Source organism: Paracoccus seriniphilus, assembly GCF_028553745.1.
In the GTDB taxonomy this organism is placed as follows: Bacteria; Pseudomonadota; Alphaproteobacteria; order Rhodobacterales; family Rhodobacteraceae; genus Paracoccus; species Paracoccus seriniphilus.
Genome location: NZ_CP067129.1, coordinates 1,257,021 through 1,314,691, shown reverse-complemented (window position 1 = coordinate 1,314,691; position 57,671 = coordinate 1,257,021). Strand labels below are relative to the sequence as shown.

Below are 57,671 nucleotides of genomic sequence, written 5' to 3'. Positions count from 1 at the left end.
ACGGGCTGACCGCCGCGCTGGGATGCAAGGCGGCGGAACGGCTTGGCGGACAGGCCGCCCACTGGGACATGTTCGACCGCCTGCAGCGCGCGCATCTGACCGAGGCGCGAAACGTCGCCGACCCGGCAACGGTGCTGCACGCCGCTCGGGACCTGGGTTTCGAGAGCGCTGCTTTCGCCGATGTTTTCGAAGACCCGGAAACTCTTCGTGCCGTCGAGACCGATCGGCAACACGCCCGTGCCCTCCAGGTCCGGTCCATTCCAACCCTCATCGTCCGCGAGACCGGCGCCCGGCTCGTCAACGGACCGCGCGAGGATCTGGCCGCGCAACTGCGCGCCGCCCTCCGCCTCGTCGCCTGAAAGGTAATGCCATGACCCTCCCGTTCTTCCGAACAGATACCCGGCCCCGCCGGAACATCCCGCGCGGCGTGCCGCGAGACTTGTCGCCCCACCTGATGCGCGACATGGGCCTCGATCCTTGGCCGGACCACCCGCGCTTGCCCATCCACCCGCTCTGGTGAGCCCCGACAGGAGGCATGACCCATGTCCCGCACCACCGACATTCTTCTGACAGCGCTCGCCCCGGCGATCTGGGGCAGCACCTATCTCGTCACGACCGAGGCGCTGCCCGTGGGCTATCCCGTGACCCTTGCAGCACTTCGGGCCTTGCCGGCCGGACTGCTGCTGCTTGCTGTCACGCGTTGTCTGCCACCCCGTGCCTGGCTCGGTCGCGTATTCCTGCTCGGCAGTTTCAACTTCGCGCTGTTCTGGGCGCTCTTGTTCGTGGCCGCCTACAGGCTTCCCGGCGGGGTGGCGGCCACGCTGGGATCGCTGCAGGCCATGATGGTGATCCTGATGGCACGTGGGTGGCTCGGCACGCCGATCCGGGCAGGTGCGGTTGCCGCAGCTGCAACTGGCGTTCTGGGCGTGGCGCTTCTGCTGATCTCGCCGGACGCCGCCCTCGATCCCATCGGCATCGCCGCAGGGCTTGGTGGCGCGGCATCCATGGCGGCGGGCACGGTCCTCAGCCGGAAATGGCAACCGCCCGTCTCGGCCCTCAGCTTCACCGCCTGGCAGTTGACCGCCGGGGGGTTGATCCTGTTGCCGCTGGCGCTGATCGTGGAGCCCGCGCTGCCGACACTCACGGCGACGAACCTGGCCGGACTGGTCTGGCTCGGGCTCATCGGTTCTGCGGCCACCTATGCGCTCTGGTTCCGGGGCGTCGCCCGGATCGAGCCCGGCGCGGTCTCGATGCTGGGCATGATGAGCCCGGTAACGGCGGTGATCCTTGGCTGGGTGGTGCTGGGTGAGTCGCTGTCCCTGCTGCAGGGATTCGGCGCGCTGATCGTCCTCGGCTCGGTCTGGGCAGGTCAACGGGCGAACCGCCCGACGACACAAGTGCCGACAAAGCCGGAGGCAGGTCCCGACCCAGCTGATGGAACGATCATGAACCGCACCGGTGCGTTTCTGGCAATGTTCGGCGCGAATCCGTTCCGGTACGTCATGGCCAATCGCACCGAAATGAAACCCTGATGAGCGATCCCGCGCTGACGCCCGAGTTTCCCCGCCAAGCCCGCCTTGCAAGCCTGCTGTACCTGCTCATCATCGTCGCGGGCCTAGGGGCCGAGCTGGGCCTGCGTGGCCCCTTGATCGACCTTGGCGATGCGGCAGGCACCGCGGCGGCGATCCTGGCCGCCCCGGGCCAGTTCCGGCTGGCCATCGCCGCCGACCTGGTGATGGCGCTTTCCGATGCCGGGCTCGCCATACTGCTTTATCTGATCTTTCGGGCCGCGTCGCCGGTGCTTGCCCTGTCCGCGATGGTGTTCCGGCTGATCCAGACTGTGCTGGTCGCCGCGAACCTCATGGTCCTGCAAGCCGCGTGGCTTCTGATTTCTGGCCCCAACGAGCTTGTCGATGCCAACGCGCTTGCGCTGGTGTTCCTCGATCTGCACGGTCATGGCTATGATCTCGGCCTCATTTTCTTTGGCGTCAACAGCTTGATCATGGGTCTGCTTGTCTGGCGATCAGGTCATTTTGCGAAGGTCTTCGGGGCCGGCCTGGCGATCGCCGGGCTCGTCTATCTGATCGGCAGCGGCCTGCGCTTCTTCTCCCCTGAATGGTCCCAGGCATTCGTACCGGCGTATCTACTGACGATCCTCGCCGAGACGGCGTTCTGCATCCGGCTGCTTTTTCAAAGGAACAGCCACCGAGAAAGGAATGCGGTGGCATGATCTGTCAATGCCTTGGCGGACGAGGCCATTACTTTGGCATCAGATCCCGCTACAGGCCAATCCTGAAATCTTTTCATCCGTAATGAGGGAGACATAACAATGTTGTCTGAATCTCCGACGCTGCACATGCTGTGCGGTAAGATCGCATCCGGGAAGTCCACCATGGCCGCCCAGCTTGGGGCCACGCCCGGAACGGTTCTTATCGCTGAGGACTCCTGGCTCGATGCGCTCTTCGCAGATGAGCTGCATTCGCTGAAGGATTATGTGCGATGCTCATCGAAGCTCCAAAGTGTTATGGGGCCTCATGTGGTCGGCTTGCTGAACGCGGGTGTGTCGGTCGTCCTCGACTTCCCGGCAAACACCATCGCGCAACGCGCCTGGATGAGGGAGATCATCGCCGGCACTGAAGCCGCGCACCAGCTTCACGTGTTTGACGTGCCAGACGAGGTCTGCTTGGCTCGGCTGCGCGCGCGCAACGCGGCGGGTGACCACCCCTTCGCGGTCACGGAGGCGCAGTTCCTCCAGTTTTCCAGTCACTTCGCACCGCCGACCGCTGAAGAGGGCTTTGATGTCGTCGTGCATGGCGAAGAACACGATCAAGTGCAGGAGGCCTGAAAATCAGAGCAGAAGGCGTGCAGAATACGCACCCCCAAAAGAGCAATTGGTCGCAATCAATCTACGCGCTGCATGCAAATCATCTTGCTCGCGGGTGTTCGCGGCTGCATTGCCATTCGCCACTTGTGTTTCCGGGGCCGCTTAGTGAGGCCGGACGACCCACATGCCCGCACCTGCGCCCGCAGCACGGCGTAGTCACTCATCATCTCAACGATGGCCAAGCCTTGCCGCAGAAGGGCCGGCTCCTCGGCTAACGGGATCAGTCGGACCTCGTAACCCAGCTTGCCGATCTCACGGCCCCAGAAGTGCGCGCCGCCACAGGCTTCCATAGCAACAAGACAAGACGGCAACTGGCTGAAAAAATCCAGAACCTGTCCTCGCCGCAGCTTCTTGCGCACGACTGCTCGCCCTGCGCCGTCAGCGCCATGCACTTGAAACACATTCTTCGCCAGATCGAGCCCGACCGTGATAATCTCCGACATGACCGTCATCCTTTGTGGATCATCGCAGACCCACCTTGGCACATCGATGCCGTCGGGGGGCGGTCACATCATCAACGCCACTAAGACGGGAAAGGGGGTACTTGCATCAACGCCTGCATTGCGCAACATCGCCTGATGCAACGAGGGGTAGTGTGAGACATGCTATGATGAAAAGACCGCAAAGCGTAACCGCCCTTGACGACCTCGGACGAGTCCGACTGTCACAATCGTTCTTCATGCGAGAATTTCTGTACAGTGAAGTCGCCAACCTTCACGGCATGCCGAATATCCCTGACGATCCCGAGCTTGCGATCATGGTCGGCAAGCGCCTGTGCGAGGACATTCTCGAGCCCCTGCAGGCGACGTTCGGGAAGATATGGATCCGTTCGGCATTCAGATCTTGTGACGTCAACGGGTTCTGCAGCGGGCAACAGCGCGCAGGGAAGAAGGGTTACGGTTGCGCTTCGAACGAGGCGAATTTCGCGCGACATATCTGGGATCGCAGGGATGCGGACGGCTTTGCAGGCGCTATGGCTTGCATCGTGATTCCGTGGTTTGCGGACAAATTCGAGAATGGCACGGACTGGCGTGCGCTTGCTTGGTGGATCCACGATCACCTGCCATATTCCACGATGTATTTCTTCCCTCGTATGGCTGCATTCAACATCTCCTGGCACGAACGCCCGAAGAAACGGATCGACAGCTACATCGCGCCAAAGGGTTGTCTGACAAAGCCCGGCATGCCGAACCATGAAGGCGATCACTCCGAGTGGTATCTCGGCTTCCCCGAACTTGTGCAGCCTCAGACCTAGAAAGGCCCCTCCACCCAGTTCGCCACGATCAACCCCGGCACTTTGTAGAGCGCCCGCTTGGCGTCCCGGTCCATATCCAGCCGCTCCGGCAGCTTCACCTGCAGCACCAGCAGGAAGATTGGCGCGGTGACCTGGTTGCGACCTGTCCTGGAGCGCGATGCCACCGCCAGACCGCGCGTGGTTGATGCGGGCCCGGTCGGCAACGAGCAGGCTCGGCCCGCGCCGGCGATCGACGGAGCGGAGACACATGCCGCGGCGGCGTTCCCATTCGCCGGAGTTGATCTTGCGGCCGCGAAGGCCACGGCTAGCAGCCTCAGTCGGAATCGCGAGCCAAAACCCGTCCTTCGAACGGATCAGCGGGCCAGTGTTGTGGGCGCCGACGATGACAAGAGCCATGGACCACAACAGCACCGCAGCGTTCAGGCCTTCGCCGGCCGTCGGATAGGTCTGGCTGCGTATCAAGCTTGCCAGCCGCCGTCCGGGTCCCGCCCCGGTGATCTGGCCGCGCCAGGCGGTCTTGAGCCCGGTTCCGGCCTCGCGCATAGCAGCGGTGACGGCCTTCTCACCTGCCTTCACCTCAGCAGCCGGAGCTATTGTCAAATCTGGTGTTTGTATGGTCCTCACGCGGCGGCCTGATTTTGTATTGATGGCTTGATGCCGTTGATGAAATCGACGCCTTCGATGACGTCTGCGAGATGAGCAGAGCCGCGCAGCTTGCGCCAGCGCTTCTCAGCGTATTGGCCGAGCTTGAACATCATGTGGAGCATCCCGTCCCTGCTCAGGCATCCCTTGGTGCGTTTGGTGCGATGGCGGATTGTGGCGAATGCGCTCTCGATGGGATTTGATGTCCTGATGCTCTGCCAGTGCTGGGCGGGGAAATCGTAAGATGTCAGCAGTTCGTCGCGGTCCTTGACCGGGCATGCGACGGTCTTGGGGTATTTTTCCTCGTAGGTGCCGACGAGCACATCGAACTCCTTGCGGGCATCTTCACGGGTCTCGGCCTGCCGGATGTCGTGCAGCGCCTTCTTTGCCCTGGGCTGACTGCGCTTTGGCAGATAGTTCAGAACGTTGCCCGTCTTATGCACCCAGCAGCGCTGTTGCCCGGTGGTGGGACAGACTTCCTCAAGAGCTGCCCAAAATTCCATAGCCCCATCGCCGACCGCCAGTTTCGGAGCATTGAGGCCGCGGTTTTGAGCCCCAGCAAGACCTCGCGCCAGCTTTGGGTGCTTTCCCGCACGCCGTCCTCAATGGCCAGGAAATGCTTCTCGCCGCGCGCATTGACGCCGATCACGACCAAGGCGCAGAGCCGTTCCCGTTGGCGCATGTAGGCGCGCACCGGCATGGTGTCCGTATCGGGGATCACAGCGGCCATGTGCATGGTCGAGCCGATATCGATCACCGCCGCATTGGGATTTACCATCTTCAAATCCGGGTGGTCGCCGGTCTTGCGCTTCGTCATGGCTTCTCCTCCGTTCAAGGCGAAGGGCGAGGGCCACGCAAGTTCGTCATCTTCCTGACCGGAATCGCCGTTAAGACAGCGTCACCACTCTCAAGTGCGCATCAGCCCATGTGCCACGTCTTTTGACGGGGTCCAGCCCACCAATAGGCCATCGGCAACTGCCCTTCGCCGCGAGCACAACACAGGCTGTTGCTACCGCGCACAGGCGGGCTGCGGCCCGGAACGGTTTTTCAACACCTCCCTCTCCTCCTCAAGAATGCGGTTTTCTTTGCGAAGCCGGTCATTCTCGCGCCGAAGCTCAGAATCCCGGAGTGCGGGACAAGGATCGTCCGAGAACTGACCTATCCATTTGCCCAAGGTCGAAAGGCCGACCCCCGGATCCGACGCGTCAGCCCGCTGCTTGTCGCGATCCGAACCGCTTCGCGTTTGAAATCGTCACTATGTTTGGGGACCATGTCCGGTCTCCTCTATGGCGAGCACTGCTCGCAGAAAACCGGAACCAAAGTAATGCAGGTCCAATCGGTTTGATGGCACAAGCGCCGGATGAGCATGGTTTTTCGTTTGATCTCCTCTCGCTGTTTCAGGATCTGCTCTGCGCGCCCGCAATAGACATCAGCGGGCGTCAGGTTCCCAAGGCTCTCATGGTAGCGTTGGTTGTTGTAGTATGAGATATGGGCAAAAGTTGGTGACGCTTGATCAGGCGGCGGTTTGAAGTTGGCGGATCCCGTCGCGGAACTCGATGCCCTGGATGATCTCGGGCAAGCGGTTTTGACCGCCGAGTTTTCGCCATTTCTTCTGCGGCGACATCATCAGCTTGAATGCCATGGCCAGCCCGGTCTTGCGGCTGAGGCATCCCTTGGTGCGTTTGGTGCGATGCCGGACGGTGACGAAGGTGCTTTCGATCGGATTTGACGTCCGGACGTGTTTGCCAGCGCTTGCGCGCGTTCAGCCGGGTAGTCATGGAAGGTCAGCAGCGCATCCCGGTCCTTGACCAATTTGGCGACCGCCCTGTCCCATTTCACGCCGTATGTTTCGACGAAGAAATCAAAGGCGGCGTTCGCATCGGCTTTGGTCTCGGCCTGCGGCGTTTCCGGTGCTCGGGAAGGTGCCGGTAGAAGTGTTCGTCTCGGCCGTCCTTCGAGTAGGCGAAATGGTAGATCGTCTCATGACTGACCCGGATCGGGTGGCGTTCCAGGCGCATCCGTCCGGCGATCTGTTCCGGAGACCAACCTGCCTACAGGCGATCCTCGACGACGGCCTTCAGTTCGGGGTTCGAGATCAGCTTGCGATGGATGGCGCGGCGGCGCTCATAGGCGTTCTGCGCGGTCATCGAAGAGTAGCCGTCCAGCTCGGGAATTTCGGTGTCTTCGTAGGCGTTGCGCTGCAGTTCGCGGGAGATCGTCGAAGATGCGCGACCCAGCCGATCGGCAATCTCCAGCACAGGCACTTTCGCGTCATGCCATTGGTCGATCTTGCGACGCTCTTCGAATGTCAGGGGAGAGTAGTGGCTTCCCATTCAGAAATCTCCATGCAAACCTCTGTTTAGATATAGAATTTGCACTTCGTTCGTGAATCCACCCGACTTCTGCACGTCCGTGCACTTCGATGCCTTCATGCGTTTCCGCTCCTTTCCCAGCCGGGGTTTAGTTGCGGAAGACCTATGTCGAAATGACCCGGTTCCCGGGGACAACATCAAGGCCCGACAACTTTTCGGTCATGAGAAGACACTGAGCCGACAAAGAACAAACGAGACACATCGGCAAAAAATCTGACAGGACATCACGGGCTTGTCAGCGCGGCACCCGAATGCCTACAAGTTGTTGGTCGATCCCGACCACCCTCAATGCCGCGCGAGACTTTCCAATGCCCATCAAGACACCACGCTGATGCACGCCCTGTCACAAGTATTTTCGCTCATGCGGCGTGGTCACAACGACCCGCCCAGCCATGACAAGGCGCAACTGATCGGCATCGCCCTGCTCTGCGGCGCGGTCCTGTTCTTTACGCTGATGGATGCGACGGCGAAATATCTGACCCAAAGCTATTCGGTCACGCAGGTAGTCTGGGCGCGCTTCTTCGGCAATGCTCTGATTGTCACGCTGATCTTTCGTCAGCGTGTGCCCGCATTGATGCGCAGCAGGCAGCCGGCCCTGCAGTTCTGGCGGGCCATGGCGCAACTGGGTTCGGTCGGCCTGTTCTTTACGTCCCTGCAATTCATCGGACTGGCGGAAGCCACCGCCATCATGGACTCGAACCCGGTTCTGATCACCCTGGGCGCGGCGCTGTTCCTGAAGGAAAAGATCGGCATCCGGCGGATGCTGGGCATCGCCGCGGCGCTGGTCGGCGCGCTGATCGTCATTCGTCCCGGCACCGGCGTCTTTCAACCGGCGGCGCTGTTACCGGTGCTGGGTGCCTTCACCTATGCCGGAGGCGCCCTGCTCACGCGACTTGTGCGCAGCGATTCCACCGCAACCTCGATCCTGTGGTCGGCCTATGCGGGGCTGATCGTGACCACGTTCTTCGTGCCTTTCAGCTGGCAGTCCATTGCCCTTCAGGATCTGCCCTATTTCCTGGCTCTGGCCGTGTTGGGAACCATCAGCCAGATCCTGCTAATCAAGGCTTTCTCTATGGGCGAAGCGGGATCTCTGGCACCCTTTGGTTATACCGCGCTGATCTGGGCGGGGTTCTGGGGCTGGCTGTTCTTTGACCAACTGCCCGATCGCTGGACCATTCTCGGCGGGACGATTATCGTCGGGGCCGGTCTTTATGTCTGGTCACGAGAGGCCCAAGCATCGAGGAAACAGGAATGAGCGAAGACGACAAGCCTCCGCTGACGGATCGCCTGGCCAGCGGCGCCTTTCTGACGATCATGTCTGCTGCGAAACTACTTCCCTATGAGGCGCGCATCAGAACAGTCGGGTGGATCTTTGGTCATGTCGTCGGCCCGCTTGCCGGGTGGCGTCGCCGCATACGCGAAAATCTTGTCCTCGCCCGCCCTGACCTGAAGGCTGCTGAAATCCGCTTTCTGGAAAAGGCGGTTCCGGCAAATGCCGGGCGCTCGGTGGCCGAGATCTATTCGGGCCGCGAATTCACCGACCGCATCGAGGCCTCGGATCCGCTGGAAGGCCCCGGCCTGCCCGCATTGAAAGCCGCCTTCGATGCGGGACGCCCCGTCATTATCGCCAGCGCACATTTCGGAAATTACGATGCCATGCGCGCCGCACTTGCCGCCAGGGGATATCCCGTGGGTGCCCTGTATCGGCCCATGAACAACGAAGCATTCAACAAGCATTATGTTCCGGCCATTTCGGCCATAGCCGAACCGCTCTTCCCCCGAGGTCGTGCCGGCCTGACCGCAATGCTGCGCTTTTTGAAAGGCGGCGGCTGGCTGGCCCTGGGCTTCGACCAGCATGACCGTCATGCGCCTGAACTGCGCTTCTTCGATCTGCCCAGCAAGACGGTCCTGACCCCGGCGGAACTGGCAGTCCGCTATGATGCGCTGATCCTTCCGGTACATGGAATCCGGCGCGAAGACGGGCTGTCATTTCGCGTGCATGTCGGGGCCCCCATCGAACATGGCGAGCCGCGCCAGATGATGCAGGCACTGAATGACGATCTGGAAATGCTGGTCCGGCGCCATATGGATCAATGGTTCTGGGTCCACAGGCGCTGGAAATAGACGCCGCGCGCAAAAGCAAACAGCCGCCGGATCCCGGCGGCTGTTCAAGTTCAGTCCGTTGCGGTCAGGTCAGACCGCCTCGGCATTGCGCTGTGGGGCTGCCGCCTCGCGACGCGCGCGCAGTTCTTCTGCGACCAGGAAGGCCAGTTCCAGTGACTGGCTGGCATTCAGACGCGGGTCACAGGCGGTATGATAGCGGTCGGACAAATCCTCATCCGTCACGGCGCGCACACCACCGGTACATTCGGTCACATCCTTGCCGGTCATCTCGAAATGCACGCCGCCCGGAATGGTGCCTTCGGCATTATGGACGCCGAAGAATTCGCGCACTTCGCGCAGGATCGAATCGAACTGGCGCGTCTTGTAGCCTGTCGATGACTTGATGACATTCCCGTGCATCGGATCACAGGACCAGACGACATTCGCACCCTCTTCCTGAACGGCCTTGATCAGGCGCGGCAGATGATCCCCAACCTTGCCAGCACCAAAGCGTGCGATCAGGGTCAGACGCCCGGCCTCGTTCTGCGGGTTCAGCTTCTCCATCAGGACCTTCAGATCCTCGGCGGTAGTGCTGGGACCACATTTCAGACCGATCGGGTTCTGAACGCCACGGCAGAATTCGACATGTGCCCCGTCGGGCTGCCGGGTGCGGTCGCCGATCCAGATCATGTGACCCGATCCGGCCACCGGCGTGTCGGTGGTGGTGTCGATACGGGCCAGAGCCTCTTCATACTCCAGAAGCAGCGCTTCGTGGCTGGTATAGAAATCGACCTTGGACAGCTGATGCGCGGTATCCGAATTGACCCCGGCCGCCTGCATGAAGGCCATGGCGTCACGGATGCGATCGGCAATATCGCGGTATTTCGCGGCTTCGGAACCACCGACGAAATCGGCGATCCAGCTTTGGACGCGCTGCATGTCAGCAAATCCGCCGGTCGAGAACGCCCGCAGCAAATTCAGCGAGGCCGCAGCCTGCGTATAGGCCGACAGCATGCGCTGTGGATCGGGAATCCGGGCCTCGGGCGTGAAATCGAAGCCATTGATGATGTCACCGCGATAGCTGGGCAGTTCGACCCCACCCACGGTTTCTGTCGGGGCGCTGCGCGGCTTGGCGAATTGCCCCGCCATCCGGCCTACCTTGACCACCGGCAATTGTGCGCCCCAGGTCAGGACCACGGCCATCTGCAAGATCACCTTGAAAGTGTCGCGGATGTTGTCGGCGCTGAACTCGTTGAAGCTTTCGGCACAATCTCCGCCCTGAAGCAGAAAGCGACGTCCGGCCGCAACCTCGGCCAGTTCTTCGCGCAGACGCCGCGCTTCTCCGGCAAAGACCAGCGGCGGATAGCGGCGCAGCTGTGCCTCGACCGCTGCAAGGGCAGCGGGATCCGTATATTCCGGCATCTGCACCCGCGGATAGTTGCGCCAGCCGGCCTTGTCCCAGCTTTGGGTGGCGGTCTTGCGATTATCCTGCGTCATGGCACGGGCTCCTTGAAAAATCTTCGCGTCGGTATAGTCCTTTGCGCCAGTCAGGGAAAGACCTGTCTGGCGAGGAAAGCGGCAGTCCGCGACAGTTGAATGGATTCTACACTTGCGGGATTGGAAAATCCCTGTTGACTGTTCACAAGATCCGCCGCGAAGAGATAGCCCGATGCCATCCCAAAGACCGCACCGCTTTACGTTCCTGTTGCTGGACCGCTTTACGATGATGCCCTTTGCGGCCTCGCTGGAGCCGCTGCGACTGGCCAACCGTGCTGCGGGCACCACCCTGTACGAATGGCGTCTGGTCGGAATATCCGGCGATATCGCGAAATGCTCGAATGGCACCAGGATTGCGCTGGACGGTGGGTTGGACAGCGACACGGCCCTGTCCCGGGACGATGTGGTGATCGTTTGCGGTGGTACCGAGGTCAGTCGCGAAGCCAGCAAGCCGGTGCTGAACTGGCTGCGCAGGCAGGCGCGTGGCGGCGCAACCATAGGCGCTATCTGCACCGGTTCGTGGATTCTGGCGGCAGCGGGCCTGCTGGACGGGCGCAAGGCAACGATCCATTGGGAGAATCACGACGGTTTCTCGGAAGCCTTCCCCGATGTCGATCTGTTCAGATCGGTCTTCGTCGATGATGGCAATCGCCTTACCGCCGCCGGAGGCACCTCTCCGATTGACCTGATGCTGCATCTGATTGCCCGCACGCATGGCGATGAACTGGCCGCCAATGTCGCCGACCAGCTTCTGCACACCTCAATCCGGACCAATCAGGACAGCCAGCGCCTGTCGATCCCGACCCGGATCGGCGTGCGCCATCCCCGGCTCGCTGCGGTGATCGCGCGGATGGAGGAAAACCTGGAGGACCCGATCAGCCCGGCTCGTCTGGCCGCCGATGCCGGAATGTCGACCCGTCAGCTGGAGCGATTGTTCCGAAAATACCTGAACCGCAGCCCCAAGCGCTATTACATGGAAACGCGTCTTGGGCGGGCGCGCAACCTGCTGATGCAGACGGAACTTTCGATAATCGAGGTTGCACTGGCATCGGGTTTTTCCAGCCCCTCGCATTTTTCGAAATGCTATCGCGCGCAATATGGAAGCACCCCTTACAGGGAACGCGGAACTGCGGGCTCCAATACGTCCGAAAAACCTTCATAAGCACCAAGCGGAATCTCCGGCCATTCGGCCAGCATGCCTTAATTCTTCATTAACCAGAGATGGTTAATGAAGCGGAAAGGCGGGAATATATTGCGCGGTCTTCTGCTTCTCTCGCCTCGATGAATGAAAGTTCATGCAGAATTGGCGGAGAGCAATGGACTATAAGATCACGATGCTGACGTTCAGTCAGCCGATACCCGTAGGCACCGAATTTCCTTACGACGTCCGGCCATGGGTAACGGCTTCCAACCCTTTTTCCATATCTGATGCTGCAGTAAGCACCATCACCATCACCGATGACGATTCAGAATTCAACGCAGGCTATTACGATCTGGACCCTACGCAGCAGAGCCTGAAATACGATGTCACATTCGGCTATGGCGATGACGCACAGCTTGTCCCGGCTGGCACGAGGTTAAGCAATTACATCGGAAGCTATATCAAGGACAGTGATGGCAACAGATTCATCGTAATGTTCCCGCATCTTTATGAACCGGGTCTCCATGGCGAGGAACTGGGTTCGAAACACTCCGTTCTGATCTTTCCGGTAAAGAAATGGAATTCTTGGACCGGCGAATACCAAACCCCGGAGTTGGATATTTCCAAGGATTTCCGCTACTATACCAGATACTCTCCGGACGGGGCCAAAGATAGCATTGACTATCCACTTCAATCCGTCACCTGCTTCGCGGCCGGAACGCTGATCGAAACTGCAGAGGGCCCGCGAAGGATCGAGGATCTGGCGATTGGCGACATGGTGATGACCCGCGATCACGGGCTGCAGCCAGTTCGATGGATCGGGGGAACACGGATTGACGCCCGTCAGCTGGACCTGTGCCCGCAACTGCGCCCGATTCATATTTCCGCAGGTGCCCTGGGACGCGGTGCCCCGACGGCAGATCTGGTCGTATCACCGCAGCATCGCGTGCTGGTTCGGTCCCGCATCGCCCGACGCATGTTCGGTTGCGACGAAATACTGGTTGCAGCCAAACATCTGACCCGATTGCCCGGAATCGAAGTAGCAAGCGATGCGACCGAAATGGAATACTGGCACATGCTGTTTGACAGACATGAAATCGTGCTGTCGGAAAATGCCTGGACCGAAAGCCTCTATACAGGTGCCGAGGCGCTCAAGTCGGTCTCTCCCGCGGCCCGGCGCGAGATCCTGACATTGTTTCCAGAACTGGCCCGGCCAGGTTTTTCGCCGGCTCCGGCGCGCCGCCTTGTCTCGGGACGCGAAGGCCGCAAGCTGGCCGAGCGCCATCGTCGCAACGCGAAGCTGCTGGTCTGCTGAGGGCGCATTCCGGCGCCCTGCCTGCCTTATCCCGCCCAGATCATATGGGACATTCCGGCAACCGTCAGCAACAGCCCAAGCACCGCGAACATGGCGTCATGCAGCGGGTCCCAAACCCTGTGCTGCACCGCGATCCGGATGATGAACAGATGCAGCAGCCAACCCGCCAGCATCTGGCCGATGATCGCCCCCGTCAGCCCGCCCAGCTCGGCACCGGTCAGAAAGGCAGCGATCTGGACGCCGGCACGCAGCATGGTCAGCAAGGACGGGCTGCGTGAATCTCCGGCGGCCAGCGCGGCCTGCGGATAGGTCATGCCCAGAACAACGGGAATCTGCGCGCAGGCAATCAGCGACACGATCGGACCGGCGCCCTCGTAGCGCATGTCATAGAGCAGGTTGATGATCCATGGCCCGCCAAGCGCCATGACGGCGATCATCGACATGACCACGGCCGAAAGCCCCATGCGCATCCGGCGAACGGTTCTGAAGTTCTGTGGCGATTCATAGGGCGGACTGTCGCGATAGACCGGGATGATGGTGCGCCCGGTGATGTTTTCGGCCAGCGCCATCGGGAACGAGGCCAGAAAGAAGCCGATGTTGTAGACACCCAGTTGCTCGAGGCTGAGATATTTCCCCAACACCGCCTTGTCGCCCTGTGACAGCACAAAGCCGCAGGCGGAACTGAGCGTGATCCATTTGCCGAAATGGATCAGCTCCTGCACGGCGGATTTGTCCCAGGCAAAGCGCGATGCCGGTCCCTGGAGGTAATAGCGCGTCAGCACGGCCTTGACCCCGGCGGCAATGAATTGCCCGAAGACCAATGCCCAGATCGAACGCGTCAGCAGCGCAAACAGCACCATTGCCCCCACCGATGCCGCCTGGCTGGCCAGGTCGATCATGGTGACCCGACCAAGCTGGATGTGACGCATGGCATGTTCGATATTGGGTGAGACAAGCCCGCCGATCAGCAGGCTCAACCCGACCGCAGGCATCAGTTCCACCAGTTGCGGGGCGTCATAGAACTGCGCGGCGGGATAGGCCAGCAGGCATATCACCACAAAGTAAAAGGCATGCAGCAGCATCTTCACCGACCATGCCGTGTTCAGGAATTTCGGGTCATCGCCGCGTTTGCTTTGCATGATCGATGGGGTCAGCCCGACATCAGTCATCATCACGACGCCCAGAACGAACATCGTCACCAGTGCCATCAGGCCGAAGGCATCGGGAAACAGCAGGCGCGTCAGAATCAGGTTGCTGGCCAGCCTGATGCCCTGGCTCAGGAAATACCCCATACCGGAAATGGCAGAGCCGCGCAGCACGCGCTGCGTGATGCTCTGCCCCGAAAGATAGGTCGTCAGGCGTTTCATGAACCGATCGCTTTCTGGAAAAGGCTGGCCAGCTTTGCGGCCTCTTGATTGATGTCGTGGCGCGTCAACACGCGAGCGCGCCCTGCGCCCCCCATGGCGGTCAGATCGGCGACCGATGTCTGATGCGCGGTGACCATCGCCTGCGCAAGTGCCTGGGGATCGCCGGCGGGAACCAACCAGCCGGTGGTGCCATTCAGGATCAGTTCGGGATTGCCCGCGATATAGGTGGCGATCACCGCCCGTCCGGCGGCCATGGCCTCCATCACCACCATCGGCAGGCCCTCGGCAAAGCTGGGCAGAACCAGCGCATGGGCGTCGGCCAGGGCGGAACGCACCCCCTGTTCATCCAGCCAGCCGGTCAGCGTGAAGGCATCTGCAACGCCATGTCTTGCAATCGCCGCCTCGATCTGGGGCCGCATCGGGCCGTCGCCGACCAGGGTGACATGCACCCTTGCCCCCATGGACCGCGCGATGGCCACCGCCTCGGGCAGCAAGAGCTGGCCTTTCTGTTCCGCGAATCTGCCGATATTGACCAATCGCAGTTCTTCGGTCTCGGGCATTGCCGAAGGCAGCGGGAACAGGGCAGGATCGATGCCACAGTGAACGACATGCAGCTTGGGCCAATCCTCATAATCGGCCCATCGAAACAGCTGGCTGCGCCCATGCGAGGAAATCGCCACGGCAAAGGCAGACCGCGCGATCTTTTCGTTCAGGCTCAGCGCAACGGGACTGTCAAATTCCTCGGGGCCATGGACAGTAAAGCTGTAGGACGGTCCGCCCAACTGCTTCATCAGCGATGCAACCGCCGCCGGATTGGTGCCGAAATGGGCATGGATGTGATCCAGTTCCAGATCATTGGCACGACGGGCCAGATAGGCCGCCTCGACCAGATAGATCAGATGGCGCAGACGCCCGCCCCCGCGGCGACCCATGCGCATCGCCATCGAGAAAGCACCATAGAATCGGCCCGGATGTTGCAAGGCACAGCAAAATGCGTTCGTCACAAGGGAAAACGCGCCCAGCTTCAGGATCAACTCGGTCCGATCATATTCTTCCAGATCCGTGGGGTCGACCAGCGCGTCGCGGTCGCTGCGCATGGCGAAACGAAGCACCGAAATGCCCTGTTCCTCCAATGCCCTGATCTCGCGCCGGACGAAGGTCACGCTGGGTTGGGGATATGTGTTCAACAAATAACCGATACGCAACATTTGCCTCATATCATTCCGCCGCGATTGGCGGGTTTGGCCTTATCTCTTCCGACCCCGGGCGGCAGTCGGATTGATCGAAACCCGGAGCACTCATCTGCCCCTGGTCCATTCCTGTGCATTCTGGCGATTCAGGCGAACGGCAAGCGAAACCGAGGCATAAGCGGCGAATCCAAGCGGATCGCGAAGCGCACGGCGCAGGATGCCCGAAAACCCCATGGGTTCCTTGCCCTCATTTTCCATGATCTGCGGCCAGCGCTGGCGAATCTGCGTCACGCCGGCATCCTGACGCCTGCGCACGCGGACCAGCGCCCCCCAGCCTTCGATCATGGGCCAGCTATAGCTTGCGGAAACGCCGATACGTTCTTGCGGTGCGAACTGCAGCCGCACGAATGTGTCATCTGAAATGATGTCGGGAAATTCGCCCCAGCGCGCGCGCCCCTCGGCATTGACCGCGAACAGCCCGTAACCCGGCGCGACGCTTTGCGCGAAGGGCAGGTTTTTCCAGAAACGCGCATAGGCGCGAGTCAGCGGGTTGCGAGGCCGTGGAATGATGGCCCTGCCGCTGCCATAGGCTGCCCCCCGGGCGCTCTGCAAGGCAGCGGTCAGTTGGCCCATCAGTTCGGGGCTGACGACGACATCCGCGTCCAGATAGGCGCGCACGGCACCACGGGCCATCCCGTCGCCGGCGTTCAGGGCACCGATCTTGCCGCCCTCGGCCCGCTCCAGAACAATCAGGGACCAGTTCGAACGTTCTGCCAGATCCGCAAGATCACGCGCCACCTCTGCCGTACGGTCACGACATCCGTTGGCCACCACGATCACCTCGGCCCCGCCTGAAACGGGCGTGCTGGCAAACAGTGCCCGCAGGCAGTCTCCCAGCCAGGCCTCTTCATTGCTGGCGGGCAGAATGACACTCAGTGCCAGTTCCTGCGTCATTCCTCGGCCTCCGAAACCGCGCGCCATCGCGCATTCATGTCATCCAGAAACCGCAAAGTGCCCCAACTGCCATAGCGGCTGGGCCCGTCAATCGCAGTATAGAAATTGAAGGGCTGGTCGCTGTATTGCCGCCACCCCTTCATCAGGTGGCGATACAACTCTCCCATGCCCGGGGAATAGTTGAGCGCAATCAGAAAGCTGGTCAGTTCCTCGTCTTCAGACAGGGCGCCGGATGCAACGACATGGCTGCCGCCCTCATACATCACCAGATCCAGCCCGTATTTGCGCGCCGCTGCTGCGTGATGGCGAAACAATGTGTCGATCACCCATTGCACGGTCCCTTCTGGCTGATCGCTCAGCCCGCCCGCATGCAGGTCGGCAATCGCCCGCCCGATGGCCAGATCGAACCTGTGTTCCTGCACGAAGGCATCCAGATCGGCGTCCCGCAGCCCCTCGGCCTGACCCCGGCGACGGGCTTCGGCCCAACTGTCTTCCAGCGTCTTCTGCAGCAGTGCCAGACGCTCGGGATTTTCCAGATTGGCATAGAAATATCCGGTGACGGCATAGGCATCGAAATGACCGGCCAGCGGATGCCAGTTCTCGGGGTCCGCCTCTTTCCATGCCGGTGCCATCAGCATGTCATCCTCGGCACCGGGCCAGCCGGTGAAAGTGCCGATGACACGGACCAGCCTGCCCGCAGCCGAGGGGGCGAATTCCTCGCTCCAGATATCGGCAACCTGCGCCGCACGAAATGCGCCATATTGCATTGCGGCCCCTTCGGCACCCCATTCCTCGATCGCCTTGCGTTCGGCCCATTGGTGCTGATCGAATGCGCCATTCCAGACCTCATTGGAAAATTCGACCCAGGCGCGTCGCCCCGGTTCCAGATTGTCGCGGACACGGCGCGCATATTCATGGACCAATTCGTCATCGGCCAGATGTGGCAGCGTGAACCAGGGGTCCAGATCCAGCTCATTGGCCAGCGCGACCATCACTTCGGGCGGAACGCCCCGCCGCGTGCTCCAGATGTAATCCTCTTCTTCGGGCAATTCCTCGACGTTTGAGACTGTCGAATTGTTGGTGCGCATCCAGCCCATGAAGCGCAGCACCTCGGCGCCGCGCAGACGAGCCAGAAAATCGGGATTGAACAGACGCCCCGCATCCGCCAGCGCGATCCTGTCCTGCCGGACCACGCTGATATCACGCACCGGATTGTCGGGATTGATCTCGCGCAGATGGATCAGCACGCTGCCCGGCCCCGGCTGATAATCGAATGTTACCCGCCCCGGCTCATAGGTGACATTGCGGGCCCTTCCCTCCAGTTCCAGGCGTCCCTCGCCCTGATAGCGCAGCACATAGCGCCCGGCCATAGAGATCATCTTCTCGTTCAGGTCCGACAGGATCAGGGTGCTCAGATGCGTGACCTCGGGCGGGATCATCAGCGGCCAGCCGTCCTCGTCCAGATAACCGGCATCGTGCAGTTTCGGCGCATCAAAGCCACCCCATTGCCCCGGCAGATGGCCGATCCAGGGGCGGGCGGTCTTGAAGACATCCAGAAAGGGCTGCTCGGCAGACCAGTCGTTCACCTCGGACAGATTGAAGGCCACGCCGCGCCGTTCGATCCCGGTCAGATATGAGGCGTTGGGATCCTGCCAGAGGCTTTGCGGGCTGCTGTCATTGCGGGTTTCACGCACCACCGCCTCGGCGCGTCGCAGGGCAGCGGCAAAGCCCGTGACCGGCTCCTTCTGCTCTTGAACCACGCGCCGTGCGATCTTCTGCATGGCTTCGGCCATGGGGGTCGTGATGGCCTCGTCCAATGTCGCGGGACGGTTTCGCCCCAGCCAGACAGGCAGACCCGTGGGATCCTCGTCTGTCAGGGCCGCATGCAGCAACATTGCCGCGAAATAGGAGCCCCGCCCGTTCAGATGCTGACCATCCGTGAAGACCTGCTCGAAATCTTCCAGCCCGGGAACGCCGCCAGCCGAAATTGCATCATCCAGCGCCAGCAGCCCCTGAGCCAGCGGTATCAGGCGCATCGGCGCGCCCGCAGGCCCGGCAAGGGATTGTTCATTGACCGTTTTCACCATCGCCCGCCAGAACAGGCCGCCCGCCGCGACCGCATGACGCCATTCCTGCTTTTGCCCCGGTTTCAGCGTGGGCCAGCTTTCGTAAAGATAGGTTTCGGCATCGGGATTGTGACGCAGGGCCAGATCCCTGAACCTGATCGCGTAATCAATGCTGTCATGGACCTCGAGATTCTCGATCAATGGCATCGCTTCGGTCATCAGGACCTGATCGACCTGCCCCGAGAACAGCAATTCGCGCGGATCCTTGTCGGGACCCGAAGCCGCATTCATCCAATGATATTTCAGGGGCGCATTGGGCACCAGCCGCGCCTCGACCGTGACATCCTCGCCGGACATCCGCCCTGCAGACTCGACCATCTGCGGCAGTTCGGGAGCAAACAGGCCCAATCCGATAAACAGTATGTCTGCCAGCAGGGTAAATCCGATCATGGGCGCAGGCCACTCAGCGGATCACGGCGCACAACCTCCCAGACGATGGCCTGAATCCGCGCCGCGCTGTCGGGATCGAAGGCTTCGGCCCTGCTGCCGTCCGCCCGCTTCAGATCGGCGGGAAGCCCTCGCGGATCGCGGTGATAGAGCACCGCGCAATGAGCCAGGGCGATGACGTAATTGCCCAGATCCGACAGATGTATCTGGTCCAGCGAACCGTCGGGCAGACGCGCAAACAGACCTTCGCGCCGCTGCAAACCCGGCAGTTCGCCCGCCTCGGCCGCGCGTGCGACCGCGGCCAGCACCGGACCACCCGCGATCCGGTAAATGACACCGACGCCCTCGGCCCCCATCGCTCGACGGATCAGCTCATCGCGCCAAAGCCCGTCGCTGTCGGCATCGATCCGTTCCAGCCATCCGGCCTCATCATCCAGTCGATGCCAGGTTTCATACAGATAGACGCGGCAGTCCGGCCGGGCCTGATGCGCCAGCCTTGCCCATTCGGCCAGGTAAAGGCTGCTGCCGTGCCAGCGGATGGCATCGCGCAGTTCAACCATCTCGGTCAGCACAACGGCACCATAGTCGCCGCTTTCGATGGCGGCACGCGCCGGGCGATACGCGGGATGGTCATTTTCTTCGGTGAAGCCGGGCACCTCGTCCGGGCCCATCCAATGCGCGCGCAATGTCGCGCCCCAGCCCAGTTGCGAGGCATAGTCATGACCCTCGGGCGCCATTTGGGCCACCATCGCCGGCATGTCACGACCGACAAGGCTGTGTCCCAGGTGAAAAACCCGCAGCGGTCCCACCGGCGCATCCAGCGGCACATGGGCAGATGAAAACGGGTCTGCCTCCATCATCGGCAGGGGTGCCGGTCCACCCGCCCGCTTGCGGCGCAGCATCAGGCCGGCCGCGGCCACAGCCATGCCGATCACTGCCGCCCCCCCCAACAGGCTTGATCGCCGGTTCATTCAGCCCCTCCTTCTCGCTAGGCTCGCCCTGCCGGGTCGATGAAACCGGCAATGATCAGACCTGCTGACAGAACGTAACGCCCGTGCAGAAGCTCTCCTGCGGCATAAGGCGCGACGGCGCGGGTAAAACGGGCCGTCAATTGTCCCGTTTCGGGGAAAATCCGAATCGTCATGACATCAAAACCAAAGATCGTTTTGCTGACCGGATATTGACATTTGAAAGCGGCTTCCTTTGCAACAAAAATCAGCCGCGCCCAACGCAGCGGCGCAGGTTGTCCCGAAATCCAGGCACATTCATCGCCATCACAAATCTCGGACAGGACATCAGCGGGCAGCGGGGCATCGGGTTCGATATCGATGCCCAATCCCCGAAAATGGCTGGTCGAGGCGACCACGGCCAATGCGGTGTCCTCGGCATGGGTAATGCTGCCGGTCAGATCTGCAGGCCAGATCGGAGCGCGATCCTCTCCGGCAGGGATCGCGGCGCGTGGCGCGCCAATGGCCGCCATGGCAATGCGCGCGGCCGCCCGTCCCGCCGCGAATTCGGCCTGCCTGTGGGGCACGGCCCGCGCCACGACCGGCTGTTCTTCCGGCCATGGATTTTCGGCGGCGCCGATGGACATGACGCCAAGCCCGACCGTGTCGGGAAACAGGCTGCCTGCCATCCGTGCCAGTCTTGCCATGGCTAGCTCTTGCCCCGATTTGCCCGCATCGCCCGACGGCGCGACATGGCCTCGGCCCGCGCCGAGGCGCGATCCTCCAGCGTGGTCTGGCCGCCTGCTGCTGCAGGCTGCGCAGGATTGTTCGCCGGGTCAGCCGCGCCCAGATGCGCCGAAAGGGATTCCAGTGTCGGGAACTGGAAGATGTCGGTGATCGACAGGCGAACACCACCGCCCAGCGCCTGCTTGATTTCGCGATGCGCCTGCACGGCCAGCAATGAATGCCCGCCCAGCGCAAAGAAATTGTCCTTCGCGCCAATCTGCGGCCGGTTCAGAATGCGCGACCAGACCTCGGCAATTGTGGCCTGCACACCTCCCGCCGGCGCCACGAATGCCTCGCTCAGGGGTGCGTTGGCCTCGGCGGGGGCAGGCAGGGCCTTGCGATCGACCTTGCGGTTCGGCGTCAGCGGGAATTCGGGCAGCTTGACCACATGCGAGGGGACCATATGCGCGGGCAGGATCTGCGCCAGATGTTCCCGCAGCGCCTCGGTCGCCAGCCAGCTGTCGCCGGTCACATAGGCCACCAGCCGCATGTCGCCCGGCCGATCCTCGCGCGCCATGACCACGGCCTGCCGCACTCCGGCAAAGCCTTCGGCAACGGCCTCGATCTCTCCCAGTTCGATACGATAGCCCCGCATCTTCACCTGATGATCCGCGCGGCCCAGAAATTCCAGCCGGCCATCCGGTGCCCAGCGCACCAGATCGCCGGTCCGGTACATGCGTCCGGCATGGAAGGGGTTGGGCTTGAACCGTTCCTCGGTCAGGTCGTCGCGCTGCCAATAGCCGCGCGCAACACCTGCCCCGCCTATCCACAGCTCTCCCGGGGTTCCTACCGGGACGGGCTTCATCTCCTCATCCAGAACATAGACCTGCGTATTGGCAATCGGGGTGCCAATGCTGGCAACGGGGTCCGAGGCCTGAGCCGTAGCCGTGGTGGACCAGATGGTGGTCTCGGTCGGGCCATACATGTTCTCGATACTGGCAGAGCTGGCCTGATTGAGATCACCCACAAGGCTGCCCGACAGGGCTTCGCCGCCGATCATCAGATGTTTCACCCCTGACAGTGCCGCACGGGCGTCGTCATTCATGGCAATCATCCGGGCCATCGAAGGGGTGCATTGCAGATGCGTGACCTTGTGACGGCGGATCTGCGCGGCAATCGAGAAATCATCCTGCGCCGGGGCATTGCCGGCATTGCTGCGCGCCAGAAGCTCGGCCAGGGGCTTCAGCCCTTCCATGACCTGTTCGCGCGAAATGCCATAATCGATCAACGCGGCGATTTCGGTCACCCCGATCTGTTTCAGCTGTTCGACGCGAGGCAGGACCTCTTCCACGGTGCCGAACAGGCCGGAATCCTCGAAGTAACGGTTGAAGGCGAAATCCAGAATGGCTTCGTTCTCTTCATCGCTCAGGCTGCCCAGATCAATCTGCATCGGGTTCGAGACGCCCTCGGGCTTCTTGAAGGCCGGGAATGCCCAGGCGTATTGCTTTACTAGCGCCGCGGCCGAGCGCAGGTAATCCTTCATGGGACCACGCGCGACCTCGCGGGCAGTTTCACGATCGCCCGCCAGATAGCTGTGCAGCATCAGCGTGACGCGATATCTGGACGGATCGCGTCCACTGTCACGCAGCGCCTGATGGTAGATCTTGATCTTCTCTCCGACCTCTTCGATCGACTGGCCCAGCAAATGGGTCAACACATGGGCGCCCAGTTCTCCGGCCTCGCGCCATGTGGCGGGGTTGCCTGCGGTGGTGACCCAGATGTTCAGCTCATCGGAAACCGGACGCGGCTGTGTCAGCACATCGACCATCTTGCCGTCGGCCATGGGGAATGGCACGGTTTCGCCTCGCCACAGCTTACGCAATGTCTCGATGGTCCTGTACATGGCGGGCTTGTTCTCGGGCGGCGAGTTCTCGGGACGCAGCACGAAATCTTCGGGATGCCAACCAGAGGCAATGGCCAGCCCCGTGCGCCCCTCGGTCAGGTTGTCGACAACTGCCCATTCCTCGGCAATACGGATCGGGTGATGCAACGGCGCGACACAGCTGCCAGCCCGCACTTCAAGGTTCTTGGTTACCGCCGCAACAGCCGCCCCCGTCACCGAGGGATTGGGATATGGACCACCAAAGGCATGGAAGTGCCGCTCGGGCGTCCAGACGGCGCAGAAACCGTGCTGATCTGCAAATTTGGCACCTTCCAGCAACAGCTCATATTTGGCACGTCCGACACCATCGTCATTGCCCCAGTAAAACAGGCTGAAATCCATTCTCTTGTCGCTGACAGCCGTTCCCCCGGACACCAGCGCCCGTTCGGCATCGCCCATCAGCACCAGACGGAAGCCCCGGGCCAGCGTATAAAACAGCTCCAGCACCGAGATATCGAAGGACAGCGATGTCACGGCCAGCCAGACCCCGGCGGGATCATGCTGGACGCGGTCATCCATGCCGGTAAAGAAATTCGCAACATTGCGATGTTCCAGCATGACGCCCTTGGGCCGACCGGTCGAACCAGAGGTGTAAATCAGATAGGCCAGATCCGCGGTCGAGACACCGCTGTCAGGATTGTCGCCGGGCGCAGCCTCAAGACGCGAATCCTGATCCAGCACCAGCAATTTGGCACCATGCGCGGGCAGCGAGGATGACAGCGCGCTTTCGGTCACGATCACCGGACAGGCGCTGTCCTCGATGTATAGCGCAATGCGATCCGCCGGATAGGCCGGATCCAGCGGCACATAGGCCCCACCGGCCTTCATGATTGCCAGCGTGCCGATCAGCAGCTGTTCGTTGCGCCCGGTATAGATGCCCACCAGAACGCCCGGCCCCACGCCCATCTCACGCAGCACATGGGCTGCACGGTTGGCCCTCTCGTTCAACTGCGCATAGGTCAGGTCACGGTCTTCCACCGTCAGCGCAACCGCATCGGGAGTTTTGGCGACCTGAGCTTCGAAAGCATGGTGAATGCAGATATCAGGGAAATCCACCGCCGTCTGGTTCCACCCCTGCGTGACCAGCTCAAGTTCAGCACCGGGCATGGGGGCGATATCGGCGACCGCTCCGTCCTGTGCAGCCGCATGCGCCAGATGCCCAAGCCGCCGCGCCAGCAACTCGGCCCCAGACCGGTCCAGCCGTGCGGCATCGAAATACAATTGCCCCGTTTCCAGTGCCAGGGTCAGCACCGTCCCGGCGACAGGCGCATGACCCCGGGCCGTCACGCCGATCGCGGGCTTTTGCGGCATCTGTATCGCAGGATCGCGAAGCGGCAGATCAAGCGCAAACGCGGGATGTTTGCGCGCCCGCTCCATCCTTGCGGCCATCTGCTCGCGCAACCGGCTGGTCGAAGCCGCTCCGTCAACCTCGGCGCGCAGCGGAACCCAATCTGACAGATAGCCCGCCGCCAGAGGCGCGTCTGGATCATGCAAGGCCAGATCGACGGCATCCTCGCCCGCCAGCCCCGTCGCCAGAAGCGCCAGCCCGGCCAGCAGATCGCCCTCACCCGCCTCTATGGGCAGGGATTGCCAGTCAGCTGCTGCATCGACCTCATGAGCCAAAGGCACGACCGCTGCAGCCAGACGGCGCAATGCCGTGCGCCAATAACCCTCGCCGCCGACAGTCGCGGCAATGGCATCTGTCAGGCCCTGGCGATCCTGCGGACCGTTCAGAACCTTCCCCAGCAATCCGGCAGGGTCGAATTCCGCGCCATCCAGCGCCCGCAACCCTTCAAGACGCAACGCCCCATCCGCGAATATCGCGGTAATCCCCTCGACCCCGGCCGCGATGACCGTTCCGGGCGCGCCCGCGCCCTCGGCTGGCGAACCATGGGCCACCGAAATCACCCGGCCATCCACTTCGAATTTGGCCAGGGCCAGCGGATTGACATAGTCGCCATGATCCAGCCCGCGGATCAGACGCAGCGCCGCGTCGCGCGAAGCCGTAAAATCAATTGCAGCGGCTGCCTCGGGGCGATCTGCGCGGGCGTGGTAGCCTCGCAGGGAGAGATCCTGCTTCCGGCGCTGAAGGCCGTTTTCGACCTGTCCGATCACGGCAGGGAAACTGTCGATTGCCGCCTCGAAGGCCTTTGTGTTCAGGGTCAGCGTGGTGTCATCGTCGGCAATCGGGAACAGCCGCTGTTCCAGGATATCACCTTCGTCGATATCACCTTCGATCAGATGCCAGGTGATGCCATGCTGGCTGTCACCCTGCAGGATCGCCCAGGCCGGCGTGTTCAACCCCGCGCGGCGTGGCAATGGCCCGTCGTGAAAGTTGATGGCACCCCTGGCGGCGCGCTGCAGCAATGCCTCGGGCACCAGCGACAGATTGGCGATGCTGAACAGCCAGTCATAGGCCAGATCACCCGGCTCCTTGGTATCAGCCTGTGACAGGGCCGGAATGCCCTGAGTTTCAGCCCAGTGACGAATGTCGCTGTCGCGCGTGATGATCGCGGCAATGGAATGACCGCGGTCGCGCCATTGTCCGGCGCATTGGATCAAAAGGGATTCATTCCCGATAAATACGGCGGATTGCGTCATGTCGTCCTCTCGGTGACGGAAGAAGCGGAGCTGTGAATGCTTGCCGGAGCAATGCCTTTGCGCAGGGCGCGCAGGTCATGTGCCAGCAGGTCGCGCATATGCCCCTTGGGACCGTTGCGCGGCGCATTGCCAAGCGCGGCGCGCAGGCGATTGATGGAAAGCCCCGAGACCTGGGCCAGGGTTGCGGCCATGGCCGTGCCAAGACCGTGGTTCTTGCGGAAATAACGCCAGCGGCTGTCAAACCAATAGCCGGGCGTGCGGTCCCATTGCTTCATGCCGGTCGAAACCGACCCGATATGCGCCACGCGGCTGGTCGGCACGTAATCGGTCCGCCACCCGGCCCGCGCGGCACGCAGGCAAAGATCGGTTTCCTCGAAATACAGGAAATAGCCTTCGTCAAAGGCCCCGATCTGGTCCAGCATGTCCTGACGCATCATCAGGCTGGCTCCCGCCACCCAATCCATGGGCGTGGTCTGTTCGGGGATCGGCTGGGGAATGATCGCATGGCGCAGCAGCCGCGACACCGGCCCCGATTGCGCGCCGCCCTCGAATTCCGACGCGACCGAGGGAAAGCGGAAACAGGTGACATGGGGTTGGTCGTCGGTGCCATGGATATAGCTGCCAGCCAGCCCCACCGCCGGGTTGGCCTCCATATGATCGCGCAACACCTGAATGGCATCGACGGCGGGGAAGGCATCCGAATTCAGCAGATAGACGTAATCGGGCCGCCCTCCGCCGGTCAGGCCGGCGCGTATGCCCACATTATTGCCTGCGCCAAAGCCGCCATTATGGCCGGACTGGATGACGCGGACGCGGTCCCAGCCACCTTCGGCCACGGCCTCGCGCAGGATATCCTCGGAGCCGTCCTGACTGTCATTGTCGACAATGACGATTTCGCCCGCAATATCCTTCATCGCGGCAATGGCAGCCTCGGCCGATTTCAGGGTCATGGGCGCGGTGCGCCAGTTCAGGATGACTGTCAGAACTGTTGCCATGCGCCTACTCCGCCGCCTGGGCATAGGCCGGATCAAGCCCTTGCTCGGCCTGGGCAATCACCTCGCGCATGCGCACGGCCATCACCCTTACATTCGGCTCCAGCACCATGCTGTCATGATCGCCCGGAACCTCGATCACCTGCAAGGCAGGCGCAAAGCGTGTCAGGTCGTTGTCCTCATAGACATATTCCTTGGCCGCGCTGACCCAGCGCCCGCCGGACACCCGCCAATGCAGGTCCAGAGGCGGGCGGAACAGAACGACCCTGCCATCTCGCGGCTGCATGTCATATTTGGGCAATGCGGCGCGGAAGGCGGTTTCAATCGCGGTGTTGTGGAACTGGTTGGCGCTTTCCGAAGGCGCGTCACCCAACGCCTTTTGCTGACGTTTCCAATCGGCCCGCGCCTTCATCCATTCGGCCAGATAGGCCGGACCTTTCCGACGCAATTCCGCCAGCTTGATCAGAGCCTTGTCCTGCCTTGTCAGATTCGGCCTCAGAGGCAATGGCGTATCCAGAAGAACGGTCAGCGCGACCTCATCCCCGCCGGCCTCAAGCTGACGGGCCATTTCCCATGCGATCAGACCGCCACCCGAAAAGCCGCCCAGAAGATAGGGGCCCTGAGGCTGAACCGACTTCAACTCTGCAATGTAATCCCTTGCCGCATCGACAAAATTGTCATGCGGCTTGTCCTCGCCGAACAGGCCCCGCGCCTGCATGCCATAGAAGGGCCGGTCGCCGCCCAGCAATTGCGCCAGATGGCGCAGGTTCAGCACATTGCCGAACATGCCCGCCACAAGGAAGAAGGGGCGTTTGCCGCCGCCTTCGCCCTGATGCATCGGCACCAGATGGGTATAGCGCCGGCTGGGCGTCTTTTTCACCGGAGCCTCGGCCTCGCCATCCTGCGGGCCGATCCGTTCTTCGATCAGGGCGGCACAGGCGGCGATGGTCGGCGCCTCGAACAGGATCGAGATCGGGAAATCAACAGACCAGGTCTTGCGGATCATCGCAAACAGCCGCACGGCGATCAGCGAATGCCCACCCAGATCGAAGAAGCTGTCCTCGACCCCGACCTGGCTGACGCCCAGCAATTCCTGCCAGAAGCCGACCAGGGTGCGTTCAATGCCGTTGCGCGGTTCGACGTAATCACTGTCCAGCTCGGGGCGTTCGAACCCTTCGCGCTGCTGGCTTTCCTCGACGGCCAGACCCGCCTGCGAAATCAGCTGCGGCAGCGGCATTGAGGACACGACAACCTGCGGCTTGCCGGTGGCCAGCGCACGAATGAAACCCTCTGCGCCCTCTTGCGGGCGGATCCCCTGCGACAGATTGTGCTGCAGTCTCTCCTCGGCAGGCGACAGCTTGCGATCGCCATCGCCCTGATCGGGGAACAGGATATCGCGTCTGGCATTGCCTGCCCCGAAATCCAGCGTCCCTTCGATCCGGTGAATGGTAAAGCCCTCGATATCGATCAGCACGTTGCCGGCGGCATCGGTCAGTGTCACGTCAAAGCGCGCAAAGGGCGAATTGCTGTTGTTGTCACCCGCGTTGCGCACCCAGCTGCGGATTTCAGCGGGCAGCGGCGCATGAACCCTGATGGTGCCATAGCTGACCGGCACCCAGAGATGATTGGCCTGATACCCCTCGATCAATCCCATCGCCCAGCCTGTCGCCAGATCCATCAGCGCCGGATGAATCTGATAGCCTTTCAAGGTCTCGCTGCGGAAGGCATCGGGCAAGGCCAGTTCGGCCAGACCTTCGTTTGCGCCATGGCTGCGACGGCGCAGGACGCGCCAGCGCGGACCAAAGCGCAGATGCGCCTCTTGCGGGCTGACCAGTCCAGAGGGATCGGCCTCGACATCGCGATTGCAGCGCGCGGCAATCTCCGCCAGATCGATCCGGGGTTGCGGGGGCTTGTCAAAGCTGATCTGCGCCTGAGCGTTCAGTTCAAAGCCGACGCGGCCATCGACCTGAACATCGCTGCGGATCTGAACGGCATAGCCTTCGTCATTGCGCGTCAGAGACAGGCGCATCTGCCGCGTCGCGCCATCATCCACCGAAAGCGGGCGGAAGAAATACAGATCACGGATCTGGAAATCGCCCTGCTCGCCATTGGCCCGCAGGGCCTGTGCGATCAGGTCCAGATAGCCGGTGCCCGGCACCAAGGCCTGACCATCCCTGGTGCGATGGCCATCCAGCAACCACATCTTGGTCGTGAACGCGCTGGTAAAGATGCGGTTTCCATCGGCATCGAATGTCGCGCCATCCAGCAAGGGCGCATCGACGGGCTGCACCTCGGCAACCTCGGGCGTGGCAAAGGCTTCGGCGGCCATGCCGACCTCGGCCCAGATACCCCAGTTGATCGCCGTGACGGCGGTTTTCCCGCCTGCACGCGATTTCGCCCAGGCATTCAGGAACTCATTGGCGGCCACATAATCGACCTGCCCCGCAGGCGCGATGGCGGTCGAGGTGGAACTGAAGACCACGATATGCCCGACCGAACCATCAGGGAACACCTTGTCCAGAACCTCGGTGCCGTGAACCTTGGGCGCAAAGACATTTTCGACACTGGCCGATGATTTCGCCAGAATCGGTGCATCATCGACAACACCGGCACCGTGAATGACCGCGTCGATCCGGCCAAATCGGGCCATGACCTCGTCTCGCGCCGCCTGCATATCCTGCAGGTTGCAGACATCCGCTGACAGGCAGATGACCTCTGCCCCTGCCGCTTCAAGCTGTTGCACGCCACGGATGCGTCCGGCCATCACGTCATTGGGAGCCGCGGACCGCAGGATGCGCTCCCATTGATCGCGCGGGGGCAAGGCACGACGCCCGATCAGTGCGATCCGTGCGCCGAGATCACGGGCGAGCCGCTCGGCCACGGTCAGCCCGATGCCACCATAGCCACCCGTCAGCATGACCACCGCCGCTTGCGGCAGACCGGTAACCTGTTGCTCCAGCGGCAAGGATCGCCAGGTCAGCTGATAGCGACGCTCTCCACGCAGCGCGGCCGAGAGGTTCGCCGCATCCGCCAGCATTTCCTCAAGCACGCGATCCGTCAGCGCATCCCACGCCGCATCCGCACGCCGCCCCGCAGGCAGCGCAAGGTCCAGCGAGGAACAGGTCACCCCCGGCAATTCGCGCGGCATCACCCGCAATGGCCCCGCGATGGTCGCCTTTTCGGGATAGGGCAAGGCCTCATCGCGCACCTGCACGGCACCGGTCGTCACGGCCATGACATGGATGGGCCGCGGCAGGTTTTCCTCGGCAATGGCCTGCGCCAGGAACATCAGGCTGTAAAACCCCTGTTCCTGATTGCGATGGAAGAAGCTGGATCCGGGACGGAAATTTTCCGAGGCGGTCACCAGCCAGAAATGCGCGATCCGTTGCGGCGCAAGCCCCTGCGCAACCAGATCATGAATCAGCCGGTCATAATCCTCGCGTCCGCGTTCGGGCGACAGGGTAAAGCTGTCCTCGCCGGTCTGGGCATAGATATCGCCCGCGCGCACCTCGATCACCTTGTGGCCCACACCACGCAGACGGGCAATGGCACGTTCGGCCAGCCCGGCCTCATCTGCAAAGACCAGCCATGTGCAGGGTTCCGCCATCCGAAGATCATCGGCCTCGATCTCGGTCTCGGCGGCACGGGGGCGCCAATGCGGCTGCCAGCCCCAGTTTTCGACGCCTTCGATGCGTTCGGCCCAATCCTCTTCGGGGCGCAGATCGACCTGCCCCGGTTCGATGAAATAGCTGCTGCGCTGGAAAGGATAGGTGGGCAGAGGCACCCTGTTGCGACGCGCCTCGCCCCAGATCGGGGTCCAGTCCACGGCGATCCCGACCGCCCAGAGGCGCCCGAGAGTCGAGATGAACCATTCGTCATCGGCCACCTGCTGTTCGGGATGGCGCAGCGAGGGCATGACCTGATTGGAGGGGATGCCATTGGCCTGAGCCAGCGATGACAACGCCCGGCCCGGTCCGACTTCCAGATAGACGCGATTCTTGCTCTGGGTCAGGCAGGCGATCCCATCAGCGAAATTCACCGTATTGCGCAGATGCGCGACCCAGTAATCGGGGCTGGTGGCCTCGGCAGCGGTCAGCGGCTGGCCGGTCCGGTTCGAGATCACCGGCAGTTTCGGCGCATTCAGGGGAATGCTGCGCAGATAGTCGCCAAAGCGGGTCAGGATCGGTTCCAGCATCCGGCTGTGGGCGGCAATGTCGATCTGGATTCGCTGCGCCTCGATCTCATCTCTGGCCAGCCGTTGTTCCAGATCGTCCAGCGCCGCCTGCGGCCCCGAAACGACGCAAAGATCGGGCGCATTGACCGAGGCCATGTCCAGATCATCGGCCCAATAGGCCTGCAAGGCTTCACGCGACAGCGGCACCGACAGCATCCCGCCCGGCGCGATCGTGTCAAACAATTGTCCGCGCAGATGCACCAGGCCGATGCAATCCTCGAAGGACATCACGCCGGCCAGACATGCCGCGGTGTTTTCGCCCATGGAATGCCCGATCAGGGCCGCGGGCTGCACGCCCCAACTCATCCAGAGCTGGGCCAGCGCATATTCGGTGATCATGATCAGCGGCAATTGCACCGAGGGTTTTTTCAGGCGCTCGACCGCAGCGGCGTGATCCTCGGCCTCGGGCAGCCAGACCGCCCGCAGATCATAGTCCAGCGAGGGAGCCAGATGATCCAGTCCGCGATCCATCCACTCCTGAAAAACCGGTTCGGTTTCATACAGGTCGCGGGCCATGCCGGCAAATTGCGCGCCGCCGCCGGGGAACATGAACACGACCTCTGGGGGCTCGGGCAATTCCTGATGGGTAAAGACCTTGCGCGGGTCGCCCTCTTCCAGCTTGGCTGCGGCCTCATCGTGATCATGGGCCACCAGGACACGGCGGTGCTCAAAGGCGCGACGACCCTCCTTCAGCGTCCAGGCCACATCTGCCAGAGGCTGTTCGGGATGGGCCCGCAGATGCGCGGCAAGATTTGACGAGGCCTGATCCAGCGCGGTCTTGCTGCGTGCCGACAGGACCAGCAGATGGAAGGGCCAGTCGCTTTCCTCCGAAGCGGCCCGCGCGGGCGCCTCTTCGACGACGGCATGCGCATTGGTGCCACCGACGCCAAGGCTGTTCACTCCGGCACGACGCGGCGCGCCGTTCAGACGCGGGAAGTCACGCAGGCGATCATTCACCATGAAGGGTGAATCTTCAAAGTCGATGGCCGGATTGGGCGCCTCATATCCCAGCGAGGGCGGAATCTGGCCGTGATGCAGCGCCATGCTGACCTTGATCAGACTGGCGACGCCTGCCGCCGTATCGGTATGGCCGATATTGGTCTTGACGCTGCCGATGCCGCAAAAGCCCTTGGCATCCGTGGTCTTTTCAAAGGCCTGCGTCAGCGCCGCGACCTCGATCGGATCTCCCAGATAGGTGCCGGTGCCGTGACATTCGACATAGCCGACCGTTCCGGCATTGACCCCGGCCACGGCCTGCGCCTCGGCAATGGCGCGGGCCTGACCCTCGACCGAGGGGGCCAGATAACCGGCCTTGGCCGAGCCATCGTTGTTCACCGCAGTGCCACGCACCACGGCCCAGATATGGTCGCCATCGGCAATCGCATCCTCCAGCCGACGCAGCACCACGCAGCCTGCGCCAGAGCCAAAGACGGTGCCCTGCGCGCGATGGTCGAAAGCATGGCAATGCCCATCGGGCGACAGAATCTCGCCGTCTTCGAACAGATAGCCGCGACCATGTGGCAGTTCGATGGTCACGCCCCCCGCCAACGCCATGTCGCATTCGCCGTTCAGCAGCGATTGCGCCGCCTGATGCACCGCTACCAGAGAAGTCGAACAGGCAGTCTGGATCGACAGGCTTGGCCCCTTGAGGTCAAAGATATGGCTGACGCGGGTGGACAGGAAATCCTTGTCATTGCCGGTATGGCGCAGCAGGAACATCCCGGTATTCTTGACCAGATCGGCATTGGAACAGATATTGAAATAGAAATAGCTGCCCATGCCGCAACCGGCGAAAACGCCGATCGGCCCATCGAAACCCTCTGGCGTATGACCGCTGTTCTCAAAGGCTTCCCAGGCACATTCCAGGAACTGGCGATGCTGGGGGTCCATGATCGCCGCCTCTTTCGGCGAGAGCCCGAAAAAATCCGCGTCAAACCGTTCGAAGCCTTCAAGAATCGAAGAGGCCGGCACGTAATTCTTCTGTCGTAGGCGCGCCGGGCTTTCACCATTGGCGAGCAGCTCATCCACCGAAAGATGACGGATGGATTCGATGCCGTCGCGCAGATTGGCCCAATATTGGTCGATATCTGCAGCGCCCGGCAGATGTGCCGACATGCCGGTAATGGCGATTGCGCCATCAAGGCCCTGCAGCGGATCATCGTGTTTTGTCATCGCGTCACCCGTTTCGCATTGCCGCCCTGGGCACCCCATCTGGCCAAATGACAATTCGACCCACGCAATCTTGTCACCCGATCAACACGGACAACAGCCGGATTTCCCTTAAATTGCGACCATTTCGTCAAATGCCGACAAGGCGCGGCCACTGCCGCGAGCAACGCGATTCCCATTTACAACTTCAACCTTCATACACAGACATAACAGCTAATTCGCAAAGCCCTTTGTTTGAACCTGCCGCTTTGGACAGGTTTTCATCCTTCAGGCCTGAAAACCGCAGCTTGATCGTATCACGGAACCCTCTTCTTGCCGAATATCTGCGATCCAATTTCATTCAGGCGCTGACCGAAGCGCAACCTAAAGCAGGCTGCGCGGACCGGTATGGGACTGACCGACCAGCCCGGCAAATGGCCTGGCCCCGCCCGTCCGGCGCGGCGCGGCAACCATTACCGTCTCGTCTTCAGGCACACCCCTGCGCAATTGCTCAAGATAGCCCAGCAAGCCGCCGGTGATCAGCCATGTCACCGGGGTGATCGTCGCATTCGGCAGCAGGTCGATCAGATTGACGGCCAGAACCACCGCCACCCCTCCGGCCAGAATGCTGACCTCGCGTCCGGCATGGCGATGAATGCCACCCAGCATGAAGATCGGCAGGCACAACAGGCCAAACTGCGCGATGAAGCCGGCGAATCCTCCGTATCCCATGGCAATCACCCAAAGCCCGTCGGTGGTCGAGACAGTCTCTCCGGTCAAGGGATCATGGATCGAGCTGCGCTCCCATCCTCCCCAGCCGAACAAGGGACGACCCATCGCGTGTTGCAGCAACGCATCTTCATTCTCGAACCTGAATTGCAGGGACTGGGCGCGCTCGTCGGAAATGCGACCGGCCATCTCGACCAGGGTTCCCGTCGGGATCACGTCAAGCGTGCGCAGGATGGGATAGCTGAGGATCAGCACCCCCATCAGCATGGCAATCTGCCCCAGTCTCTTGCCGCTGAGAAAAATCAGCGCGGGCATCATCAACGCCGCATAAAGAAGAGAGGCCATGCTCTTGCACAGGATCAGCACCACCATCAGATAAGCTGCAGCCATATAGTATCGCCGCGCGGTATCGGGTGGTGAACTGCGCCCCAGAACCACGCAGAGCATCGCCGACATCGAGGTCAGGATGGCAATCCATAGCCCGTGCTCCAGAAAGACGATGGGCCTGAAACCGCCCTGCCGCATCATCTGCGCGAAATCGTGCTGGAAGAAGCCATAGATGCGGATATGCAACTGCGGCGACATCCGCACCTCATACAGCATCGGCAACGAATACCACAGCCAGGCGATGACCAGTGCCGTCACCAACTGGCGCAGGGTTGCCGTGTCGCGCAGGAACTCCCGTGCCAACGCCCATATGCACAGAAAGCCAAGCTGCCCCACCAGCATTGAGGCCGCGTCATAGAGGCGCAGCCCCGGCAAGGTCTTCTGACTGTTGATGAAGATGGGGTCGCCATTCGTGATCACCGTCAGGAATGGCGACAGCAGGATCAGGATTGCCAGGAACCGCCCCACCCGTCCTTCAGGCATGAAGGAGATGCGTCGCCCCAGTAGCAGCGTCGCGTAAAGATAGCCGAACAGCGAGGCGATGCTGTGCTTGCTGAGCCCCGGCAAGGCGGGCAGATCCAGCACCATTCCCGCCGGCAGCACCAGATAACCCAGCAGGATCGACCAGATCACCGCAGATTTCGCCGGCATGCGCAGATACATGGCCAGCGTGACCAAGGGCCAGCTGGTCATCATGAGAAATGCGAGACTGTTGGGCATGTGAAAAAATCGCCGGAGAGATGAACTGGTTACATTCCCTTCCTTAGCACATGGGCGGGTTCTGACAAACGCCAACGACTTGTCCAACGCGGTCTAAAGTGCCAGACAATGGTTGGAATGTGATCAGTTTTCAGGCGCAGTGACTCTTTCAGGGCGGCCCACAGTATGAATTTTACCTATGAAGACCACGTCATTCGCGTGAACATGCCCGACCAGCCCAGCCTGATGGAGGAAGTGACCCGGCGATTTCGCGCGCATCAGGGCTTTGCCCTGGCGACCATCAACCTGGATCATCTGGTCAAGCTGCGCCAGGATGGCGGCTTTCGTCAGGCCTATGCGGCACAGGATCTGGTCGTCGCAGATGGCAACCCGATCATCTGGCTGTCCCGCCTTGCCGGAGAATCCCTGGCTCTGGTGCCCGGCTCGGACCTGGTGATGCCGCTGGCCCGGCTTGCCGCCGCCGAAGATGTCCCGCTTGCGCTGGTCGGCAGCACGCCCGAGGCGCTTGAAGGTGCCGCTGCACATATCCGCAAGAATGTGCCCGGCATCACGATCGCCGCCTGCATTGCCCCGCCCATGGGGTTTGATCCCGAATCCGCCGCTGGTGCCGAGGTCCTGCATCAGCTTCGCGACAGCGGGGCGCGGCTGTGTTTCATTGCGCTGGGGGCCCCCAAGCAAGAGCGTCTGGCCGCGCGTGGACGCATCGAGGCACCAGAGATCGGTTTTGCCTCGATCGGGGCCGGTCTGGACTTTCTGGCCGGCAACCAGCAACGCGCGCCGCGATGGGTGCGCCGAATCGCGATGGAATGGGTCTGGCGCATGCTGTCTTCGCCCCGGCGGCTGGCCCCGCGATATGCACGTTGCGCCGCGATCCTGCCTGCCGAGGCAATGAATGCCCTGAAGCAACGTCGCGCGCGCTGACCCCCTATTTGTATTCGATCAGGCGACCATGGCGGCCCCGCAGCCGGTTGAGCCAATATGACAGCACGCCCAGGGCTTCGGGAAATTTTCCCAGCACGGTGAAGAGGGCAACCTCCCAGGATGTGCCTTTCGACAGCCCTCGCCGCGCCGCCAGGCGCAACACCTGCGCCGGATAGATCAGCAGGACCAACAGGGCCAGCGCCGGGGCAATCCATAGCAGAAGAAAGGCCAGAACCGGCAGCACCGCGCCCCAGACCACCGCGCGGCGGGTCTGGGCAACCCAGTGCCGCTCTGGCGGGGCACCATGCAGGGCGGCACCTTCGGCAAAGGCATAGCCGGCGCGGCGGCTGCGTCGCCACCATTGGGAAAACCGGGTCATGGCCGCATCATGCAGGGTCATTTCACCGTCCAGGCGCCATATCTCGCCCCCGGACTGACGCAATCTGACACAAAGCTCGGGTTCCTCTCCGGCGATCAGATCGGCACGATATCCGCCAGCAGCCGCCAAGGCGGACATGCGAAACAGGGCATCCCCCCCGCAGGCCAGCGCCTTGCCAACCGGCGTGTCCCATTCGACATCACACAACCTGTTGTAAACGCTGGCAGCGGCCGCGGATTCGCGCCGGCGCCCGCAAACAGCCACCGCGCGCGGGTTGCTCTTCAGGAAATCCTGCGCCAAAGGCAGCCAAGAACTTCGCAGAACGCAATCCCCGTCAATCATCTGCACGAATTCCGCGGGATCATCCATCTCCAGCAATCGGGCCAGCCCGGCATTGCGCGCCCGGGCGGCAGTAAAGGGCTGGCTCATGTCCAGTTGCACCACCATCGCGCCAGCAGCTTCGGCGGCAAGCAGGCTGCCATCGGTCGAACCGCTGTCGACATAGACGATCCTGCGCACGCCTGCGCGCTGCAGCGAAGCCAGGCATTCGACCAGTCTTTTGCCTTCGTTGCGTCCGATCGCAACTGCATCGATCACATTCGCAGCCAGTCTGGCCGGGTCCACATTCAAATTCGTCATCACGATCTGATTATCCCCTCTGACAGATGGCTATCATCATGATAGTCTGCATTTTACATGTTCTATTGTATAAATTGATTAAGTCACAGCATCTGATAGTTCTGCTGGAGGTCTTTCGTATTTCCGACGATAAAGGTGATTGGGTTACCAGTGATGAATTCTGAAACTCCGCAAACAGCGCAAAAGGCGACCCCTGCCAAGCAGGCGCCGACGAAGGTAGCGCGCTTGCGACTGGATCGCAGCAGCCCTGCGAATGCCTCGTCCAGTGCCATGGATCATGCAAGGCATTGGGCCGAGATAAGGCCCCTGCGCACCGATCCTGCCTCGCTCAAGCGCTACAAGCTGTTTACGGACAGTCGCGATGACGACATCACCCGTCGATTTGACCTGCTGCGCACATTGCTGGCGGGCACATTGGAAGAAAACGGCATCCTGCGTCTGGGGGTTTCGGCACCAACGGAAGGTTCGGGCACATCGTTCATTGCCGCCAATCTGGCGCTGTCCATGGCGCGGCGGCCCAGTGCAAGGGTCGTTCTGGCGGACATGAACCTGCGCAAACCCGGACTGGCGCGCATGTTCGGTGCCAATGCCCCCGGGCCGCTCAGCGAATTCCTGGCGGGCAATCATTCGGCATCAGATCACCTGCGCAGCTATCACGGAAATCTGGCGCTGCTGTTGAATTCACAACCCAGCCAGGGCAGCGCGGAACTGCTGCAGGAACAATCGACCGCCGTTGCGCTGGGAAACCTGCGCCGGAAATTTTCCCCGACGATCGAGATCTACGATCTGCCCCCGATCCTTGGCCGTGACGACACTTTGTCCTTCATGCCGCAACTGGACGGGATCCTGCTGGTAGCAGATGGCACCCGCAACACCGCCGCACAGCTGCGCGAGGCCGAGGAGTTGCTGAATGGCAGAACAAGGCTGGTGGCTGTTGTCCTCAACCGCGGAGAAATCCGAAAGTCACTGAACGATATTGTACAGGGTATTCGCGATCGCTGGTTCCGCGGTCGCAAGAGAAGGTAGTGTTATGGGTAGTCTTGGTTCGATCAGTGATATCATCTCGATGCTGTGGCGGCGGCGCTGGATCATCAGCACGACGGTTCTGGCCGGCGGTGCGCTCAGCTATCATCTGGCCGTAAGCCAGCCACACAGCTATGCCGCTTCGGCCGTCCTGCAGATAGAAACCCCACGCAGCCTTGCCGAAGGCCCTCGCGGAAATGGCGGGATTGCGGCCGGCTACTGGCTGCAACTGGTTCAGGCCCGCCTGATGGTGCGCGACAACATTCTTGCGCTGATCGACAAATATGATCTGTTCTCGGATACCCCCGAAATGTCGGAGGCCCTGAAGGTCGATATCGTGCGCAGCGCGTTCCGGATCGATCCGGTGACCGGCGGACAATATTACGCCAATGCCGAACAATGGCCCGGCGTCTTGCGCGTGACGGCGACCATGCCGACCGCAAAGCTGGCAGCGGATATGGCCAATGAAATGGCTGAAAGTGTCCTGCAGTTGAACTCGACCACCCAGACCGAGCGAGTACAGGAAACGCTAGAGTTCTACAGTCGCGAGGAAGCACGCATTGCGCGCCAGATCGACCAGGTCGAATCCGAAATGGCCGCCTTCCGGAATGAAAATCTGGACGTATTGCCGACAACCCTGGACAACCGTCCGACCGAGATGCGTACCATCGACACCGAGCTGAACAAGATTTCCGGCGACCTGCTTCAGGCGCGCAGCGAATATGACGAGCTTATGAGCCGCAACCCGCTGAGCACTGTCGAACAGCGCAGCGCCGCCCAGCTCAAAGGCCAGATCGATGTCCTTGAAACGCGTCAGAAACAGTTGCAGGACCGCATGGCCGAGATCCGTGCCTCGGGTCAGCGCAGTGTCAATGCCGAGGCGCAGATGGAGGCCTATCAGCGGCGTCTGGTGCAGCTGCGCGAACAACAGGCCGAAATGAGTGGCCGCCGGGCGGCAGCGGAAACCGCACAGCGTCTGGATGCCGAACAGCAGAATGAGCAATTCATCCTGCTGGAAAGTGCCCAGGAGCCTGACTATCCGCTTTCGTCGGGGCGCAAGAAAACCATGGTCTTTGGTCTGGGGGCCTCGATGGGTCTGGCTCTGGTGCTTGCACTTCTGATGGAGCTGCTGAAGCCGGTCGTCAGATCCGCGGGCCAGATGGAGCGAACCTCCGGCCTGCGCCCGGTCGTCACCATCCCCGAGGTCCGCAACGAGCATCAGCGCCAATAGGCGCGGCTGCATCGCTGCGCGAGCGACCGGGACGATCCGATCATCCGGACATATCGAAAGGGCCGCCCCTTCCAGGGCGGCCTTTTCTCACGTTGCCTGAGTGGTCGCGGGTCTTAACAACCGGTGCCCCGCATAACGACACCGAAGGTCCGCAACAGGATGGCCAGATCACTTTTGAACGACAGGTCCTGTTCATAGACATCGTCATACTTGGCGCGCGCCGAAAAGCTCGTCGCGTTGCGCCCTGCGGTCTGCCAAAAACCGGTAATGCCCGGGCGCAGGGCATAGTAGCCGTCACCCTCGTACATCGATTGCTGCTCGGGCAGCATCGGACGCGGGCCGACAAGGCTCATTTCGCCTTTCAGGACGTTCCACAGCTGCGGAAGTTCATCCAGCGAGCTGCGGCGAAGCACGCGACCGAAGCGGGTCACACGCGGGTCATCACGCAGTTTCTGCGTTTCGTCCCATTCCCGTTTGGCCTCGGGATTTTGCTCCAGATAAGCTGAAAGACGCCGATCGGCATCCACCACCATGCTGCGCAACTTCCACATGCGATAGGTTTTGCCATCACGGCCCACACGCTCTTGCGAATAGAAGGGGTTTCCACCATCCCGCATAACAAGAACCGCCAGGACAACAATCAGCGGCAGGACGAAAGGCGCACCAAGCAGGACGAGCAAGATGTCCAGAGGACGCTTGAACACACTGCGATAGAACCAGGGTTTCGAATATCGACCAGATTCCAGGCTCGTACTAGGAACAACGGCAACCATTTGATTTTCCAGCGTCATTATACTCACACCGACTACAGTTGACCTCCCCGGATGACGTTCGTTCTGCAAACAACTGCAAAACACTAAACGAACGCTTCCACCGCCAAAGCCGATAACTTGGCTTCAATTCCCTTGATGAAAGGGGATGTCTTGACCCTTTGGACAATAGCATGTCGGCACGTTTCCGCCCATCGCTAAAGCTTTAATAAACTGCGAAATAACCTGCCTTTTGAGACAGGTCGGGCAGAGTGAAACAATTAAAACAATACGTAAATCAAACTAATTCTTCTTTAGGTTGCATCCAATTTTATTTGTACGTTCATTACATCCTGACAATGGCAAGTTTCCGAATCGCGACCGGTTCGTCGGTGATCTCCAGACATTTTCACATCATGCAAGATTTGGACCACAAACAGAAAAAAGCGCCCCCACCGAAAAAGCGAGGACGCCATGGCCCGTTTCCCGGGCCGTTGATGACGACAGTTCGCAGGCCGCATCCGGGCCCTGTCGAATGGCCTCAGATCTGGCGCTCGGGCATCTGCACCTGCAAGCCGTCCAGTTCTTCGGTGACCTTGATCTGACAGGTCAGTCGCGAACGCACCGGATCGGGTTCATAGGCAAAATCCAGCATGTCTTCTTCCATCGCATCGCGCGGAGGCAGCCGGTCGACCCAGGCCGGGTCGACATAGACATGGCAGGTCGAACAGGCGCAGGCTCCACCGCAATCGGCATCGATTCCGGGGATGCCATTGTCGCGCGCACCCTCCATGACCGTCATGCCGGGACGGACATCAACGTCATGCTTGGTGCCGTCATGCTCGATATAGGTGATCTTTGCCATGCAGTCTTCTTTCCTCATCGCGCGCCCCCAAGGCCGCGTGTTTCTGTCCCCGAGGGGCAGACCTTTCGATCCGCCCCCTTTCTCGCCGTTCCCTGATAGCCGAAATCAGTTCCCGTCGACAATCGGCAGAGCAAGAAAACGAGGCTCGCCTGAACGCCGGATCAAAACCAGCAGCGATTTCCGTCCAGCTTCGCGCGCCTCTTCGATCCGGGCCTCGAGGTCGGACAATGTCGTGACCGGTCGCTGCCCGGCTTCGGTGATGATGTCGCCAGCCAGCAGCCCCTTTTCGGCGGCCGTGCTTTCGGGATCGACGGATTTCACGACCAGCCCCTTGGTGTCGCGCGGCAGCCCCATGTCGTCGGCCAGTTCGGGCGTCAGAACGCCAAGCGTCATGCCCAGCAGATCGCCTTCTCCCGGCTTCACTTGATTTTCATTTTGAGTGCCGCCTTCTGCCAGTTCACGCCGTCCCAGTGTCACGCTGAGGGTCTTTTCCGCGTTGCCACGCTGGACCACGACATCGACTGCCTCACCTACCGGGGCCTCGGCAACGCGGCGAACCAGCCCGCGCGTGTCCTCGACCGGTGCGCCGTCAAACGAGATGATCACATCACCCGGCTTCACGCCCGCATCCTTGGCCGGACCGTCGGGCACATCGGTAACCATGGCGCCATGTTCGCTGGCCAGTCCCAATGCTTCGGCCATATCGGGGGTGACGTCCTGAATCTTGACGCCCAGCCAGCCGCGCCGGGTTTCCCCATATTCCTGCAATTGCTGAACGACCTTGGACACGACATTCGAGGCCATAGAGAATCCGATCCCGATCGATCCGCCATTGGGCGACAGGATTGCCGTATTCACGCCGATGACCTCACCCTTCAGATTGAAAAGCGGGCCGCCGGAATTGCCGCGGTTGATGGCGGCATCGGTTTGCAGATAGTCGTCATAGGTTCCCGACAGCTCGCGGTTGCGCGCCGAGACAATGCCCGAACTTGCGGAAAAACCCTGCCCCAGCGGGTTCCCCAATGCCAGAACCCAATCCCCGACACGAGCCTCGTCGGAATCTCCGAATTTCACGAATGGAATGGCCTCGTCGCCTTCCACTTTCAACAGGGCGACATCGGTATTGGGGTCCGTGCCCACGACCTTGGCCGGCAGGGTCTTGCCCGAATAGAATTCGATCTCGATCTCGTCAGCGCCGTCGATCACATGGTTATTGGTGACGATGAAGCCATCAGCCGAAATCACGAAACCCGATCCCAGCGCGGTCGAGCGGCGTGGAGCGCTGCGTTGCTGCCCGTCAGGTCCGGGGATTCCGGGAAAGCCGAATTCGCGGAACAGGTCCGAAAAGGGGCTTCCTTCGGGGAACATCGGCCCCTGCACCCCGGTCGGAGCCGAAACAACCGATGTGGTGGTGATATTGACCACTGCAGGCGAAACCTGCTCGACCAGATCGGCGAAGCTGTTGGGCATGACATGGGCATCATGTTCCCTGGCAACCTTGGCACCCAGAGGCTGATTGTTATTCGCTGCCTCCTGGGCTTGCTGACTGACCTCGGGCGAAATGTCGGTCGCCGCCTGCTCTGCGGTTGCAAATCCCAGACCAACAGTGACGGCAAGAACTGACGCGGTCAGAAGATGCCGAGGAGAAAGCGTTTTCATGCTGAATGTCCTCTTGTTTCCGGATCGGTAAGCGGGACCCGCAAGCCCCTGAAACTGCCATGATAAGAAAGGGATATCGCGTCGCGTTGCAAATAAAGCACGCTCTCGACAAGTGAACAGATCGTGACAAATGTTGCAGAAACGGGCGGATCCATCGATCCGCCCGTGTCCCAAATCATTCGGTGGCTTCTTCGGCCTCACCAGCTTCCTGCGCGGGCGGCACAACGGCCGAAGGTTCCTGCGGCGGGGTCGCAAGGCTTTCGGGAACCGGGGTCAGCTTGACACCAGCCGAGGCCCCCAGGGGATTGCCATCACGGTCCGTCACTGTTGGCGTCACCAACCCTTCGTCCCCTGCAGAGGCGGCTTCTTCATCGACAACCTCTGAGGTCCCGGCCGGAACCGGCACCGGGGCGGGATTGGCGCGACTTGCTCCATCATCGGACAGATAGCTGAAGAACTGCCCGTCCGGCTGGATCACCATGCTGCTGTTCTCGCCCTTCAGGGCGCGTTCATAAGAGGTCATCGAACGCGTGAAGGCAAAGAACTCGGGATCGCGTCCGAATGCATCGGCATAGATCGCGTTGCGGCGCGCATCGGCTTCACCGCGAACGATCTCGGCCCGCTTCTGGGCTTCCGAGGTCAGTTCGACAACGGTCCGGTCGGCGGCGGCCCGCACACGCTGCGCAGCTTCACCACCGCGGGCGATCTCATCCGCGGCCTCACGCTGGCGCTCGGCCCGCATCCGCGCATAGGTCGCATTCAGGTTCTGCTCGGGCAGATCGGTCCGGGTCAGACGGACGTCGATGATCTCGACCCCCAGCCCGGCGGAATTGTTCCGTGCCTCGTCGCGGATCTGATTCATCAGCGCCGTCCGGTCATCCGACAGGACATTGGTCGACGGCACCGAACCCAGAACCTCGCGAATGGCGGCATTCACGATCGGCTCCAGCCGACCCTGAGCGGCCTGGATGCCGCCCGTGCCAACGGCCTGACGGAAGCGGACCGGATCGGTGATGCGCCAGCGCGCAAAGGCATCCACCACAAGACGGCGGTCGTCCAGCGGCGTCACCTCCAGCGGAGACGTCGGCAGCCCCAGAATGCGGTCGTCATATTTCACCACATTGTCCAGGAACGGAACCTTGACCCCCAGACCCGGCTCTTCCTTGACGGCGACGACGCGGCCAAGGCGCAGCACCAGCGCCTTCTCGCGCTCATCCACGATAAAGATCGAAGCCATCGCCACAACACCGGCAACAATGACGACGGGGACGCCAAGCGCCGTAATGGTCAGTCTACGTCTCGCCATCAGTTCGTCCCTCCGGTCGAGTTACTGCCGTCCGAGCCACCGGAACGACGCAGCTGGTCAAGCGGCAGATAGGGCACAACGCCCGAGCCACCTTCGCCGGTCACGTCATCCAGAATGATCTTGTCGACCCCACCAAGCACTTTTTCCATCGTCTCCAGATACATCCTGCGCCGGGTGACGTCAGGTGCCTTGACATATTCCTCGTAGATCGAGTTGAAGCGCGCGGCCTCACCCTGTGCGGTGTTCACGGCTTCGGCGCGATATCCCTCGGCCTGCTCCAGCATCGCCGCAGCGTCACCGCGGGCCTGTGCCAGCACACGGTTGGCATAGGCATCGGCCTCTTTTTCCAGCCGGTCACGTTCCTGCTGCGCGGCCTGCACCTCGCGGAAGGCATCGATCACCTCGGATGGCGGATCGGCACGGTCAAGGTTCACCCGCACGACGTTGATGCCGGACTGATAGGCGTCCAGCGTGCGCTGCACCGCATCCTTGAGGTCATTGGCAATCGAGCCGCGATCCCGGTTCAGAATGGGCGCCAGTTCCGAACGCGCGATGATGTCGCGCATCGCCGATTCGGAAACCGCGCGGATCGTGTCCGAGGGGTCAGCCAGGTTGAACAGATATTTCTCGGGGTCCGAGATGTTCCAGACAACCTGATACTCCATGTCCACGATATTCTGGTCCCGGGTCAGCATCAGCCCGCTGTCCATCGGGCCCGAACGGCCGGTGCCGATCTCGGTGACACGTTCGTTCGTCACCGGCACCACTTCGGCGGTCACAAAGGGCCAGGGCGCAAAGTTCAGACCCTCGCTGCCCACGGCAACGGCGCGCCCGAACAGGAATTCGACGCTCTTTTCGTTGGTCTGAACGCGATAGAAGCTGGAAAAGGCCCAAAGCGCGACAACAGCCAGACCAGCCACCGCGATGGTCGAACGGTTGAGCGAGAAGCCCGGCCCCGAAGGACGACGTCCGCCACCCCCGCCATTGCGGCCGCCGCCACCGCCGCCACCGCCCATCAGGACGCGCAGCCGCTCTTGCCCCTTTTTCATCAGATCCTCGATCTCGGGCATCTGCTGTTCACCCTGGCCTGGCCGGCGCGGTCCTTTCGGTGGCTCGTCTTCGCCCCAGGGACGATTGGAAGGGCGCCTGCCCCGGTCCTCGTCATCCCCGCCGTTATTTCCGCCACCGCCCCAAGGGCCCTGATTTGCCATTCGTTCGACCTTCTTTCCCTGCCAATTCCGTTTGTTGCAAACTGGGGTCGGAGGAACAAATGTCAACCCTGACCACCGGAATGCAGCGCTAACGGCCCTGTGTCACAGGGCCGCGCCCGGCTTTCGTCTCACTCGTCGCCCTGCGGATGCCGCCGACTTGGATGACGCATGGTCACCAGTTCTTCCGCGGCGGTCGGGTGAACGGCCATCGTGGCGTCGAAATCGGCCTTGGTCGCCCCCATCGTGATCGGGATCGCCGCCAACTGGATCATCTCTCCGGCTTCGGGGCCAAAGATGTGACATCCCAGCACCTTGTCGGTCTCCGGATCGACCAGCAGCTTCATCAGCGAGCGGGTATTGGCCCCGGCAAACATCGAGCGCATTGGCCGGAACACGGCGCTGTAGACGTCAACCGGACCACGCTCGCGGGCCTGTTCTTCGGTCAGGCCCACCGTGCCCAGTTCGGCCGGGCGCAGATAGACGGCGCTGGCCACGATATCGTGACTGACCTTGCGGGCGTTATTGCCAAAGACAGTATCTGCGAAGGCATGGCCTTCTCGGATCGCAACCGGGGTCAGATTGACGCGGTCGGTCACATCGCCCACCGCGAAAATCGAGGGCACCGAGGTCTGCGACCATTCGTCCACCTCGATCGCGCCGTTTTTCTTCAGCCGCACTTCGGTGTTTTCCAGTCCCAGATCACCGGTATAGGGATCGCGACCCGTCGCAAAGAACACTGCGTCAAATTCTTCGTTGCTGCCATCGTCGAAGGAAACGGCCACTCCGCCATCCGTCTTGTCCAGCCGGGTGGGCGACAAGCCCAGACGCAGGTCCACGCCGATATCGCTCAACTGCTGGGTCGCCATTTCACGGGCTTCCAGATCAAAGCCGCGCAGGACCGCATCGCCGCGATAGGCCTGCACGGTCTGAACGCCCAGCCCGTTAAGGATGGTCGCGAATTCGCAGGCGATGAAGCCGCCACCGATCAGCAAGGCACGGTGAGGCAATTTGTCCAGCAGGAACAGGTCATCGGACACCAGGCCCAGTTCCTCGCCCGGGATTCCGATCCTGGCGGGGCGACCGCCCACGGCAATCAGGATGTGCTTGGCGGTGAAGCGGGTGCCATCGGCCAGTTCAACGGTGTGGTGATCGGCCAGTTTCGCGCGCTGATGATGGATTTCGACCCCCGCGCGTTCGGCATTGGTGGTATAGGCCATTTCCAGACGCTTCAGCTCGCTGTCCAGCTTGGCGCGGAACATCGTCCAGTCAAAGTGATGGGCATCGGCATCGCACCAGCCATAGCCGCGCATCTCGTCGGCCATCATCGTCGCGGTCGAAGCAAAGATCATCAGCTTCTTGGGCACGCAGCCGCGGATCACGCAGGTTCCGCCCATCCGGCTTTCCTCGGCCAGACCGACCTTGGCGCCATGTTCACCCGCCGCGATCCGCGCAGCGCGCACACCGCCCGAACCACCGCCGATGACAAATAGATCGTAATCGAAATTCATACTGCGCCAACTCCTTCATTTGCCAGCAGATCGGCATCAATATCCGCATCCCGGTTCAGTTCGATCACCGAACCGTCGCTTTTTCCAATGATTGCAAGGTCACACATGCCCAGGAACAGCCCGTGTTCAACCACGCCGGGAATGGCCGACAGCGCCCGGGCAAGGCGCAGCGGCTCGGCAATCGCGCCCAGTGGCAGATCGAGGATGAAATTGCCTTCATCCGTAACCCAGGGCTCGCTGCCGCGCAGACGTTGCAGAACATCATGATCGCCCAGATCAAGCTTGTGCAGCGCCCGCCGGATCAGCTTGCGGCTGGATTCGAACCCGAATTGCAGCACTTCGACCGGCAGCGGGAAAGCCCCCAACTGATCGACGACCTTGCCCGGATCGGCGATCACGACCATACGATCGCTGGCGGCTGCCACGACCTTTTCGCGCAGATGCGCGCCGCCGCCGCCCTTGATCAGATGCAGGTCGGGATCCACCTCGTCGGCCCCGTCGATGGTCATGTCCAGCCAGCCCAGTTCGTCAAGACTCTCGATCTTCAGCCCAAGGCTCTCTGCCAGTTCGGCCGTGGCTCTGGACGTGGCCGCCATCCGCAGCGACAGGTCTTCATTGCGCACCCGTTCGGCCAGCACCTCGACCATGATGCTGGCGGTCGAGCCGGTCCCAAGACCCAGCTTCATGCCGTCCTGGACAAGGGCCACCGCCGCGCGTGAAGCTGCAAGCTTGGCCGGATCGGTTTGCGTTGATTGGGACATCGTCGGATTCCTCTGGATCTGGATCGGTTTACATATAGGTGATGCAGGACATAAGGGCGAGAGGCAGCGGGCAATTGAAGCGACAGACCGTCCCGCTGACAGGGCTCATGCGCGATTGTGGCTTTCCGGCAGGATCACCGTGAACTGGCTGCCCTGCCCCTTGTGGCTGACAATCTTCAGACGCCCGCGATGGCGATTGACGATATGCTTGACGATGGCCAGCCCCAGGCCGGTGCCACCCTGTTCGCGCGATCTATGCGTATCCACGCGATAAAACCGCTCGGTCAGGCGCGGCAGATGGATCTCGTCAATCCCTTCGCCCTTGTCGCTGACATCGATCGCCCATGCCGGCCCGCGCAGGGTCGGTTCGTAATTTATGCGCCGCAGGGTGACACCCAGATACTGGCCGCCGCCCCCATATTTCACGGCATTCTCGATCAGGTTCTGGAACACCTGCACCAGTTGATCGGGGTCTCCGGGAATGCGCTGTGCGCCCTCCAGCCCCGATGTCTCCAGAGTGATCCCGGCGCTTTCGATGGCCTGCCCCAATGTCACAAGCACGCCACGCAGCATCATCGGCAGATCAACCTCCGAGGACGGGCGGCGTCTTTCATCGGCCTGCACGCGACTGAGTGACAGAAGGTCGCTGACCAGTCGGTTCATCCGGCCCGCCTCGCGCTCCATGATATCCAGAAAGCGATCCCGCGCCCTGGCATCATCGCGGGCGGGGCCGCGCAGGGTTTCGATGAATCCCATCATCGCCGTCAAAGGGGTTTTCAACTCGTGGCTGACATTGGCCACGAAATCGCGGCGGACCTGTTCCGATTCCTCGATCTCTGACTGATCAACAATGGCAATCATCGCGCCTTGGCCAAGAATGTCGGGCAAGGGGGAAACAGTCATCTCGGCAAAGAGATTGCGACCATCGGCGCGAATGTTCGCGCGCAGATTTGCCACCCCCTCGGCCGGGGTACCCAGGGTCGGCTCGGGCGTGGGGGCGGGATTGCGTGTCGGGTCGATCACCCAGTCAACTGCCTCGACGACAGCCGGATGACGCAGCACGGTGACAAAGGGCCGATCAAGCAGATCCTCGCCAAACAGGCTCCGCGCCGCGGCATTGGCACCGATGATCCGGGCATGATGATCGACGGCCAGCATGGCCAGCGGAACGCCGTCCAGAAACCCTTCGATCATGCGTTCGGCCCCGCGTTTCATGTCAGAGGTCTCAGCCCCTTGCGAAAGCGTGTCGCGTTCTCGCGATAGCGCCCTGCCGAAGCCAGCAGGCCCGCGCGCGCCTTGTCGTCCAGCATCCGCACGACCTTTCCCGGTGCCCCCATGACCAGCGCGCCTGCGGGGATTTCCTTGCCTTCGGCCACCAGTGCCCCGGCCCCGATCAGCGCGCCCTCACCGATCAGCGCGCCCTCACCGATGATCGCACCGTTCAGGATCGTCGCCCCCATGCCGATCAGCGCGCCGCGCCCGATCTCGCATCCGTGCAGGATGGCGCGATGCCCGATGGTGCAATCGGGCCCGATGGTCAGGGGAAAGCCCGGGTCGCTGTGCAGCACGCATAGATCCTGCACATTGCTGCCCGCCCCGATGCGGATCTCTTCATTGTCTCCGCGCAGGACCGCGCCCCACCAGATCGAGGCACCCGCCTCGGCGACGACCCGGCCCATCACCTGCGCATCAGGAGCGACCCAGACATCCGGGGCCAGTTCGGGCGAAATTCCGTCAAGCTCCCAGATCATGCCTCGCCCTCTTCCATCAACTGTTTGACAAAGGCTCCCAGCCCGCCCTGACGGTCACGACGCAGGCGCTCGGCGGTCAGGATGGCACGCAGGCGCGCCTCGGTCTCATCCAGATCGTCATTGACCAGAACGTAATCATATTCGGCCCAATGGCTGATTTCCGAGCGGCTTTTCTGCATCCTGCCGGCGATCACCTCATCGCTGTCCTGCCCGCGGCTGCGCAGCCGGCGTTCCAGTTCCGGCAGCGAAGGAGGCAGCACGAAGATCGATACCACATGCCCGCCAAGCGCCGACGCCCGGATCTGCTGTCCGCCCTGCCAGTCCACGTCGAACAGCGTGTCACGACCGTCGCGCATGGCAACCTCGACCGGTCCGCGCGGGCTGCCATACAGATTCCCGAAAACCTCGGCATGTTCCAGCATCTGGTCATCGGCAACCAGCGCGCGGAATTTTTCGGGTGTGGTGAAATAATAGTCGCGCCCGTCCTCTTCGCCCGGCCGCGGAGGACGGGTGGTGGCCGAAATCGAGAAGCGCAGGGTCGGATCCCATTCCATCAAACGCCGCGCCAAGGTCGATTTTCCGGCCCCCGAAGGCGATGACAGAATAATCAGCAGCCCGGTCCGGTCCATGTGCATATCGTCTCCTGCCATCCAGATTCCCGCGTGGGGATGGACCAGTCGCCGCGAACGGTCAAGCCCCACCGATACTTGCGATAGCTGAACTACACCCTCTACATTGCCTATTCTTTAACCATTCGTTAGGAAACGTCTGGGAACTGCGCCCCCGGTTTTGTATCGTGAGCTTGCACGAAGCCGGCGCGGCTTTCATTCTGTTCAGTGGTCAAGAGGTTCGAAGTCGTGTCCGACAGCAACAGCAGGGACAAGCAACAATCGTGCGCACGACCGACATCCGCGTCGGGTCAGGTACTGAGGCTTGCCGAATTTGACCGCAGCCATCCTCAGCGCCTCATGCTGGAACTGCGCGAATATTGGCACAGCCTGCGTCAGGGCCGAGCAGTCCCGGCACGTTCCGATATCGAACCGTCGGGAATCCGCCGCGTTCTGGACTATGCCTTCATTCTGGAACGCATTGCGCCGGGCGCGGCGCGTTTCCGTCTGGCCGGGCAGCATCTGATCGACCTCATGGGGATGGAAGTGCGCGGCATGCCCGCCGTCTCTTTCCTGAAACCGCCTTCGCGGGGCAGATTCGCCGATGTACTGGAAAGCGTCTTCAAGGCCCCCCAGATCGCCGAGCTGACCCTTGACGCCCCCGGCGAATATGCCCGACCCGCCCTGCGTGGCCATATGCTGCTGCTGCCGCTACGCTCGGATCTGGGTGATATCACCCGCGCATTGGGATGCCTGATCTCTGAAGGAGAGATCGGCATCGGCCCCCGCCGTTTCGATCTGATCGAAGACCGCGTGCGTCCGATCATCGCGGGCGGAAAGACCTTGCGCCCCTCGCCCTCATCATACGAACTTGCGGAAACGCAACGCGAGTTCCGGCGCCCCGACAGCGCTACAGGGGCACCCATGCAGACCAGCGCGCGACCGGCGGACATCCGCGACCTGCAGAATGCCTCGCCGGAACAACGCCGGGCAGCCTTTCGGATCATTTCGACGGATGGCGGCTAGCGGCTGACCCATCGGGCCACCCGCCGTCAAGATCGGCCTGTCGATCAGGCCGTCGGCACCACATGGACCGATCCATTCCGCGCCGACAGGGCAATCTCGCCTTCTGCCAGCCGCAGGGCATCATTGCCAAAGACCTCGGCGCGCCATCCCTTCAGCGCGGGCAGATCGCGCTCACCGGTCGCAATGGCGTCCAGATCGGCAGATGAGGCGATCAGCTTGGGGGCAACCCCTGCTGCCTCGGCCTTGGCTTTCAGCAGAACCCGCAACAGATCCGACAGCGCGGCATTTCCGGGTTTGCCCTGCGGATCGTTTTTGGGGCGGGGCAGATCCTTGGTTTCCAGGCCCGCCTTGATGGCAGCCAGGATTCCGGCCGCGATATCGCCCTTGCGGGCCTCACGCAGCAACAGACGCGAACGCCCCAGTTCGGCCTCATTCGACGGCTTGGTCGAGGCCAGTTCGATCATGGCATCGTCCTTGTAGACCCGCGAGCGGGGGACATCGCGCTCTTGCGCATAGGACTCGCGAAAGGTTGCCAGTTCACGCAGAATGGCCAGGAAACGTGGCGAATTCGTGCGCGTGCGGACCTTCAGCCAGGCCTCCTCAGGTCGGGTGATATAGGTTTCCGGGTTTTCCAGAACCGCAATCTCCTCGGCCAGCCAGGATTCGCGCCCGTTGGCCTTCAACTTCTCGTCCAGAAACTCATAGATGCCGCGCAGATGGGTCACATCCGCCAGCGCATAGGATTTCTGTGCATCCGACAAGGGCCGGCGCGACCAATCCGTGAAGCGCGAGGACTTGTCGAGATTGGCCTTGGCGATCTTGCGCACCAGCGTTTCATAGCCGACCTGTTCGCCAAAGCCGCAGACCATCGCCGCGACCTGGGTATCAAACAGCGGTTCGGGGAACAGTTGTGCGTCGTGAAAGAAGATCTCGAGATCCTGCCGCGCGGCATGGAACACCTTGACGGTGCCCTTGTGGCGAAACAGGTCATACAGCGGCTCCAGCGACAAGCCGCTGGCCAGCGGATCGACCAGCACGGCCTCGCCGGATTTTTCTCCGACCGGTGCCGAGGGCGGCAATGCCATCTGGATCAGGCACAGCTTCGACCAATAGGTGCGTTCGCGCAGGAATTCGGTATCAACCGTGACATAGGGCTGTGTTTTCGCAACTTCGCAAAAACGCGCCAGTTCCTCGGTCCGGGTGATCGTGACAATATCTTGGCTCATCAGGCTCTTTCTGGATCTTGGGCGGGTCGTCCGCCAATTCCGCAGCAATACGCTGCCGATTCTCGAATGAAAACCCCCGCCCTCACCCGGCCTTCCCTGTCCGGATCAAAGTGGCGCGATGTCCCCCTGCGCACGGGCAGCATGGAACCCGGCGACGAAATCATCCAGCGTCGCGCTGGAAATCGCGTCGCGCAATCCCTGCATCAGATCCTGATAATATTGCAGATTGTGCCATGTCAGCAGCATGCCAGAGATCATCTCGCCCGATTTGAAGACATGATGCAGATAGGCGCGGCTGTAATTGCGGCAGGCGGGGCAGCTGCAATTTTCGTCCAGCGGGCGCGGATCGTCCTGATGGCGAGCATTCTTGATATTGACCTGCCCGCGGCGCGTCCAGGCCTGCCCCGTCCGCCCCGAGCGCGACGGCAGCACACAGTCCATCATGTCCACGCCGCGTTGCACGGCCCCGACGATATCATCCGGCTTGCCCACGCCCATAAGGTATCGCGGCTTGTCCTGCGGCAGGAAGCCGGGCGCATAATCCAGCACGCCGAACATTGCTTCCTGCCCCTCGCCCACGGCCAGCCCGCCAATGGCATAGCCATCAAAGCCGATCCCGGTCAGCGCTTTGGCGGATTCCTCGCGCAGTTCACGCGTCACACCGCCCTGCATGATCCCGAACAACGCATGGCCCGGACGATCGCCAAAGGCATCGCGCGAACGCTGCGCCCACCGCATTGACAGGCGCATCGAATTGGCGACTTCTTCCGGCGTCGCGGGTAGCGCGGGACATTCATCAAAGGCCATGACGATATCCGACCCCAGCAGCCGCTGGATTTCCATGCTGCGTTCGGGCGTCAGGACATGTTTGCTGCCATCAATATGGCTTGCGAAGGTGACGCCCTCTTCGGTCAGCTTGCGCAGGCCGGCCAGACTCATGACCTGAAACCCACCCGAGTCGGTCAGAATTGGACGTTCCCAATTCATGAATTTATGCAGACCACCCAGACGGGCGACCCGCTCGGCACCCGGCCGCAGCATCAAGTGATAGGTGTTGCCCAGCAGGATATCGGCGCCGGTTTCACGCACCGATTCCGGCATCATCGCCTTGACCGTCGCCGCCGTGCCCACGGGCATGAAGGCCGGTGTGCGGATCTCACCGCGCGGGGTTCGGATGGTGCCGGTGCGGGCCGGGCCGTCCGTGGCGTGAAGCGTAAACTGGAAACGATCGGTCATTCTTGCTGCCTGTCAGGTGAACCGCCCGTGTTTAGCCATTTCGCACCGTCGCTGCAATCTGTTGGCCGCTCTGGACCCAGCCCGCATGGTGCCCTATATAAATGCTCAGAATTCACAGGATGACGACATGACCCAGCCGATGATGGAAGGCGCGCCGCTGATCGCGCCCTCGACAACCGAGCACCCTCTGTATGAGCAGGTCGTGGACGCCTGCAAGACGGTCTATGACCCCGAAATTCCGGTCAATATCTATGACCTGGGGTTGATCTACACCATCGAGATCAATGCCGAAAACGAGGTTCGCATCATCATGACGCTGACCGCGCCCGGTTGCCCGGTCGCGGGCGAGATGCCCGGATGGGTGGCAGATGCCGTCGAACCCCTGCCCGGCGTCAAACAGGTCGATGTCGAAATGACCTTCCAGCCGCAATGGGGCATGGACATGATGTCCGACGAAGCCCGGCTTGAACTGGGATTCATGTAAATTTCCCGTGACAGGGCAGGTGTCAGGTCGGCCCTGCCCGGCAGCGGCCTCTCTGGCGGGCCTTGAGCCGACGGGCAGCGATGCCTATGTTGATGTCAGGGTATAAAGCAAGGTTTCAGTCATGTTTGCCATTCCGGGTTCTTCCCCCGTCACCATCACTCCGGCTGCCGAGCGGCAGATCGCGCGGCTGATGTCCGGCAAGAATGCCTATGGCCTGCGGATCGGCCTGAAAAAGGGCGGCTGCGCCGGCATGGAATATACCATGGAACTGGCCGAAACCCCCGATGCCAATGAAGAGGTCATCGAACAGGGCGAGGCGCGGGTGATGATCGCCCCCATGGCGCAAATGTTCCTGTTCGGGACCGAGATCGATTATCAGACCGATCTGCTGGAATCGGGCTTCAAGTTCCGCAACCCCAATGTCACCGACAGTTGCGGCTGTGGGGAATCCGTGCGCTTCGAACCCATCGAGGGCAGCCGGACCGCGGATCAGCCTGGCTGACGCGCCTGCACGGGCTTTCCTGCCCTTGGGTTATTGCGTCCCGGCGGCTGACCTCCTAAGCCAATGACAAAGCGAAGGAGGCGAAGATATGGCACCGCGTAAACTGGCCGCAGGCAATTGGAAAATGAATGGCGATCTGGCTGCATTGGCAGAGATCGACATCCTGTGCGACGCCCATGGCGCGCCATCCTGCGATGTATTGATCTGTCCCCCCGCCACCCTGATTCATGCCATGAAGGCCCGCATCGGTGAAAACCGCATCGCCGTGGGGGGACAGGATTGCCACGCCAGACCCTCGGGGGCGCATACCGGTGACATCTCCGCCGCGCAACTGAAGGATGCCGGCGCGACATATGTCATTCTGGGCCATTCGGAACGACGCGCAGATCACGGCGAAAGCGATTCCGATGTAGCGCAAAAGGTCTCTGCGGCAATTGCCGCCGGATTGATCGCGGTGGTCTGCGTCGGCGAAACCGAGGCCGAACGTGACAGCGGCCAGACGCTGGATGTGATCGGTCGTCAACTGGCAGGATCCCTGCCCGAAGGTGCCAACGCCTCCAATTGCGTCATCGCCTATGAACCGGTCTGGGCCATCGGCACGGGCCGCACGCCGACCACCGATCAGATTGCCGAGGTTCACGCCTTCATGCGCGAGAAACTGGCCGCCTCGGTCAGCGATGCCTCGGGGATGAGCCTGCTGTATGGCGGCAGCGTCAAACCCTCGAATGCAGCCGAGATGTTCGCGATTGCCAATGTGGACGGCGCTCTGGTCGGCGGAGCCAGCCTGAAAGCCGCGGACTTCGGCGCAATCATCGCGGCACTGGAAGCCGCCGCCTGATCGGGCGGCCTAGCCTTCGGCCGGCAAGGCCGCTGGCTCGGGCAGCGGATCCTCGATCTGCAAGGCCGGCACCGCTTCGGTGCCGCCAAAGCCTGCCCATCGATAGTCCTGCAAGACCTGCCAGGCCAGTTCCTCCATCTCGGGAAACAGCGTGACGCGCGGAACCCGCCGTTGGGCAAAGAACTGATAGGTCAGATAGGCCAGTCCCGTCGGCACGGCGCTGTCGGGTCGCCAATGCACCGCATCGACAAACAGCGCATCGTCGTTGTCGTAATGTTCGCGCGCGGCTCGCGCGAACAGACCGGCTGGGATTACCCAGATCGGATGGCCGGTATGCTGTTCCAGCCATTGCCGCTCGTAATGCAGCACCGACATGGCTTGCGCGTCCAGATCCGGCTGGCGCGGCGACCAGGGCATGAACAGGACCGGTTCCGCGCCCTTGGCAATTGCGGTCATCGCGAACCAGTAAAGATATTGCAGGTTGTGCCGCCCCTGAGGCGAGGCAGGATCGGGCAGCCCGCGCTCCATATCCCCCATTTCCGTCAGAACCAGCCGGTCATAGCTGCCGCTTCGCGCATAGCCATGGGCCCGCCAGCGCTTGGCATTCGAGGACCAGCCGATGAAATCGAAATGGGTCGGTCCAGACCACAGCGTCGGAAAATCGACACCGGCATTATAGGCGTGATCGTCGTCGGGAAAGATCGCGGCAATCATCGAATGACCGCTGAACGCGATGGTGGCGTCAGGCCGCAGCACCGCGCGCAGCGATTCCCCTGCCCAGGCGGCGCTGCAAAGAGGCAAGGCACAGCCTGCTGCAATCACGGCCATGACATGGCGTCGCGTCAAGGAATCTGTCGTCATCTGCACCGCCCCATGTCAAATCCTGTCTCTCTGCCCAAGCATATGGCAAAACGCCCTGCCGGAACACTGCCCCGCCCCAGACAGAGTGGCCCGACAATCGAATGCCCCCCTTTCACATCCTTTGCCAGCCCCCTATGCTGGCCTTCAATAACGAAGGATGTGAGCATGACGAGCTCGGAAATCGATTATGGCGGAATGATGCATCGGGCCATGCAGGGCCTGATTGCGAATGTCCTGCGCAGCATCGCGACAGACGGGCTGCCCGGCGAACATCATTTCTTCATCACCTTCGACACGCGGGACGAAGGCGTCGAGATGGCCGATTGGCTGCGCGAACGCTATCCCGAGGAAATGACCATCGTCATCCAGCACTGGTTCGACAATCTGACCGTCGATGATGACGGATTCTCGATCACGCTGAATTTCGGCAACTCGCCGGAACCGATGCGAATCCCCTTCGACGCCCTGCGGACCTTCGTCGACCCTTCGGTCGAATTCGGTCTGCGCTTCGAATCGCCCGAGGATGATGAGGCAGACGAGGATGAAGAGGTCGACGCCGAATTCGCGCTGGATGTCGAGGACGAAGGTGATGACCCCGGCGATGGACCCGATGGCGGTGGCGAAGTCGTCCAGCTGGATCGCTGGCGCAAGTAGAACAACACCGATCCGGTGAAACCTGTGAACGTGGCGACCCCATGCGGTCGCCATTTTCAATGTCGATATCAGCATACCGTTGCATACGATTTGCGAATCCGCTTTCCGGGGGCTAGATATTGGCGCGAAACCTCGAGGGAGCCTTTCCAGATGACCACGACCCGCACCGAGACCGACAGCTTCGGACCTCTAGAAGTCGATTCCAGCAAGTATTGGGGCGCCCAGACCCAACGCTCGATCATCAATTTCCCCATCGGATGGGAGCGCCAGCCGGTCGCGATCATCCGCGCCCTTGGCGCCATCAAGCTGGCGGCCGCGCGCGTCAACATGGCCAACGGCGATCTGGACCCCTCGATCGGCAAGGCCATCGAACAGGCTGCGACCGAAGTCTTTGAAGGCAAGTTCGACGACAATTTCCCGCTGGTCGTCTGGCAAACCGGCTCGGGCACGCAGTCGAACATGAACGCGAATGAAGTCGTATCGAACCGCGCGATTGAAATCCTGGGCGGCGAACTGGGCTCGAAGAAACCCGTTCATCCCAATGACCACTGCAACATGGGTCAGTCCTCGAACGACACCTTCCCGACCGCCATGCATATCGGCATCGCGATGATGGCGCGCGATGTCCTGCTGCCCGGCCTGGAAAAGCTGCATGGCGCCCTGCTGGCGAAGTCTGAAGAATTCAAGGATATCATCAAGATCGGCCGCACCCATACGCAGGATGCGACGCCGCTGACCCTGGGCCAGGAATTCAGCGGATATGCCCATCAGGTCGCCAAGGGAATCGAACGGGTCAAGCTGGCCCTCAAGGACATCTATGAACTGGCGCAGGGCGGCACCGCCGTCGGCACGGGCCTGAACACCAAGAAGGGCTGGGACACCGCCATCGCGGCCGAAATTGCCAATATCACCGGCCTGCCCTTCGTCACCGCGCCGAACAAATTCGAGGCCCTGGCCGCCCATGATGCCATGGTCTTCTTCTCGGGTGCGCTGAAAACCGTGGCCGGATCGCTGTTCAAGATCGCCAATGACATCCGCCTGCTGGGCTCGGGCCCGCGCTCGGGTCTGGGCGAGCTGATCCTGCCGGAAAATGAACCGGGCAGCTCGATCATGCCGGGCAAGGTCAACCCGACCCAGGCCGAGGCACTGACCATGGTCTGCGCCCATGTCATGGGCAATGATGCGGCCATCGGCTTTGCCGGATCGCAGGGGCACTTCGAACTGAACGTCTACAACCCGATGATGTCCTATAATGTCATCCAGTCGATGCAGCTTCTGGGCGATGCTGCCAGCAGCTTTACCGACAACATGGTTGCCGGGACGCAGGCCAATATCACCCGCATCGACAAGCTGATGAAGGAATCGCTGATGCTGGTCACGGCACTGGCACCGACCATCGGCTATGACAATGCCACCAAGGTTGCCAAGACCGCCCACAAGAACGGCACGACGCTGCGCGAGGAAGCCATTGCACTGGGCTTTGTCGATGGCGAAACCTTCGACCGGATCGTGCGCCCCGAGGACATGATCGGTCCCAAGGGCTGATTCCGCACTGCAGGAACAGGGCGATGGGC

At 61.7% G+C, this 57,671-nt stretch carries 43 protein-coding genes and 7 pseudogenes (1 of these 50 only partly in view); 18 read left to right on the top strand and 32 right to left on the bottom strand.

From position 1 onward, the window contains the following. From JHW44_RS06415 to JHW44_RS06400, 4 genes are all read left to right on the top strand, one after another. Nucleotides 1-359, top strand: the 3' portion of a protein-coding gene (locus tag JHW44_RS06415) for a DsbA family oxidoreductase (protein ID WP_089342902.1). The gene continues 280 nt to the left of window position 1, outside the view; 359 of the gene's 639 nt are visible here — the last part of the coding sequence; the start codon falls outside the window, past its left edge; the stop codon is at nucleotides 357-359. Nucleotides 360-542: 183 nt separating this feature from the next. Then, complete coding sequence (locus JHW44_RS06410; RefSeq protein ID WP_089342903.1) at nucleotides 543-1,532, top strand: EamA family transporter; 990 nt, start codon at nucleotides 543-545, stop codon at nucleotides 1,530-1,532. Then, nucleotides 1,532-2,230, top strand: a complete 699-nt coding sequence (locus JHW44_RS06405) for a DUF4386 domain-containing protein (RefSeq protein ID WP_089342904.1) — start codon at nucleotides 1,532-1,534, stop codon at nucleotides 2,228-2,230. The genes JHW44_RS06410 and JHW44_RS06405 overlap by 1 nt, the downstream gene beginning before the upstream one ends. A gap of 99 nt (nucleotides 2,231-2,329) precedes the next feature. Next, on the top strand, nucleotides 2,330-2,845 hold the full coding sequence (locus JHW44_RS06400; RefSeq protein ID WP_089342905.1) for a P-loop nucleotide/nucleoside kinase family protein: 516 nt from the start codon (nucleotides 2,330-2,332) through the stop codon (nucleotides 2,843-2,845). A gap of 224 nt (nucleotides 2,846-3,069) precedes the next feature. On the opposite strand, the pseudogene JHW44_RS06395 reads toward JHW44_RS06400, so the two are convergent. Continuing rightward, nucleotides 3,070-3,327 (bottom strand): annotated as a pseudogene (locus JHW44_RS06395) (IS110 family transposase); the annotation flags it as partial. Between the two features lie 236 nt (nucleotides 3,328-3,563). On the opposite strand from JHW44_RS06395, the gene JHW44_RS06390 reads away from it, so the two are divergent. Further along, nucleotides 3,564-4,139 (top strand): hypothetical protein, encoded by a 576-nt coding sequence (locus JHW44_RS06390; RefSeq protein ID WP_272850308.1) that lies wholly within the window; start codon nucleotides 3,564-3,566, stop codon nucleotides 4,137-4,139. Here the strand turns inward: JHW44_RS06390 and JHW44_RS06385 are convergent. The 6 pseudogenes from JHW44_RS06385 to JHW44_RS06360 form a co-directional block, all read right to left on the bottom strand. Further along, nucleotides 4,136-4,763 (bottom strand): annotated as a pseudogene (locus JHW44_RS06385) (DUF6441 family protein). The gene JHW44_RS06390 and the pseudogene JHW44_RS06385 overlap by 4 nt on opposite strands. Continuing rightward, nucleotides 4,760-5,451: pseudogene (locus tag JHW44_RS06380) on the bottom strand (IS256 family transposase); the annotation flags it as partial. The pseudogenes JHW44_RS06380 and JHW44_RS06385, both read right to left, overlap by 4 nt. Nucleotides 5,452-5,817: 366 nt before the next feature. Then, a pseudogene (locus tag JHW44_RS06375) lies at nucleotides 5,818-6,053 on the bottom strand (transposase); the annotation flags it as partial. Nucleotides 6,054-6,065: 12 nt separating this feature from the next. Next, nucleotides 6,066-6,260, bottom strand: a pseudogene (locus JHW44_RS06370) (hypothetical protein); the annotation flags it as partial. Between the two features lie 34 nt (nucleotides 6,261-6,294). Then, nucleotides 6,295-6,683 (bottom strand): annotated as a pseudogene (locus tag JHW44_RS06365) (IS256 family transposase); the annotation flags it as partial. Beyond that, nucleotides 6,671-7,114, bottom strand: a pseudogene (locus JHW44_RS06360) (IS30 family transposase); the annotation flags it as partial. The pseudogenes JHW44_RS06365 and JHW44_RS06360, both read right to left, overlap by 13 nt. Nucleotides 7,115-7,514: 400 nt before the next feature. On the opposite strand from JHW44_RS06360, the gene JHW44_RS06355 reads away from it, so the two are divergent. Both JHW44_RS06355 and JHW44_RS06350 read left to right on the top strand, forming a co-directional pair. Continuing rightward, entirely contained in the window at nucleotides 7,515-8,408 is an 894-nt protein-coding gene (locus JHW44_RS06355; RefSeq protein ID WP_089343260.1) for a DMT family transporter, read from the top strand. Further along, nucleotides 8,405-9,277 (top strand): lysophospholipid acyltransferase family protein, encoded by an 873-nt coding sequence (locus JHW44_RS06350; RefSeq protein WP_089342906.1) that lies wholly within the window; start codon nucleotides 8,405-8,407, stop codon nucleotides 9,275-9,277. Before JHW44_RS06355 ends, JHW44_RS06350 begins: the two co-directional genes overlap by 4 nt. Nucleotides 9,278-9,346: 69 nt before the next feature. Here the strand turns inward: JHW44_RS06350 and JHW44_RS06345 are convergent, their stop codons facing one another. Then, entirely contained in the window at nucleotides 9,347-10,753 is a 1,407-nt protein-coding gene (locus JHW44_RS06345; RefSeq protein ID WP_089342907.1) for a class II 3-deoxy-7-phosphoheptulonate synthase, read from the bottom strand. A 172-nt stretch (nucleotides 10,754-10,925) separates the two neighbouring features. Between JHW44_RS06345 and JHW44_RS06340 the strand changes: the two genes are divergently transcribed. Continuing rightward, nucleotides 10,926-11,915 (top strand): GlxA family transcriptional regulator, encoded by a 990-nt coding sequence (locus tag JHW44_RS06340; protein ID WP_089342908.1) that lies wholly within the window; start codon nucleotides 10,926-10,928, stop codon nucleotides 11,913-11,915. Nucleotides 11,916-12,069: 154 nt separating this feature from the next. Next, nucleotides 12,070-13,209 (top strand): Hint domain-containing protein, encoded by a 1,140-nt coding sequence (locus JHW44_RS06335; protein WP_245846780.1) that lies wholly within the window; start codon nucleotides 12,070-12,072, stop codon nucleotides 13,207-13,209. Nucleotides 13,210-13,235: 26 nt separating this feature from the next. On the opposite strand, the gene JHW44_RS06330 is transcribed toward JHW44_RS06335, so the two are convergent. The 10 genes from JHW44_RS06330 to JHW44_RS06285 form a co-directional block, all read right to left on the bottom strand. Further along, nucleotides 13,236-14,576, bottom strand: coding sequence for an oligosaccharide flippase family protein (locus JHW44_RS06330; protein ID WP_245846781.1), 1,341 nt, complete (start codon nucleotides 14,574-14,576; stop codon nucleotides 13,236-13,238). After that, nucleotides 14,573-15,781 carry a glycosyltransferase gene (locus JHW44_RS06325; RefSeq protein ID WP_089343262.1) on the bottom strand — a complete coding sequence of 403 codons (1,209 nt, stop codon included), beginning with the start codon at nucleotides 15,779-15,781 and terminating at the stop codon, nucleotides 14,573-14,575. The genes JHW44_RS06330 and JHW44_RS06325 overlap by 4 nt, the downstream gene beginning before the upstream one ends. 93 nt (nucleotides 15,782-15,874) lie before the next feature. Next, nucleotides 15,875-16,720 (bottom strand): glycosyltransferase family 2 protein, encoded by an 846-nt coding sequence (locus JHW44_RS06320; protein ID WP_089343263.1) that lies wholly within the window; start codon nucleotides 16,718-16,720, stop codon nucleotides 15,875-15,877. Beyond that, on the bottom strand, nucleotides 16,717-19,236 hold the full coding sequence (locus JHW44_RS06315; RefSeq protein ID WP_089342910.1) for a hypothetical protein: 2,520 nt from the start codon (nucleotides 19,234-19,236) through the stop codon (nucleotides 16,717-16,719). The genes JHW44_RS06320 and JHW44_RS06315 overlap by 4 nt, the downstream gene beginning before the upstream one ends. Then, on the bottom strand, nucleotides 19,233-20,204 hold the full coding sequence (locus JHW44_RS06310) for a hypothetical protein (protein WP_245846782.1): 972 nt from the start codon (nucleotides 20,202-20,204) through the stop codon (nucleotides 19,233-19,235). The genes JHW44_RS06315 and JHW44_RS06310 overlap by 4 nt, the downstream gene beginning before the upstream one ends. Before the next feature lie 17 nt (nucleotides 20,205-20,221). Continuing rightward, nucleotides 20,222-20,887: a 4'-phosphopantetheinyl transferase family protein gene (locus tag JHW44_RS06305; protein ID WP_089342911.1), complete on the bottom strand. Its 666-nt coding sequence runs from the start codon at nucleotides 20,885-20,887 to the stop codon at nucleotides 20,222-20,224. A 2-nt stretch (nucleotides 20,888-20,889) separates the two neighbouring features. Next, nucleotides 20,890-25,449, bottom strand: a complete 4,560-nt coding sequence (locus JHW44_RS06300) for a MupA/Atu3671 family FMN-dependent luciferase-like monooxygenase (protein WP_089342912.1) — start codon at nucleotides 25,447-25,449, stop codon at nucleotides 20,890-20,892. After that, nucleotides 25,446-26,444: a glycosyltransferase family 2 protein gene (locus tag JHW44_RS06295; RefSeq protein WP_089342913.1), complete on the bottom strand. Its 999-nt coding sequence runs from the start codon at nucleotides 26,442-26,444 to the stop codon at nucleotides 25,446-25,448. The genes JHW44_RS06300 and JHW44_RS06295 overlap by 4 nt, the downstream gene beginning before the upstream one ends. Nucleotides 26,445-26,448: 4 nt before the next feature. Further along, nucleotides 26,449-32,847 carry a type I polyketide synthase gene (locus JHW44_RS06290; protein ID WP_089342914.1) on the bottom strand — a complete coding sequence of 2,133 codons (6,399 nt, stop codon included), beginning with the start codon at nucleotides 32,845-32,847 and terminating at the stop codon, nucleotides 26,449-26,451. Between the two features lie 360 nt (nucleotides 32,848-33,207). Then, complete coding sequence (locus JHW44_RS06285; protein WP_179217625.1) at nucleotides 33,208-34,659, bottom strand: hypothetical protein; 1,452 nt, start codon at nucleotides 34,657-34,659, stop codon at nucleotides 33,208-33,210. A 165-nt stretch (nucleotides 34,660-34,824) separates the two neighbouring features. On the opposite strand from JHW44_RS06285, the gene JHW44_RS06280 reads away from it, so the two are divergent. Continuing rightward, nucleotides 34,825-35,580, top strand: a complete 756-nt coding sequence (locus JHW44_RS06280) for a WecB/TagA/CpsF family glycosyltransferase (RefSeq protein ID WP_089342916.1) — start codon at nucleotides 34,825-34,827, stop codon at nucleotides 35,578-35,580. A 4-nt stretch (nucleotides 35,581-35,584) separates the two neighbouring features. Here JHW44_RS06280 and JHW44_RS06275 read toward each other — a convergent pair whose 3' ends face one another. Then, nucleotides 35,585-36,598: a glycosyltransferase family 2 protein gene (locus tag JHW44_RS06275; RefSeq protein ID WP_089342917.1), complete on the bottom strand. Its 1,014-nt coding sequence runs from the start codon at nucleotides 36,596-36,598 to the stop codon at nucleotides 35,585-35,587. 225 nt (nucleotides 36,599-36,823) lie between these two features. Between JHW44_RS06275 and JHW44_RS06270 the strand changes: the two genes are divergently transcribed. Beyond that, nucleotides 36,824-37,624, top strand: coding sequence for a CpsD/CapB family tyrosine-protein kinase (locus tag JHW44_RS06270; protein ID WP_143811430.1), 801 nt, complete (start codon nucleotides 36,824-36,826; stop codon nucleotides 37,622-37,624). Between the two features lie 4 nt (nucleotides 37,625-37,628). Continuing rightward, nucleotides 37,629-38,852 carry a Wzz/FepE/Etk N-terminal domain-containing protein gene (locus tag JHW44_RS06265; RefSeq protein WP_089342920.1) on the top strand — a complete coding sequence of 408 codons (1,224 nt, stop codon included), beginning with the start codon at nucleotides 37,629-37,631 and terminating at the stop codon, nucleotides 38,850-38,852. A 113-nt stretch (nucleotides 38,853-38,965) separates the two neighbouring features. Here JHW44_RS06265 and JHW44_RS06260 read toward each other — a convergent pair whose 3' ends face one another. The 10 genes from JHW44_RS06260 to gmk all read right to left on the bottom strand — a co-directional run bounded on the left by JHW44_RS06260 (nucleotide 38,966) and on the right by gmk (nucleotide 49,291). Then, nucleotides 38,966-39,643 (bottom strand): sugar transferase, encoded by a 678-nt coding sequence (locus JHW44_RS06260; RefSeq protein ID WP_089342921.1) that lies wholly within the window; start codon nucleotides 39,641-39,643, stop codon nucleotides 38,966-38,968. A gap of 499 nt (nucleotides 39,644-40,142) precedes the next feature. Continuing rightward, nucleotides 40,143-40,466 (bottom strand): 2Fe-2S iron-sulfur cluster-binding protein, encoded by a 324-nt coding sequence (locus tag JHW44_RS06255; RefSeq protein ID WP_089342922.1) that lies wholly within the window; start codon nucleotides 40,464-40,466, stop codon nucleotides 40,143-40,145. A 105-nt stretch (nucleotides 40,467-40,571) separates the two neighbouring features. Next, nucleotides 40,572-42,125, bottom strand: a complete 1,554-nt coding sequence (locus JHW44_RS06250; protein ID WP_089342923.1) for a DegQ family serine endoprotease — start codon at nucleotides 42,123-42,125, stop codon at nucleotides 40,572-40,574. 175 nt (nucleotides 42,126-42,300) lie between these two features. After that, nucleotides 42,301-43,416 carry a protease modulator HflC gene (hflC, locus tag JHW44_RS06245; RefSeq protein ID WP_089343265.1) on the bottom strand — a complete coding sequence of 372 codons (1,116 nt, stop codon included), beginning with the start codon at nucleotides 43,414-43,416 and terminating at the stop codon, nucleotides 42,301-42,303. Between the two features lie 14 nt (nucleotides 43,417-43,430). After that, the gene (gene hflK, locus JHW44_RS06240) at nucleotides 43,431-44,642 is read right to left on the bottom strand and encodes an FtsH protease activity modulator HflK (protein ID WP_089342924.1); all 1,212 of its coding nucleotides are present in this window, start codon (nucleotides 44,640-44,642) and stop codon (nucleotides 43,431-43,433) included. 128 nt (nucleotides 44,643-44,770) lie between these two features. Then, nucleotides 44,771-46,150 carry a glutathione-disulfide reductase gene (gene gorA, locus JHW44_RS06235; RefSeq protein ID WP_089342925.1) on the bottom strand — a complete coding sequence of 460 codons (1,380 nt, stop codon included), beginning with the start codon at nucleotides 46,148-46,150 and terminating at the stop codon, nucleotides 44,771-44,773. Further along, entirely contained in the window at nucleotides 46,147-46,911 is a 765-nt protein-coding gene (gene rpiA / locus JHW44_RS06230) for a ribose-5-phosphate isomerase RpiA (protein WP_089342926.1), read from the bottom strand. Before rpiA ends, gorA begins: the two co-directional genes overlap by 4 nt. 105 nt (nucleotides 46,912-47,016) lie before the next feature. Then, complete coding sequence (locus JHW44_RS06225; RefSeq protein WP_245846783.1) at nucleotides 47,017-48,126, bottom strand: sensor histidine kinase; 1,110 nt, start codon at nucleotides 48,124-48,126, stop codon at nucleotides 47,017-47,019. Then, the gene (locus JHW44_RS06220) at nucleotides 48,123-48,662 is read right to left on the bottom strand and encodes a gamma carbonic anhydrase family protein (protein ID WP_089342927.1); all 540 of its coding nucleotides are present in this window, start codon (nucleotides 48,660-48,662) and stop codon (nucleotides 48,123-48,125) included. The genes JHW44_RS06225 and JHW44_RS06220 overlap by 4 nt, the downstream gene beginning before the upstream one ends. After that, the gene (gene gmk / locus JHW44_RS06215) at nucleotides 48,659-49,291 is read right to left on the bottom strand and encodes a guanylate kinase (protein WP_179217640.1); all 633 of its coding nucleotides are present in this window, start codon (nucleotides 49,289-49,291) and stop codon (nucleotides 48,659-48,661) included. The genes JHW44_RS06220 and gmk overlap by 4 nt, the downstream gene beginning before the upstream one ends. Nucleotides 49,292-49,630: 339 nt before the next feature. On the opposite strand from gmk, the gene JHW44_RS06210 reads away from it, so the two are divergent. Next, complete coding sequence (locus tag JHW44_RS06210; RefSeq protein WP_089342929.1) at nucleotides 49,631-50,296, top strand: PAS domain-containing protein; 666 nt, start codon at nucleotides 49,631-49,633, stop codon at nucleotides 50,294-50,296. 44 nt (nucleotides 50,297-50,340) lie between these two features. Here the strand turns inward: JHW44_RS06210 and rnd are convergent, their stop codons facing one another. Together rnd and tgt are read right to left on the bottom strand one after the other, a co-directional pair. Next, the gene (rnd, locus tag JHW44_RS06205) at nucleotides 50,341-51,510 is read right to left on the bottom strand and encodes a ribonuclease D (RefSeq protein ID WP_089343267.1); all 1,170 of its coding nucleotides are present in this window, start codon (nucleotides 51,508-51,510) and stop codon (nucleotides 50,341-50,343) included. A 117-nt stretch (nucleotides 51,511-51,627) separates the two neighbouring features. After that, entirely contained in the window at nucleotides 51,628-52,758 is a 1,131-nt protein-coding gene (tgt, locus tag JHW44_RS06200) for a tRNA guanosine(34) transglycosylase Tgt (protein WP_089342930.1), read from the bottom strand. A 127-nt stretch (nucleotides 52,759-52,885) separates the two neighbouring features. On the opposite strand from tgt, the gene JHW44_RS06195 reads away from it, so the two are divergent. The 3 genes from JHW44_RS06195 (at nucleotide 52,886) to tpiA (ending at nucleotide 54,582) form a co-directional block, all read left to right on the top strand. Continuing rightward, nucleotides 52,886-53,242 carry an SUF system Fe-S cluster assembly protein gene (locus JHW44_RS06195; protein WP_089342931.1) on the top strand — a complete coding sequence of 119 codons (357 nt, stop codon included), beginning with the start codon at nucleotides 52,886-52,888 and terminating at the stop codon, nucleotides 53,240-53,242. Between the two features lie 121 nt (nucleotides 53,243-53,363). Then, on the top strand, nucleotides 53,364-53,744 hold the full coding sequence (locus tag JHW44_RS06190; RefSeq protein WP_089342932.1) for a HesB/IscA family protein: 381 nt from the start codon (nucleotides 53,364-53,366) through the stop codon (nucleotides 53,742-53,744). A gap of 88 nt (nucleotides 53,745-53,832) precedes the next feature. Beyond that, nucleotides 53,833-54,582, top strand: coding sequence for a triose-phosphate isomerase (gene tpiA / locus JHW44_RS06185; protein ID WP_089342933.1), 750 nt, complete (start codon nucleotides 53,833-53,835; stop codon nucleotides 54,580-54,582). 9 nt (nucleotides 54,583-54,591) lie between these two features. On the opposite strand, the gene JHW44_RS06180 is transcribed toward tpiA, so the two are convergent. Further along, nucleotides 54,592-55,443, bottom strand: a complete 852-nt coding sequence (locus JHW44_RS06180; protein ID WP_089342934.1) for a hypothetical protein — start codon at nucleotides 55,441-55,443, stop codon at nucleotides 54,592-54,594. Between the two features lie 165 nt (nucleotides 55,444-55,608). Between JHW44_RS06180 and JHW44_RS06175 the strand changes: the two genes are divergently transcribed. Together JHW44_RS06175 and fumC are read left to right on the top strand one after the other, a co-directional pair. Beyond that, complete coding sequence (locus tag JHW44_RS06175) at nucleotides 55,609-56,097, top strand: SspB family protein (protein WP_245846785.1); 489 nt, start codon at nucleotides 55,609-55,611, stop codon at nucleotides 56,095-56,097. 150 nt (nucleotides 56,098-56,247) lie between these two features. Next, nucleotides 56,248-57,642 carry a class II fumarate hydratase gene (fumC, locus tag JHW44_RS06170; protein ID WP_089342935.1) on the top strand — a complete coding sequence of 465 codons (1,395 nt, stop codon included), beginning with the start codon at nucleotides 56,248-56,250 and terminating at the stop codon, nucleotides 57,640-57,642. The last annotated feature ends 29 nt before the right edge of the window (nucleotides 57,643-57,671 follow it).

What these genes read in the sequence shown, in the direction of transcription:
- rpiA (WP_089342926.1), bottom strand. Translation starts at nt 46,911, where the DNA reads ATGTCCCAATCAACGCAAACCGATCCGGCCAAGCTTGCAGCTTCACGC.
- JHW44_RS06350 (WP_089342906.1), top strand. Translation starts at nt 8,405, where the DNA reads ATGAGCGAAGACGACAAGCCTCCGCTGACGGATCGCCTGGCCAGCGGC.
- fumC (WP_089342935.1), top strand. Translation starts at nt 56,248, where the DNA reads ATGACCACGACCCGCACCGAGACCGACAGCTTCGGACCTCTAGAAGTC.
- JHW44_RS06330 (WP_245846781.1), bottom strand. Translation starts at nt 14,576, where the DNA reads ATGAAACGCCTGACGACCTATCTTTCGGGGCAGAGCATCACGCAGCGC.
- JHW44_RS06405 (WP_089342904.1), top strand. Translation starts at nt 1,532, where the DNA reads ATGAGCGATCCCGCGCTGACGCCCGAGTTTCCCCGCCAAGCCCGCCTT.
- JHW44_RS06175 (WP_245846785.1), top strand. Translation starts at nt 55,609, where the DNA reads ATGACGAGCTCGGAAATCGATTATGGCGGAATGATGCATCGGGCCATG.
- JHW44_RS06410 (WP_089342903.1), top strand. Translation starts at nt 543, where the DNA reads ATGTCCCGCACCACCGACATTCTTCTGACAGCGCTCGCCCCGGCGATC.
- JHW44_RS06315 (WP_089342910.1), bottom strand. Translation starts at nt 19,236, where the DNA reads ATGATCGGATTTACCCTGCTGGCAGACATACTGTTTATCGGATTGGGC.
- JHW44_RS06310 (WP_245846782.1), bottom strand. Translation starts at nt 20,204, where the DNA reads ATGAACCGGCGATCAAGCCTGTTGGGGGGGGCGGCAGTGATCGGCATG.
- JHW44_RS06260 (WP_089342921.1), bottom strand. Translation starts at nt 39,643, where the DNA reads ATGACGCTGGAAAATCAAATGGTTGCCGTTGTTCCTAGTACGAGCCTG.
- JHW44_RS06220 (WP_089342927.1), bottom strand. Translation starts at nt 48,662, where the DNA reads ATGATCTGGGAGCTTGACGGAATTTCGCCCGAACTGGCCCCGGATGTC.
- tpiA (WP_089342933.1), top strand. Translation starts at nt 53,833, where the DNA reads ATGGCACCGCGTAAACTGGCCGCAGGCAATTGGAAAATGAATGGCGAT.
- JHW44_RS06255 (WP_089342922.1), bottom strand. Translation starts at nt 40,466, where the DNA reads ATGGCAAAGATCACCTATATCGAGCATGACGGCACCAAGCATGACGTT.
- JHW44_RS06275 (WP_089342917.1), bottom strand. Translation starts at nt 36,598, where the DNA reads ATGACGAATTTGAATGTGGACCCGGCCAGACTGGCTGCGAATGTGATC.
- JHW44_RS06320 (WP_089343263.1), bottom strand. Translation starts at nt 16,720, where the DNA reads ATGACGCAGGAACTGGCACTGAGTGTCATTCTGCCCGCCAGCAATGAA.
- JHW44_RS06390 (WP_272850308.1), top strand. Translation starts at nt 3,564, where the DNA reads ATGCGAGAATTTCTGTACAGTGAAGTCGCCAACCTTCACGGCATGCCG.
- JHW44_RS06290 (WP_089342914.1), bottom strand. Translation starts at nt 32,847, where the DNA reads ATGACAAAACACGATGATCCGCTGCAGGGCCTTGATGGCGCAATCGCC.
- JHW44_RS06305 (WP_089342911.1), bottom strand. Translation starts at nt 20,887, where the DNA reads ATGGCAAGACTGGCACGGATGGCAGGCAGCCTGTTTCCCGACACGGTC.
- JHW44_RS06250 (WP_089342923.1), bottom strand. Translation starts at nt 42,125, where the DNA reads ATGAAAACGCTTTCTCCTCGGCATCTTCTGACCGCGTCAGTTCTTGCC.
- JHW44_RS06295 (WP_089342913.1), bottom strand. Translation starts at nt 26,444, where the DNA reads ATGGCAACAGTTCTGACAGTCATCCTGAACTGGCGCACCGCGCCCATG.
- JHW44_RS06280 (WP_089342916.1), top strand. Translation starts at nt 34,825, where the DNA reads ATGAATTTTACCTATGAAGACCACGTCATTCGCGTGAACATGCCCGAC.
- JHW44_RS06400 (WP_089342905.1), top strand. Translation starts at nt 2,330, where the DNA reads ATGTTGTCTGAATCTCCGACGCTGCACATGCTGTGCGGTAAGATCGCA.
- gmk (WP_179217640.1), bottom strand. Translation starts at nt 49,291, where the DNA reads ATGGACCGGACCGGGCTGCTGATTATTCTGTCATCGCCTTCGGGGGCC.
- JHW44_RS06335 (WP_245846780.1), top strand. Translation starts at nt 12,070, where the DNA reads ATGGACTATAAGATCACGATGCTGACGTTCAGTCAGCCGATACCCGTA.
- JHW44_RS06340 (WP_089342908.1), top strand. Translation starts at nt 10,926, where the DNA reads ATGCCATCCCAAAGACCGCACCGCTTTACGTTCCTGTTGCTGGACCGC.
- JHW44_RS06355 (WP_089343260.1), top strand. Translation starts at nt 7,515, where the DNA reads ATGCGGCGTGGTCACAACGACCCGCCCAGCCATGACAAGGCGCAACTG.
- JHW44_RS06180 (WP_089342934.1), bottom strand. Translation starts at nt 55,443, where the DNA reads ATGACGACAGATTCCTTGACGCGACGCCATGTCATGGCCGTGATTGCA.
- JHW44_RS06300 (WP_089342912.1), bottom strand. Translation starts at nt 25,449, where the DNA reads ATGACGCAATCCGCCGTATTTATCGGGAATGAATCCCTTTTGATCCAA.
- gorA (WP_089342925.1), bottom strand. Translation starts at nt 46,150, where the DNA reads ATGAATTTCGATTACGATCTATTTGTCATCGGCGGTGGTTCGGGCGGT.
- JHW44_RS06345 (WP_089342907.1), bottom strand. Translation starts at nt 10,753, where the DNA reads ATGACGCAGGATAATCGCAAGACCGCCACCCAAAGCTGGGACAAGGCC.
- hflK (WP_089342924.1), bottom strand. Translation starts at nt 44,642, where the DNA reads ATGGCAAATCAGGGCCCTTGGGGCGGTGGCGGAAATAACGGCGGGGAT.
- tgt (WP_089342930.1), bottom strand. Translation starts at nt 52,758, where the DNA reads ATGACCGATCGTTTCCAGTTTACGCTTCACGCCACGGACGGCCCGGCC.
- JHW44_RS06285 (WP_179217625.1), bottom strand. Translation starts at nt 34,659, where the DNA reads ATGCCCAACAGTCTCGCATTTCTCATGATGACCAGCTGGCCCTTGGTC.
- JHW44_RS06195 (WP_089342931.1), top strand. Translation starts at nt 52,886, where the DNA reads ATGACCCAGCCGATGATGGAAGGCGCGCCGCTGATCGCGCCCTCGACA.
- JHW44_RS06190 (WP_089342932.1), top strand. Translation starts at nt 53,364, where the DNA reads ATGTTTGCCATTCCGGGTTCTTCCCCCGTCACCATCACTCCGGCTGCC.
- JHW44_RS06225 (WP_245846783.1), bottom strand. Translation starts at nt 48,126, where the DNA reads ATGAAACGCGGGGCCGAACGCATGATCGAAGGGTTTCTGGACGGCGTT.
- JHW44_RS06210 (WP_089342929.1), top strand. Translation starts at nt 49,631, where the DNA reads ATGCTGGAACTGCGCGAATATTGGCACAGCCTGCGTCAGGGCCGAGCA.
- JHW44_RS06265 (WP_089342920.1), top strand. Translation starts at nt 37,629, where the DNA reads ATGGGTAGTCTTGGTTCGATCAGTGATATCATCTCGATGCTGTGGCGG.